Origin of the sequence: Rhizobium mayense, assembly GCF_030272705.1 — a bacterium.
Lineage (GTDB): Bacteria > Pseudomonadota > Alphaproteobacteria > Rhizobiales > Rhizobiaceae > Rhizobium > Rhizobium mayense.
In genome coordinates this window covers 113490-169645 of the sequence record NZ_JARFYM010000009.1, presented here as the reverse complement: position 1 = coordinate 169645, position 56156 = coordinate 113490, and the positions used below count along the sequence as shown (strand labels likewise).

57 protein-coding genes (2 of these 57 cut by a window edge) are annotated in these 56156 nt (G+C 59.9%); 21 read left to right on the top strand and 36 right to left on the bottom strand.

Annotated features, from left to right (window positions below; translation table 11 throughout):
* The 11 genes from rpoZ to recO all read left to right on the top strand — a co-directional run.
* Window positions 1-99 carry the end of a DNA-directed RNA polymerase subunit omega gene (rpoZ, locus tag PY649_RS13945; RefSeq protein ID WP_285869055.1) on the top strand. It extends 306 nt beyond the left edge of the window, so the window shows 99 of its 405 coding nt (coding positions 307-405); the start codon falls outside the window, past its left edge; the stop codon is at window positions 97-99.
* Between the two features lie 102 nt (window positions 100-201).
* Entirely contained in the window at window positions 202-2427 is a 2226-nt protein-coding gene (locus PY649_RS13940; RefSeq protein WP_285869054.1) for a RelA/SpoT family protein, read from the top strand.
* A 192-nt stretch (window positions 2428-2619) separates the two neighbouring features.
* Window positions 2620-2769, top strand: a complete 150-nt coding sequence (locus tag PY649_RS13935) for a DUF3563 family protein (RefSeq protein WP_285869067.1) — start codon at window positions 2620-2622, stop codon at window positions 2767-2769.
* A gap of 227 nt (window positions 2770-2996) precedes the next feature.
* Window positions 2997-3584, top strand: coding sequence for a DUF2062 domain-containing protein (locus PY649_RS13930; protein WP_285869053.1), 588 nt, complete (start codon window positions 2997-2999; stop codon window positions 3582-3584).
* Between the two features lie 40 nt (window positions 3585-3624).
* Window positions 3625-4029 carry a holo-ACP synthase gene (gene acpS, locus PY649_RS13925; RefSeq protein WP_285869051.1) on the top strand — a complete coding sequence of 135 codons (405 nt, stop codon included), beginning with the start codon at window positions 3625-3627 and terminating at the stop codon, window positions 4027-4029.
* A gap of 115 nt (window positions 4030-4144) precedes the next feature.
* Window positions 4145-4891 carry a signal peptidase I gene (gene lepB / locus PY649_RS13920; protein WP_285869050.1) on the top strand — a complete coding sequence of 249 codons (747 nt, stop codon included), beginning with the start codon at window positions 4145-4147 and terminating at the stop codon, window positions 4889-4891.
* Complete coding sequence (gene rnc / locus PY649_RS13915; protein ID WP_285869049.1) at window positions 4888-5607, top strand: ribonuclease III; 720 nt, start codon at window positions 4888-4890, stop codon at window positions 5605-5607. Before lepB ends, rnc begins: the two co-directional genes overlap by 4 nt.
* Before the next feature lie 124 nt (window positions 5608-5731).
* Entirely contained in the window at window positions 5732-6676 is a 945-nt protein-coding gene (gene era, locus PY649_RS13910; RefSeq protein WP_285869066.1) for a GTPase Era, read from the top strand.
* 85 nt (window positions 6677-6761) lie between these two features.
* Window positions 6762-7514 (top strand): Crp/Fnr family transcriptional regulator, encoded by a 753-nt coding sequence (locus PY649_RS13905; protein ID WP_285869048.1) that lies wholly within the window; start codon window positions 6762-6764, stop codon window positions 7512-7514.
* A 335-nt stretch (window positions 7515-7849) separates the two neighbouring features.
* Complete coding sequence (locus tag PY649_RS13900; protein WP_349644422.1) at window positions 7850-8227, top strand: response regulator; 378 nt, start codon at window positions 7850-7852, stop codon at window positions 8225-8227.
* A 180-nt stretch (window positions 8228-8407) separates the two neighbouring features.
* Window positions 8408-9190 (top strand): DNA repair protein RecO, encoded by a 783-nt coding sequence (gene recO / locus PY649_RS13895; protein WP_285869046.1) that lies wholly within the window; start codon window positions 8408-8410, stop codon window positions 9188-9190.
* 52 nt (window positions 9191-9242) lie between these two features.
* Here recO and PY649_RS13890 read toward each other — a convergent pair whose 3' ends face one another.
* The 5 genes from PY649_RS13890 to PY649_RS13870 form a co-directional block, all read right to left on the bottom strand.
* Window positions 9243-9923 carry a peroxiredoxin-like family protein gene (locus PY649_RS13890; protein ID WP_285869044.1) on the bottom strand — a complete coding sequence of 227 codons (681 nt, stop codon included), beginning with the start codon at window positions 9921-9923 and terminating at the stop codon, window positions 9243-9245.
* A gap of 71 nt (window positions 9924-9994) precedes the next feature.
* A complete protein-coding gene (locus PY649_RS13885; protein WP_285869042.1) occupies window positions 9995-13240 on the bottom strand; it encodes an adenylate/guanylate cyclase domain-containing protein in 3246 nt (1081 codons plus the stop codon).
* 133 nt (window positions 13241-13373) lie between these two features.
* Entirely contained in the window at window positions 13374-14222 is an 849-nt protein-coding gene (locus tag PY649_RS13880) for an MOSC domain-containing protein (RefSeq protein WP_285869041.1), read from the bottom strand.
* Between the two features lie 9 nt (window positions 14223-14231).
* Window positions 14232-14885, bottom strand: a complete 654-nt coding sequence (locus tag PY649_RS13875) for an HD domain-containing protein (RefSeq protein WP_285869040.1) — start codon at window positions 14883-14885, stop codon at window positions 14232-14234.
* Window positions 14886-14959: 74 nt separating this feature from the next.
* Window positions 14960-17710 (bottom strand): DUF2339 domain-containing protein, encoded by a 2751-nt coding sequence (locus PY649_RS13870; RefSeq protein WP_432761356.1) that lies wholly within the window; start codon window positions 17708-17710, stop codon window positions 14960-14962.
* A 303-nt stretch (window positions 17711-18013) separates the two neighbouring features.
* Here PY649_RS13870 and PY649_RS13865 point away from each other — a divergent pair, with 303 nt between their 5' ends.
* The 3 genes from PY649_RS13865 to PY649_RS13855 all read left to right on the top strand — a co-directional run bounded on the left by PY649_RS13865 (window position 18014) and on the right by PY649_RS13855 (window position 19909).
* Window positions 18014-18343: a hypothetical protein gene (locus PY649_RS13865; RefSeq protein WP_285869038.1), complete on the top strand. Its 330-nt coding sequence runs from the start codon at window positions 18014-18016 to the stop codon at window positions 18341-18343.
* A gap of 144 nt (window positions 18344-18487) precedes the next feature.
* A complete protein-coding gene (locus tag PY649_RS13860; protein WP_285869037.1) occupies window positions 18488-18994 on the top strand; it encodes a superoxide dismutase family protein in 507 nt (168 codons plus the stop codon).
* Window positions 18995-19225: 231 nt separating this feature from the next.
* Window positions 19226-19909 (top strand): EF-hand domain-containing protein, encoded by a 684-nt coding sequence (locus PY649_RS13855; protein WP_285869036.1) that lies wholly within the window; start codon window positions 19226-19228, stop codon window positions 19907-19909.
* A 58-nt stretch (window positions 19910-19967) separates the two neighbouring features.
* On the opposite strand, the gene PY649_RS13850 is transcribed toward PY649_RS13855, so the two are convergent.
* The 7 genes from PY649_RS13850 to PY649_RS13820 form a co-directional block, all read right to left on the bottom strand.
* Window positions 19968-20501, bottom strand: a complete 534-nt coding sequence (locus PY649_RS13850; RefSeq protein ID WP_285869035.1) for a tyrosine phosphatase family protein — start codon at window positions 20499-20501, stop codon at window positions 19968-19970.
* Complete coding sequence (locus tag PY649_RS13845; protein WP_285869034.1) at window positions 20498-21115, bottom strand: YfbR-like 5'-deoxynucleotidase; 618 nt, start codon at window positions 21113-21115, stop codon at window positions 20498-20500. Before PY649_RS13845 ends, PY649_RS13850 begins: the two co-directional genes overlap by 4 nt.
* Entirely contained in the window at window positions 21112-21951 is an 840-nt protein-coding gene (ygfZ, locus tag PY649_RS13840) for a CAF17-like 4Fe-4S cluster assembly/insertion protein YgfZ (protein ID WP_285869033.1), read from the bottom strand. Before ygfZ ends, PY649_RS13845 begins: the two co-directional genes overlap by 4 nt.
* A gap of 73 nt (window positions 21952-22024) precedes the next feature.
* The gene (locus PY649_RS13835; protein WP_285869032.1) at window positions 22025-22792 is read right to left on the bottom strand and encodes a hypothetical protein; all 768 of its coding nucleotides are present in this window, start codon (window positions 22790-22792) and stop codon (window positions 22025-22027) included.
* A gap of 16 nt (window positions 22793-22808) precedes the next feature.
* Window positions 22809-23066: a hypothetical protein gene (locus PY649_RS13830; protein WP_285869030.1), complete on the bottom strand. Its 258-nt coding sequence runs from the start codon at window positions 23064-23066 to the stop codon at window positions 22809-22811.
* Between the two features lie 104 nt (window positions 23067-23170).
* On the bottom strand, window positions 23171-23632 hold the full coding sequence (locus PY649_RS13825; protein WP_432761354.1) for a TIGR02301 family protein: 462 nt from the start codon (window positions 23630-23632) through the stop codon (window positions 23171-23173).
* Window positions 23633-23710: 78 nt separating this feature from the next.
* Window positions 23711-24130: an NUDIX hydrolase gene (locus PY649_RS13820; protein WP_285869027.1), complete on the bottom strand. Its 420-nt coding sequence runs from the start codon at window positions 24128-24130 to the stop codon at window positions 23711-23713.
* Between the two features lie 164 nt (window positions 24131-24294).
* Here PY649_RS13820 and PY649_RS13815 point away from each other — a divergent pair, with 164 nt between their 5' ends.
* Both PY649_RS13815 and PY649_RS13810 read left to right on the top strand, forming a co-directional pair.
* Window positions 24295-24615 carry a YnfA family protein gene (locus tag PY649_RS13815; RefSeq protein WP_285869024.1) on the top strand — a complete coding sequence of 107 codons (321 nt, stop codon included), beginning with the start codon at window positions 24295-24297 and terminating at the stop codon, window positions 24613-24615.
* A gap of 43 nt (window positions 24616-24658) precedes the next feature.
* Complete coding sequence (locus tag PY649_RS13810; RefSeq protein WP_285869023.1) at window positions 24659-25423, top strand: SOS response-associated peptidase; 765 nt, start codon at window positions 24659-24661, stop codon at window positions 25421-25423.
* A gap of 77 nt (window positions 25424-25500) precedes the next feature.
* Here PY649_RS13810 and PY649_RS13805 read toward each other — a convergent pair whose 3' ends face one another.
* The 6 genes from PY649_RS13805 to PY649_RS13780 all read right to left on the bottom strand — a co-directional run bounded on the left by PY649_RS13805 (window position 25501) and on the right by PY649_RS13780 (window position 32724).
* Complete coding sequence (locus tag PY649_RS13805; RefSeq protein WP_285869022.1) at window positions 25501-25641, bottom strand: hypothetical protein; 141 nt, start codon at window positions 25639-25641, stop codon at window positions 25501-25503.
* A 250-nt stretch (window positions 25642-25891) separates the two neighbouring features.
* Window positions 25892-26752 carry a CDP-diacylglycerol--serine O-phosphatidyltransferase gene (gene pssA, locus PY649_RS13800; protein ID WP_285869021.1) on the bottom strand — a complete coding sequence of 287 codons (861 nt, stop codon included), beginning with the start codon at window positions 26750-26752 and terminating at the stop codon, window positions 25892-25894.
* 19 nt (window positions 26753-26771) lie between these two features.
* Window positions 26772-27470 (bottom strand): phosphatidylserine decarboxylase, encoded by a 699-nt coding sequence (locus PY649_RS13795; protein ID WP_285869020.1) that lies wholly within the window; start codon window positions 27468-27470, stop codon window positions 26772-26774.
* A 308-nt stretch (window positions 27471-27778) separates the two neighbouring features.
* Window positions 27779-28477, bottom strand: a complete 699-nt coding sequence (locus tag PY649_RS13790; protein WP_285869019.1) for an acid phosphatase — start codon at window positions 28475-28477, stop codon at window positions 27779-27781.
* Between the two features lie 113 nt (window positions 28478-28590).
* The gene (locus tag PY649_RS13785; RefSeq protein ID WP_285869018.1) at window positions 28591-30477 is read right to left on the bottom strand and encodes an ABCB family ABC transporter ATP-binding protein/permease; all 1887 of its coding nucleotides are present in this window, start codon (window positions 30475-30477) and stop codon (window positions 28591-28593) included.
* A 201-nt stretch (window positions 30478-30678) separates the two neighbouring features.
* Window positions 30679-32724: a LysM peptidoglycan-binding domain-containing protein gene (locus tag PY649_RS13780; RefSeq protein ID WP_285869017.1), complete on the bottom strand. Its 2046-nt coding sequence runs from the start codon at window positions 32722-32724 to the stop codon at window positions 30679-30681.
* 155 nt (window positions 32725-32879) lie between these two features.
* Here PY649_RS13780 and PY649_RS13775 point away from each other — a divergent pair, with 155 nt between their 5' ends.
* Window positions 32880-33503, top strand: a complete 624-nt coding sequence (locus tag PY649_RS13775) for an LOG family protein (RefSeq protein ID WP_285869016.1) — start codon at window positions 32880-32882, stop codon at window positions 33501-33503.
* 28 nt (window positions 33504-33531) lie between these two features.
* On the opposite strand, the gene rarD is transcribed toward PY649_RS13775, so the two are convergent.
* From rarD to radA, 10 genes are all read right to left on the bottom strand, one after another.
* The gene (gene rarD / locus PY649_RS13770) at window positions 33532-34443 is read right to left on the bottom strand and encodes an EamA family transporter RarD (protein ID WP_285869015.1); all 912 of its coding nucleotides are present in this window, start codon (window positions 34441-34443) and stop codon (window positions 33532-33534) included.
* A 111-nt stretch (window positions 34444-34554) separates the two neighbouring features.
* On the bottom strand, window positions 34555-36171 hold the full coding sequence (cimA, locus tag PY649_RS13765) for a citramalate synthase (protein ID WP_285869014.1): 1617 nt from the start codon (window positions 36169-36171) through the stop codon (window positions 34555-34557).
* Window positions 36172-36259: 88 nt separating this feature from the next.
* Window positions 36260-37219: a prolyl aminopeptidase gene (gene pip / locus PY649_RS13760; RefSeq protein ID WP_285869013.1), complete on the bottom strand. Its 960-nt coding sequence runs from the start codon at window positions 37217-37219 to the stop codon at window positions 36260-36262.
* Entirely contained in the window at window positions 37216-37692 is a 477-nt protein-coding gene (locus tag PY649_RS13755) for a GFA family protein (protein WP_285869012.1), read from the bottom strand. Before PY649_RS13755 ends, pip begins: the two co-directional genes overlap by 4 nt.
* Entirely contained in the window at window positions 37685-38170 is a 486-nt protein-coding gene (locus PY649_RS13750; protein ID WP_285869011.1) for a GFA family protein, read from the bottom strand. The genes PY649_RS13755 and PY649_RS13750 overlap by 8 nt, the downstream gene beginning before the upstream one ends.
* A 166-nt stretch (window positions 38171-38336) precedes the next feature.
* The gene (cysS, locus tag PY649_RS13745; protein WP_285869010.1) at window positions 38337-39728 is read right to left on the bottom strand and encodes a cysteine--tRNA ligase; all 1392 of its coding nucleotides are present in this window, start codon (window positions 39726-39728) and stop codon (window positions 38337-38339) included.
* Between the two features lie 211 nt (window positions 39729-39939).
* Complete coding sequence (locus PY649_RS13740; protein WP_285869009.1) at window positions 39940-40680, bottom strand: SDR family NAD(P)-dependent oxidoreductase; 741 nt, start codon at window positions 40678-40680, stop codon at window positions 39940-39942.
* A gap of 51 nt (window positions 40681-40731) precedes the next feature.
* Window positions 40732-42216 carry an amidophosphoribosyltransferase gene (purF, locus tag PY649_RS13735; RefSeq protein WP_285869008.1) on the bottom strand — a complete coding sequence of 495 codons (1485 nt, stop codon included), beginning with the start codon at window positions 42214-42216 and terminating at the stop codon, window positions 40732-40734.
* Between the two features lie 164 nt (window positions 42217-42380).
* Entirely contained in the window at window positions 42381-43004 is a 624-nt protein-coding gene (locus tag PY649_RS13730; protein ID WP_285869007.1) for a CvpA family protein, read from the bottom strand.
* 93 nt (window positions 43005-43097) lie between these two features.
* Entirely contained in the window at window positions 43098-44501 is a 1404-nt protein-coding gene (gene radA, locus PY649_RS13725; protein WP_285869006.1) for a DNA repair protein RadA, read from the bottom strand.
* A 155-nt stretch (window positions 44502-44656) separates the two neighbouring features.
* Here radA and PY649_RS13720 point away from each other — a divergent pair, with 155 nt between their 5' ends.
* On the top strand, window positions 44657-45292 hold the full coding sequence (locus PY649_RS13720) for a LysE family translocator (RefSeq protein ID WP_285869005.1): 636 nt from the start codon (window positions 44657-44659) through the stop codon (window positions 45290-45292).
* A gap of 17 nt (window positions 45293-45309) precedes the next feature.
* On the opposite strand, the gene alr is transcribed toward PY649_RS13720, so the two are convergent.
* Together alr and PY649_RS13710 are read right to left on the bottom strand one after the other, a co-directional pair.
* Window positions 45310-46473: an alanine racemase gene (gene alr / locus PY649_RS13715; protein ID WP_285869004.1), complete on the bottom strand. Its 1164-nt coding sequence runs from the start codon at window positions 46471-46473 to the stop codon at window positions 45310-45312.
* 111 nt (window positions 46474-46584) lie between these two features.
* The gene (locus PY649_RS13710) at window positions 46585-48081 is read right to left on the bottom strand and encodes a replicative DNA helicase (RefSeq protein WP_285869003.1); all 1497 of its coding nucleotides are present in this window, start codon (window positions 48079-48081) and stop codon (window positions 46585-46587) included.
* Window positions 48082-48425: 344 nt separating this feature from the next.
* Here PY649_RS13710 and PY649_RS13705 point away from each other — a divergent pair, with 344 nt between their 5' ends.
* From PY649_RS13705 to PY649_RS13695, 3 genes are read left to right on the top strand one after another with little or no spacing between them, the layout of a single operon-like run.
* On the top strand, window positions 48426-48869 hold the full coding sequence (locus PY649_RS13705; protein ID WP_285869002.1) for a MarR family winged helix-turn-helix transcriptional regulator: 444 nt from the start codon (window positions 48426-48428) through the stop codon (window positions 48867-48869).
* Window positions 48870-48877: 8 nt separating this feature from the next.
* Window positions 48878-50524 carry an MFS transporter gene (locus PY649_RS13700; protein ID WP_285869001.1) on the top strand — a complete coding sequence of 549 codons (1647 nt, stop codon included), beginning with the start codon at window positions 48878-48880 and terminating at the stop codon, window positions 50522-50524.
* Between the two features lie 17 nt (window positions 50525-50541).
* Window positions 50542-51606, top strand: a complete 1065-nt coding sequence (locus PY649_RS13695) for an HlyD family secretion protein (RefSeq protein ID WP_285869000.1) — start codon at window positions 50542-50544, stop codon at window positions 51604-51606.
* 106 nt (window positions 51607-51712) lie between these two features.
* On the opposite strand, the gene rplI is transcribed toward PY649_RS13695, so the two are convergent.
* The 6 genes from rplI to PY649_RS13665 form a co-directional block, all read right to left on the bottom strand.
* The gene (gene rplI, locus PY649_RS13690) at window positions 51713-52291 is read right to left on the bottom strand and encodes a 50S ribosomal protein L9 (protein WP_285868999.1); all 579 of its coding nucleotides are present in this window, start codon (window positions 52289-52291) and stop codon (window positions 51713-51715) included.
* A gap of 20 nt (window positions 52292-52311) precedes the next feature.
* Window positions 52312-53292, bottom strand: a complete 981-nt coding sequence (locus tag PY649_RS13685) for a DUF2232 domain-containing protein (RefSeq protein ID WP_285868997.1) — start codon at window positions 53290-53292, stop codon at window positions 52312-52314.
* Between the two features lie 163 nt (window positions 53293-53455).
* Window positions 53456-53704 carry a 30S ribosomal protein S18 gene (rpsR, locus tag PY649_RS13680; protein ID WP_004122103.1) on the bottom strand — a complete coding sequence of 83 codons (249 nt, stop codon included), beginning with the start codon at window positions 53702-53704 and terminating at the stop codon, window positions 53456-53458.
* 13 nt (window positions 53705-53717) lie between these two features.
* On the bottom strand, window positions 53718-54164 hold the full coding sequence (gene rpsF / locus PY649_RS13675; RefSeq protein WP_285868996.1) for a 30S ribosomal protein S6: 447 nt from the start codon (window positions 54162-54164) through the stop codon (window positions 53718-53720).
* 346 nt (window positions 54165-54510) lie between these two features.
* Entirely contained in the window at window positions 54511-55641 is a 1131-nt protein-coding gene (locus tag PY649_RS13670) for a hypothetical protein (protein WP_285868994.1), read from the bottom strand.
* A gap of 246 nt (window positions 55642-55887) precedes the next feature.
* Window positions 55888-56156, bottom strand: partial view of an adenylate/guanylate cyclase domain-containing protein gene (locus tag PY649_RS13665; RefSeq protein ID WP_285868993.1) — the end only. 790 nt of this gene lie beyond the right edge of the window; only the last 269 of its 1059 coding nucleotides appear in the window; its start codon lies beyond the right edge, outside the window; it ends in the stop codon at window positions 55888-55890.

The window sequence follows — 56156 nt, the reverse complement described above, 5'->3', positions numbered from 1 at the left end:
GATCTGCCGGAAGCCGTCACCTTCGACCAGATGTCGGAAGAAGAGCTTCTCGCCGGCATCGAAGGCCTTGTTCCGCCGGAAAAAAGCGACGATTACTGATCGTTGAGCTTGATGCTCTAACCAAGCGCGATATGATGATAAAGTGATGCGTGCGCCGGTCGTAGGACTGGCGCGCTTTTATTTTGCGGGAGTAGCTTGGGAATGATGCGGCAATACGAGCTTGTCGAGCGTGTGCAGAAATACAAGCCCGATGCCAATGAAGCACTTCTCAATAAGGCCTATGTTTATGCGATGCAAAAGCATGGGCAGCAGAAGCGTGCCAGCGGCGATCCCTATATTTCCCATCCCCTCGAAGTTGCTGCCATCCTGACCGACATGCGTCTGGATGAATCGACGATCGCCGTCGCTCTCCTGCATGACACGATCGAAGACACCACTGCGACGCGCGCCGAAATCGACGAGTTGTTCGGCGAGGATATCGGTCGCCTGGTGGAGGGGCTCACCAAGATCAAGAAGCTCGATCTCGTCACCAAGAAGGCGAAGCAGGCGGAGAATCTGCGCAAGCTGCTACTCGCCATTTCCGACGACGTCCGCGTGCTCCTGGTCAAACTGGCCGACCGCCTGCACAATATGCGTACGCTCGACCATATGTCGCCCGAGAAGCGCGCCCGCATTTCCGAGGAGACGATGGAAATCTATGCGCCGCTTGCCGGCCGCATGGGCATGCAGGACATGCGCGAGGAGCTGGAGGAGCTGTCCTTCCGCCACATCAATCCCGAGGCGCATGATACAGTTACCAAGCGCCTCGAAGAGCTGTCGCGTCGCAATGAAGGACTGGTAAAGAAGATCGAGACTGAACTGCGTGACCTGCTGGTCGCCAATGGCCTGGCCAACGCCATGGTCAAGGGCAGGCAGAAGAAGCCTTATTCGGTTTTCCGCAAGATGCAGTCGAAGTCGCTTTCCTTTGAGCAGCTCTCCGATGTCTATGGTTTCCGCCTCCTGGTCGACGACGTTCCCTCCTGCTATCGCGCGCTCGGCATTGTGCATACCCGCTGGCGTGTCGTGCCTGGCCGGTTCAAGGACTATATTTCGACGCCGAAGCAGAACGATTACCGCTCGCTGCACACTACCATCGTCGGTCCGTCCAGCCAGCGTATCGAGCTGCAGATCCGCACCAAGCGCATGCATGAAATCGCCGAGTTCGGCATCGCCGCCCACACGCTCTATAAGGACGGCACCAACAACAACGGCGATGGCGAGCTGCTGTCGCGCGAAAGCAATGCCTATTCCTGGCTGCGCCATACCATTGAGGCGCTCGCCGAGGGCGACAGCCCCGAAGAATTCCTCGAGCACACCAAGCTGGAACTATTCCAGGATCAGGTCTTCTGCTTCACGCCGAAGGGCAAGCTGATCGCGCTGCCGCGCGGTGCCACGCCGATCGATTTTGCTTACGCCGTTCACACCAATATCGGCGACACCACGGTCGGCGCCAAGATCAACGGCCGCATCATGCCGCTGGTGACGCGTCTGACCAATGGCGACGAAGTTGAGATCATCCGCTCCGGCGTGCAGGTGCCGCCGGCCGCCTGGGAAGAGATCGTCGTGACCGGCAAGGCGCGCGCCGCCATTCGCCGCGCCACGCGGCTCGCCATCCGCAAACAATATGCTGGCCTCGGCCACCGTATCCTGGAGCGCACCTTCGAGCGCGCCGGCAAGGTCTTTTCGCGCGAGGCGCTGAAGCCGGCGCTGCACCGTCTCGGCCAGAAGGATGTCGAGGATGCGATCGCCGCTGTCGGGCGAGGAGAGATGTCGTCGCTCGATGTATTGCGCGCGGTCTATCCCGATCATCAGGACGAACGTGTCACGGTCAAGCCCGCCGGTGACGAAGGCTGGTTCAATGTCCGCAGCGTCGCAGGCATGATCTTCAAGATCCCCGGCAAGAACAAGACCGATCTCGCTGCCAGTGTCGAAGGGGGCGATGCCCCGCCGATCCGCGGCTTGGCGGCGGATGTCGAAGTACATTTCGCTCCGACCGGTGCCGTACCCGGGGACCGTATCGTCGGTATCATGGAAAAGGCCAGGGGCATCACCATCTATCCGATCCAGTCACCGGCACTGCAGCGTTTCGACGACCAGCCGGAGCGATGGATCGACGTGCGGTGGGATCTCGATGAGGCCAATAAGTCCCGCTTCTCCGCCCGTATCCTGATCAATGCGCTGAATGAGCCCGGCACGCTTGCCAAAGTCGCGCAGACGGTTGCCGACATCGACGTCAACATCCGCGTTCTCAACACGGTGCGTGTTGCCGCCGACTTTACGGAGATGGCGCTGGATGTCGAAGTCTGGGATCTGCGCCAGCTCAATCAGCTCCTCGTGCAGCTGAAAGAGCTCGATTGCATCGCCACCGTAAAGCGGCTTTACGAATAATTATCCTTGGCAATGGCATCGATCCGATGCGAATTGCATATTTTATGATCATTTTGTGACCAAATTTGCCTAGCTTTGTACAAAGCCATGCGATCTGTGCATGGCTGCGTGTATTTTAGAGCGGTGGTAATTAACCTTTGCCACGCCTATCTTCTGATCGTTGAAGAAACGATACAGAGAAGAGAGAAGACAATGTTTGGTCCTATCAAGAAATTCGCCCGTGCTTTGCGCGTTCCGAGTACTGAAGAACGTGAAATGGCCTATCTGAATGGTTCGCACGACCGCTTTGACCTTGAATATCGTCAGCGCCAGGTCGATCGCGGCATGTTCCGCCAGCGTTAAACGCTGACAATACTTTCAAAATGGGAAGGGGCGCGCATGTTGCAGCGCCCTTGGAGCGTCCCGCTGAAAGCAGACAGGATGTTCCGCATAAAGAGCTAGACCAGGCTTTTGCTGTTCTTTGAACATGCGTCCGCTCCAGAGAGCATAGGTGCTGCGGCTGGATAATCGGCGTATGATGCGCTTCGCCGCTCTTGTCATCACGGCCCTGGGTGCACTAGATAAGCCGCATGTTATTTCGTCGCAGAAAACCACTGACGTTGAGGGAAAAACTGCGGGATCATCTTTGGCCCCGTAAAGGTTTCATTCGCTCGTTCCAATATTTCGGAAAGCGCCTCGTGCGCCTTGCCGCGTCGCCGCATTCGGTGGCTGCGGGCTTTGCTGCTGGCATCGTCGTTTCCTGGACCCCCTTCATCGGCGTGCATTTCGTCATGGCGATCATCATCGCCTATCTGGTCGGTGGCAATGTGGTCGCGGCCGCGCTCGGCTGCCTGGCTGCTGGCAATCCCATCACCTATCCCTTCATCTGGGGCCTCACTTGGGAAATCGGTCATCTGATCCTGGCGCGCGACGGCGGTGGCCAAAGTGGTGGCATCGATCTGCCTGCGCTGTGGCATAAAGGCGATCTCCTGCAGATTTGGGACCCGGTCTTGAAGCCGATGCTGATCGGTGGCATCCCGCCGGCAATCGTCACGGGCGTCATCGTCTACGCGTTGACCTATTATGGGGTGAAGAGCTTCAAAACTCGTCGCAAGGCGCGGCTGATGGAGCGTGCGCGCGAGCGCCTGGCCCTTGCTGACAACGCATCGAGCGTCTGACGGAACGCGACATCGCCGCGGCCGGCTGGAGGGCCTTCTCATGATCATCGGGATAGGCAGCGACCTCATCGACATCCGCCGCATCGAAAAATCGATTGAGCGCTTCGGTACACGGTTCACCGAGCGCTGTTTCACTGACATCGAGCGCGCCAAATCCGAAGGGCGCAAGAACAAGGCTGCGTCATACGCCAAACGCTTCGCCGCCAAGGAAGCCTGCTCCAAGGCGCTTGGCACGGGGCTGGCGCAGGGCGTCTTCTGGCGCGACATGGGTGTCGTCAATCTGCCGAGTGGCAAGCCGACAATGCGGCTGACGGGCGGTGCGGCGAAAAGGCTGGCGGCGATGATGCCGGAAAATCATCGCGCTGCCATTCATTTGACGATAACCGATGATTTCCCTCTCGCTCAAGCCTTCGTGATTATCGAAGCACTGCCGATTGCGGGCTGAATGACGAACATGTCTCGCTTTTAATACCTGCGCCATTGCCGCCGTGGTATGAAGAAGATAGAGAGTGCCTGAAAGTAAAGTGCGCCGGTGGGGTGCGAACAAGGAATAAGACTGCGTGTCCGAGAAAGCCGAAAAACAGCAGAATGTCCTGTGGGAAAACTTCAAGGTCATAGTACAGGCTCTGGTCCTGGCCATGATCATCCGCACAGTGCTATTTCAACCTTTTACCATTCCGTCGGGCTCGATGATGCCGACGCTTCTTGTCGGCGACTATATCTTCGTCAACAAGTTCGCCTACGGCTATTCGAAATATTCGTTGCCTTTCTCGCCGGATCTGTTCAGCGGCCGCATCTTCGGTAGCGAACCGAAGCGCGGTGATGTCGTGGTCTTCCGCTTCCCGCCTAATCCGGATGTCGACTATATCAAGCGCGTCATCGGCCTGCCGGGCGATCGTATTCAGGTGAAGAACGATATCCTTTACATCAACGGCCAGGCTGTTCCGCGCCAGCCGCATGGCACCTTCGCGTCGGACTACAGCCAGGAGCCGGGCGACGATATTCCCGTTTATAGCGAGCGTCTGCCGGATACCGGCAAGGTCTACGATACGTTGGACCTGTCGCCGAACTCGCGCGGCGACAACACGCAGGAATATGTCGTGCCGCCGGGCAACTACTTCATGATGGGCGACAACCGCGACAATTCCGACGACAGCCGTTTCGACGTCGGTTATGTGCCGGCTGAGAACCTGATCGGGCGCGCCAGCGTCATTTTCTTCTCGCTCGGACACGACACTTCGTTCCGCGAAATCTGGAAATGGCCGACCAACATGCGTTGGGATCGCCTCTTTAAGGTCGTCGAATGACGAAAACGCAGACGCTCCAGCAGGCAGATCGTGTCAGGCTTGAAGCCGCTATAGGTCACGAATTCGCTGAGAAGGGGCGCCTCGACTGGGCTCTCACGCATGCCAGTGCTCGAACGCACAAGGCCGGCAATTACGAGCGGCTGGAATTTCTAGGCGATCGGGTTCTCGGCCTGTGCATCGCCGAGCTGCTTTTCCAGACCTTTGGTACGGCGACCGAGGGTGAACTCTCGGTGCGCCTCAACCAGTTGGTGAGTGCGGAGACCTGCGCTGAAGTCGCCGACGAGATGCAGTTGCATCTCTTCATCCGCACCGGCGCCGATGTCAAAAAACTGACCGGCAAGCGCATGCTGAATGTGCGTGCCGACGTCGTCGAAAGCCTGATTGCGGCCCTCTATCTCGATGGTGGCCTTGAAGTGGCGCGCAAGTTCATTTTGCGCTACTGGGAGCGCCGCGCCATCCGTCCCGATGGTGCAAGGCGAGACGCCAAGACGGAATTGCAGGAATGGGCACACGCGAAATTTGGTGTCACACCCGTTTATAGGGTTGATGACCGCAGCGGACCGGATCATGATCCCCGCTTCACGGTGACGGTGGAGGTGGCCGGAACCGCGCCAGAGACCGGTATTGAACGCTCCAAACGCGCCGCCGAGCAGGTGGCTGCGACGCGGATTTTGGAGCGCGAAGGTGTATGGCAGCTCCAGTCCTCTCAAAAATGACTGCCTAGAGTAATTCCAGGAAAAGTGCGAAGCGGTTTTCCGTCCGGAATTGCGTAAAAAACAAAGGGGAGAGCGGGAAAGCGATTCCGTGAAACGCAGAGCCGCTCTAGAAATGACGGAAAAGATGACCAATCAGGAAGACATGGCCGCCGGCGAAGGCGCGGCTGAAAACATCAGCCCGACGCATTCCGGCTTCGTGGCCCTTATCGGCCCGACCAATGCCGGCAAGTCGACGCTCGTCAACCGGCTCGTCGGCGCCAAAGTATCGATTGTCAGCCACAAGGTGCAGACGACGCGCGCGATCGTGCGCGGCATCGCCATTCATGACAATGCGCAGATCGTCTTCATGGATACGCCCGGTATCTTCAAGCCGCGCCGGCGCCTTGACCGCGCAATGGTGACGACCGCCTGGGGCGGCGCCAAGGATGCGGATCTCATCATGCTGCTGATCGACAGCGAGCGCGGGATACGCGGCGATGCCGAAGCCATCCTCGAAGGACTGAAGGAAGTTTCGCAGCCGAAGATCCTCGTTCTGAACAAGATCGACCGGGTTCGCCGCGAAGACCTGCTGGCGCTCGCCGCTGCCGCCAACGAGAAGATCGCCTTCGAGCAGACCTTTATGATTTCGGCCGAAAACGGTTCGGGCTGCGACGATGTGATGGACTATCTGGCAAAGACCCTGCCGGAAGGCCCGTGGTATTATCCCGAGGACCAGATTTCCGACCTGCCGATGCGCCAGCTCGCCGCTGAAATCACCCGCGAAAAACTGTTCCTGCGCCTGCATCAGGAATTGCCTTATTCCTCCCATGTCGAGACGGAGAAATGGGAGGAGCGCAAGGACGGCTCGGTGCGGATCGAGCAGGTGATCTATGTCGAGCGTGAGAGCCAGAAGAAGATTGCCCTCGGTAAATCAGGCGAAACGATCAAGGCGATCTCGACCGCCTCGCGCAAGGAACTGTCCGAAATTCTCGAGCAGCCGGTGCATCTCTTCCTCTTCGTCAAGGTGCGGGAGAACTGGGGCGACGATCCGGAACGCTTCCGCGAGATGGGCCTCGAGTTTCCGCGCTGACGGAACAATTTTCCGTTGACTGTCTTACATTGCGACAGCCGCCGGGCGGATTGCGTCCGTCGGCACGGCCCAAGGGGCGGCGTCAATGGCAAAGACGACAACGATGCACGGGCAAAAAACGCCGTGCCAGCAATGTCCGCTGCGGGACATGCCGCATTTCCGCGAATTCAATCGCGAGGAGCTGAGTTTCGTCGCGGATTTCAAGAAGGGCGAGCTTGTCGTCGATGCCGGTGCGACGATTTTCCTCGAGGGCGCCCACAGCGCTCACCTCTTCACGATTCTTTCCGGCTGGGGCTTTCGCTATAAGACCCTCGAAGACGGGCGCAGGCAGATTCTCAATTATGTCATGCCCGGCGACCTCATCGGTCTGCAGGGCTCGATCATGGGCGAAATGCGGCATTCCACCGAAGCTCTGTCACCAGTCTCGCTCTGTGTCTTCGAGCGTGCGGAACTGATGACGCTCTATAACAGGCATCCGTCGCTCGCTTTTGATCTGACCTGGATCGCCGCACGGGAAGAACGCATTCTGGATGAACATCTCTTGAGCATCGGCCGGCGCTCCGCGCTGGAAAGAGCCGCTTATCTGCTCGCCTATCTGCATCAGCGGGCCAGTGCCTTGCACCTCTTCAACGGCAGCAAGGTCATCCCGATCACACAGCAGCACATCGCCGATACGCTCGGCCTCTCTATCGTTCATACCAACAAAACATTGAAAAGGCTCTCAGAACGAGGATTGATTCATTGGCAGGAGCGCGGTTGCGACGTGCTGAATGGCGAAGGACTTGCCGAACTCGCCGCGTGGGAGGGGCTCGATTCGGGCCGGCGACCATTCATCTGATGTTCGATATTGACACAGGATGCCCATGTCATTTTTAAATGCCAGCAATTACTGTATCAGCATAGACTACATTCGTCGTCACTTTTCGACCAGTTTCACCTTTTACTAACCGCAGCGGCAAAAGCGATTGGAGCATGATGACGAGCCCATAGTGCCGCGGGGTTAAAAGTGCGAAGCGGGTCTAGGCAAGGTCATGTCACATGAGATCTAGCCAACACGGATGGGGGAATACCATCCATTCAACACGGGCCGATGATTGGCGCCGGAGGGATAGATGTGGGAATATTTACGGGGCACCGCGCCGTTTGGCGTACGGACGCGGGGATGGCGCTGATATGACGGTTCAGCGCGTTCTCATTTTAGAAGACAATCTGATCATTGCGATGGAGGCGGAGGAAATCCTTCGTCTTGTAGGGGTCGAGCAGGTGGAAATCGCCTCGAACCTGGAGCAGGCAGTCAACGCCATTCATACAGAGCGTTATGATTTTGCAATGCTGGATGTCAATTTGGGGGATTCGATGAGTTTCGGCTTTGCCCGGTTGCTGGCCGGGCGCGGTATCGCCTTCGGTTTCGTCAGCGGCTATCCTGATACGCTCGACTTCCCACACGACATGCGGCACGTGCCCTTGCTCAACAAGCCCTTCGATGAAGCTGCCATGCGGGCATTCGTCGATAAGTTGGCGGCAGCGAGCCGTCTATCAAGCGACTCCTAGAGCAATTCCAGGAAAAGTGCGAAGCGGTTTTCCGTCCGGAATGCGTAAAATCAAAGGGATAGAGCGGGAAAGCGATTCCGAGAAGCGCTGAACCGCTCTAGAGCCGATGGTCTCCCATGTGACAGCGTCTGCCGTTTGTCCTAAACTCGAATCACGACATTCTGCGGGATAAGCCAGCCGATGCAGTGGCACGATCAGGCGATCATATTGGGCGTCAAGCGCCTCGGCGAGACAAGCGTCATCGCCGAGGTGATGACGCGTGATCGCGGGCGCCATCTGGGATTAGTGCGCTCCGGCCGATCGCGCGCCATGCAGCCTGTGCTGCAGGCGGGCAATCTGGTCGAAGTCACCTGGCGGGCGCGGCTGCACGAACATCTCGGCGAGTTCCGCATGGAGCCGGTGCGGTTGCGGGCGGCGCGGCTGATGGAAACGGCAACCGCCGTCTATGGCGTACAGGCCATGGGCGCGCTGCTGCGCCTGCTGCCTGAGCGCGATCCTCATCCACATCTTTACGATGCACTCGATGTCATTCTGGAAAACCTGCAGAACCCCATGGATGCAGGCGAGCTTTTCGTCCGCTTCGAATTGGCGGTGCTCAACGATCTCGGCTTCGGCCTCGATCTGACTGCATGTGCCGCGACAGGCGTGCGCGACGACCTCGCCTTCGTTTCACCGAAGACCGGACGTGCCGTCTGCCGTTCGGCCGGTTTGCCTTGGGCCGACAAGATGCTGGCGCTGCCGCCCTTCCTTGCCGCCGGCTCCGTCGAAGCGGCGGATTGTGAAAGCCTGGCCGCCGCGTTCCACCTGACTGGCTTCTTCCTGCATCGCCATGTCTACGAGCCGCGCGGCATCGAGATCGCCGCGGCGCGTGACGGGTTCATCCAGGCGGCGTTGAAAGCGCTGAACGCGGCGTCCTTGGAAACACAGGAGCGGCCGGCATTGCCGCAAAAAAATAGAGCATAATCCGAGAGGATCATGCTCCAAGGCGTCATTCGGAGCGGAAAGAGCGCTCGCTTCAAACAGCCATATTCGATGCTGCGGACATCACTTCTCGAGGGGCGGGAATGCCGAACATATGACGGCCAGACTCCTCCACTTCGGTGAAGCACCACCGGACGACACCATCCCGATCGAGCAGAAACTCGCCGATGAGCTGTCCTTCGCCGGTGGCGATCATCTTCTTGTCATCCTCGGTGAAATCATAGCCGTCCGCTTTGTCGAGGAATTCCATCGCCGCCATCGGGTCCATCGGCTGCGGAAGCTCGTCCGGCATTTCGACGCGCATCGACTTCACCGTCTTCATGCCCACCTTGCGTGGCCAGTCATTCTCGTCTTCGGTGAACTGCACATTCGGCAGGCCGAAGGCTTTGTGCGATACCCGTTCAGGATCGGAAGCAGCCAGCAGATTGGGAAGCGGATGGTAGCGGAAATAGAGGCGCGCACGGTCGATCGGCGTGTTGACGACGGTCAGGCTGTCGATGCCTTTTTCCTGCAACGCACCGGTGAGCTCGGACATGGCGGCGATCTGCCGGCGGCAGAAGGGACAATGTAGCCCACGGAACAACCCGACAAGCACCGGCTTCTGGCCACGAAAATCGTCAATGGCGATCTTGCCCTGGCGGGTGATTGCATCCAGCACGACGTTCGGCGCGCGATCTCCAGGCTGCAATGGTCTTTCGGCTTGGTTCTCCGGCATCTTTCGTTCCTCCCTTTAAGCGCTTGAATCGATTCTCCTAATGGATTTCCAACGGCCTCACGACGAGGTAGTCAGTCAAGAAACGGCAATACGACGAGTGTGCCCGGATCTAGGTTGTGGCGGGCGCACACATCCTGTGCAAGCGTGAAATACCGTTCCGCTTCATCCATGTCGTCACGCTCGAGGCTCAATGTCGCCAAGCCATCATAGCACGGAAAGAGCAGTTGCGGCTCGTCAATTTCCTTCGCAACCTCAAGGGCTTCCTCGTAATACTTACGAGCTAGCTTCGGCTGCCCGTGACATTGATGGATCTGCCCAAGGACAATCAACGGTACGGAGAGATGGTCGCGCTGATCGAGCGCGCGGTCGATTTCTACCGCCTTCTCCGCTGCCGGCACACCCTCGGTGGCACAGCGATGGGTGAAGGTGCAGCAGGAAACGGCGAGATTGGCAAGAAGGCGCGCCTGGAAGCCGAGATCGCCGATACGGGTTGCAACCTCCAGCCCGCGCTGGCAGACCTTGATGGCGCTGGCCGGATCGACAACCGTGTAGAGGACGCCGAGATTGGAATAGGCGCGGCAGGCTGCACTTTGCAGATCGGCATTTTCGGCTACGGACAAGCTGCGCTCCACCTCCTGCACGGCATCACGACGACGTCCGAGCCGCGCAAGTGCCGCACCCTTGGTATTCAGCGCCTCGGCCATCGCTCGCGCCGCCTCCCGTCCGGTCTCGGTCGTTCCGTCGATCGGAAGCGTCTGCAGGCATTGAAGGGCCTGCGTCGCCCATTCGGCGGCGGCAGCCTGGTCGCCCATGCGGAAGGCCAGATAACCGCGCTCCTGCAGAAGATGGGCGTGTTCGACCGGCGCATTGATTGTCGCGATCATGGCTTCAGCCTCGGCGCAATGTGCCTCCGCCTGGTCGCGGCGCCCCGCATCGAGATGCAAGCGGCCGATCTTTCGCAATATCCTGGCGGCGGCGATCCGATCGTCTCGAGTGCGGTGGATTGCAAGCGCTCGCTGATAATGGCTGACGGCGGCATCGCGGAGGCCGGCCGGGCCGCAGAGATCGGCTAGACGTTCCAGAAGTGCCGTTTGTTCCGGCGTCACTTCCGGCTCGTCCGCGAAGGCGGCAAGTGCCTGACGGTAGAGGCGCATTGCATCGTCGTTGGCGTAAGTCTTGCGTGCCAGATCGCCTGCCGCCATCAGATAGCTAGCCCCCTTCGCCTTCTCGGCGGTCAGGCTGAAATGATGGCCGAGCTGCGCCAGATGTTCGGGGCGGTCGGGTGCGGCACCGTATTGGCGTTCCAAAGCCTGTCCGATCCGACGATGAAGCTCCATGCGCCGTTGCAGCAGCAGATTATGGTAGATGACGGCGTGCAGCAGCGACTGGCTGAAGCGATAGGCGGGAGAAACACCGGCATCGGGCCCGCGCATTTCTTCGATGATGTTGGCATCGCAGAGATAATCCAGTGCCGCGTCTATGGCAGCCGGATCGGTGGCAACGATGCGGAGCAGGGCGGTCTCGAACTTCGGGCCGACCACCGCCGCCTCCTGCGCCAACCGCCTTATCTCCTGCGGCACACGATCGATGCGGGCGAGCAACAGGGCCTGCAGATTGACCGGAATATCGACATCCGCGTCTTCCGCCGCAACGTGCCAGCGCTGACCGTCGTTGTGCAGCGTCCCCATCTCGATCAGTCCCCGAAGGATTTCTTCGATGAAGAGCGGATTGCCGCCGGCGCGGTCGAGGATGCGCTTGCGCATCGTGACCAGCGCTTTGCCATGACCTTCACCGAAAAAGGCAGCGAGAAGCTTCTGCCCATCGGCTGCGATCAACGGGCCGAGCCGTTGCACTGTGACGCTGACACGATTGGAATCCAACGGGTCGATCTGCGATGTCGGCCGGTAGATCGCAAGCAGCATCAACCGGCTGCGCTCCAGCCGATCCATCATGAAGCGCAGCACTTCCAGCGAGGCGGCATCCGCCCAATGCAGGTCCTCGATGACAAGCAGCAGCGGACCCTGCGCCAGCCGCCGCTCGAAAACGGTGCGGACCGCGTAGAAGATCTGCCTCCGCAATTGCTCCGGCTCGATGTGCCGCAGCGCTCCACTGGGGTCACCGAGCCCGAGGACATGCAGAAAAAGCGGCAAAAGCCCGTCGATGTCCTGCTGCGTGAGATCGAGCGCGCGGAACCCCGCCGCCAGCAACTGACGCGTCCTGTCGAGATTATCCCTTTCGCCGATGCCGTACGCGCTGCGCACGACTGCGCCAAGCGTGCCATAGGATTGTTCGCCGAGGGGGGAGCAGGTCGCTTTGCGGATGGCGAGGCCCTGGAAACGGGCGGCATTGCCGGCGATCCCGATGAATTCGTTGACCAGCCGGGACTTGCCGATACCCGCTTCGCCGATGAGGCGCACAAGCTGTGCCGCACCGCCGCAGGCGAGATCGAGGCATGTCAGCAGCCGCGACAATTCCGTATCCCGTCCGATCATCGGCGCTTGAAGGCCGAAACTTTCGAGCCCGCGCGCCGTATAGGGCGCTTCCAATGGTCCGGTCAGCCGATGAACGAGAACATTGCCGCTTTTGCCGCGCAACGCTTGCGCGCCGAGACTCTCGAAAGCAAAGGCGTGGCGGGTGAGGCGATAGGTCAGCGGCCCGACAAGGATATCGTTTTCGCCGGCCATGGATTGCAGGCGTTGAGCAGTGTTCACCGTGTCGCCGGTTACGGAATACGATTTGGTACTGACCGCCCCGAAGCTGCCGGTGACGACAGGGCCGCTATTGATGCCAATATGCAGGCGCAGCGGTACACCGGCGCGCGATTGCCAGCGCTCACCGACCTGCATTGCCCGATCGATCATATCAAGCGCCGCATTCAGTGCTCGCACCGGATCGTCCTCATGAGCGACTGGCGCACCGAACAGCGCCAGCAGCGCATCGCCGACGAACTTGTCGACGAAACCACCATAAGCCTCGACTGCCTGGGTCATCTCTTCGAACAATTCGTTCTGCAATACGCGCATGACTTCCGGGTCGATCTGCTCGCTCAGCGTCGTGAAGCCGCAGAGATCGGCAAAAAGCACCGTCACTGGCCGGCGGTCGGCATCGCTGTCCGATTTTGGCGGCATGGCTTCGATGGTTGGCTTCGCTGCGGGTTGGGCTTTGTCGGAAATCGCGGCGCCACAGCGGGGGCAGAAAGCGAAATCAGGCTGACAGGGAAAGCCGCACGCAGCGCAGGAGACAGGTTGCTTTGCGCCGCATCGCGGACAGAAAGCAAAACCACTTTGAATATCGAAACCACAGCCGGCGCATTCCATCGGACGCACCTCGAAAAAGCCCGGTGCGCCGCGGCTCCTTCAGCCGCAACCAACGGACTTCAAATAAGGGACGAGCATGAACATGAACCTGCTGCCCCAGGCCCGCAAGTACCAAACATGGGTGGTGGAGCGGCTAGCGCCGCTTGAATGCCCAGCCCTCCGACCGCTCCTCGATCACGGTCACTGTGTCGCCGATTTTCACCGAACCTTCGCCGCGCGGTACGGCATTCCAGCCGAAGAGGGGGCCAGGGACACGGCGATCTGCGGACATGCGGATGCGCCCCATAGCCGGGATCGGGTTTGGAACGTCGCGCGAGCCGGTTTTCTGGTCCTGCGTCGTGATGATGCAGCGGTCACAAGGCTTGACGAGATCGAGGCGAATGCCGCCGATCTCGATCGCCGCCCAGCGGTCCTCGGGCCAGTCCTCATCGCAATCGATGACGATGTTGGGACGGAAGCGCTCCATGCCGACCGAGCCTTCGCCATGGGCGCCAAGATCGGCATTCAGCGCCTTCAGCGAGCCGGTGGTGGTGATCAGGATCTGGTATCCGTCGACGAAGGTGACCGGCGCGTCGCTGCCGGCCCATGCCGGATTGGCGGTGCGCTTCGCGAAGCTGTCGAAAAACACTATTTTGACGTCGCGCCCGAGCCAGGCCGATAGTGCCTTGTTCGTCTCCTCATCGGCGACGGAGGCGTTGACGACTGACTTCCAGATATTCACGTCCATGCGGTTGTCCGGGTGCGGCGGCGGCACGATGATGTCGGCCTTGCCCTCCATTTTCAGGCGCAGGTAGGAGGGGCCGGGCTGGACGTCGATGCGGGCAAGATCTTGCAATTCGCGTTGCGTGATGAAGCGGCCGGAGGGGTCGATCAGCATGGCGCGCCGATCGCCGATGAGGCCGAAAGCGTCGATGGTGGCGGACGGAATGGCGATGCCGCGTGCACTCTTGAGCGGATAAATGAAGAGATCGCTGACCCGCATGAATAGCCCTCAGATTTCGTCGATGAACATTGCCAGCACCGTCTTCAACCGCTCATGCCGCTCGCTGGCGAACCTTCTGCCGGTTTCGGTCTGGAACCCATCTGCCAGTTTGAACAGCTTTGTCTCGAAATGGTCAATGGCGAAGCGCTTGTCGTCCAGCGGCCGCTCCGTGGCGAGAGGGTCGAACGGATCGTAGAGACCCGAACCCAGGCGGCCTGCGATATAGAAACAACGGGCAGCGCCGACCATCCCGATTGCATCCAGCCGGTCGGCATCCTGCAACATTTTCGCCTCCAGCGTTTCCGGCGGAATATTGGCCGAGAAGCTGTGCGTGGTGATCGCATGTGACGTGGCGGCGATATCCTCGGCGGTCCATCCAAGCTCTCTCAAAATGCCGGAGGCCTTCTCGGCCGCCAGCCTCGATGCTTGGGCGCGATGCGGCGAATTCTTCTCGACCGAGACACAATCATGCAGCAATACGGCCGCGGCTAGGATGCGGGCATTGCCGCCTTCTTCGGCCTGGATGGACATGGCGTTCTTGAAGACGCGCAGGATGTGGGCGATGTCATGCGAGCCGTCGTCGCCATCGGTCGCATGCGGAATGAGATCTGCAGCCAGCGCCTCGAACGGGGCAAAGGCCCGTGCCATTCTGTTGGTATCCATCTTCTGCCTCGTCTCGGAATGATCTGTTGGAATGATCCTTGCGCGTTCCTACCGAGCGCAGAGATTCGCCGCAATCATTCCGTCGCTTTCCTGCCGGTCAGGACCTTCTGATAGAACAGGCCAATGCCGATCAATACCGCGCCGAGGCCGATGAAGGACAGCGCGCGCAGGAAGCCCTCGAGATTTGCCATGTCGATGAGGAAGACCTTCACGACAGCGACGAACACCAGTACTGCCGACGCGATACGCAGGCTACGAGCATCGAAACGTGCGCCGAGCCACAGAAGGGCGATGCCGATCAGCAACCAGACCACAGAGTAGGAATAGACTTCCCCCTGGATGAAGCCATTCCACAACGGGATATATTCGCCCTGCCAGAAGCGGCGCACGGATAGCGTTGCCCACGCAAAGGTCATGACCGCGCCGGCGACGGCAAGCATCATCACATAGGCCAGGGGCCGTCTGTTCCGCCCATAGAGCGCCACCCCGCCATAGGCGAGTGCGGGCAGAAGGTAGCCGAGCAGCAGGAGGTTGAAGAAGGGGATCCGGCCGGTGCTTTCGCCGGTGATGAAGGGATCGAGCCCGAACAGATGCAGCATCAGGATCAGGATGACGGAGAGGACGCCGAGCGCCATACCGCCATAACGAAAAACCGGGCTCGATGCGCTGAGGTCGAGCGCCATCAGCGTCGCCGAGGCGCCGATCGCCAGCAATGTGTAGATCGATTGTTCGCCAAGCGTTGGAACGTTCGCATTCAAGACACCGCCGTTCATCGCATGGCGCACCAGGATGGCGATGGTCAGCAGCACGAGAACGCTCGCGAGCGCCTGCAGGGTGTTGCGAAGCCTGAGGTCCGGTGAACGCCTGACCTCGAAGGCAGACCAGACCGCGAGTGCCGCCGGGATACCGTAACCGGCAAGCAGCATGTTGAAGACCGGCGTCATGCCGAGTTCGTCGGGATCGACGACGGTCGGCCGCCAGGCGATGCGACCCAGCACAATGATCAGCGCGGCGACCATCATCCAAGGCAGCGCTGGCCATGAACGGGCGCGTCCAGCCAAAAGAAAGACCATGCCAAGCACCGGCAGCAGGATTGTCGGGAGGGCGTCATGGGTCAGCGTGTGCAAAGCGAAGGCGAAAGCAGCGCAAGAACCGACGGCGAGGATATTGGTCGGCAGCGGTATTTCGCTTTCCGAGGACTGACGGCTCTGCCATTCGGCGAGCGCCAGCAGGACAACGCCAAGCCCGATGCCATAGAGCCCATGCAGCCAGTCGCGCGTCCAGTTACCGAAGGTGACATAGCTGATCACGGCTATCGTCAGCGGCGTGGCGACCATGAGAATGCCCCACAGCGCCGCAAAGGGCTTCTCGCTTTCGCCAAAACGCCTGAGAAAAAAGAAGCCGACAATGACGAAGACCGCGCCGAGGCCGAGACCGGCGTAGACGACAAGGTAGGATAACTGCGGAACGATCTGCGCTATGTTCAACTCCGCGCCGATCTCCGGCTGCATCAGAGCGATGAACATGCCGAATCCTGCGGCCACTGCCGACAAGATTGCCGCCCAAGCCCCGTAAGCACGGCCGCCGCCGAAGGCCGCGACGGTCGCAATAATCGCAGCAAAGAGAAAGGAAGCGTCCGGCAGCGGGTATCCGTACAAAAGGCTGTAAGCAAGCAATGACAAGGCGACTGCGGCGGCGCCGATCGATGCCGTCAGCGTCATCCCAAGCGGCGCGCGCGTCAGGAACACGGCCCAGTGGCCGGCGGGTGAGGAGGCAGACGGTTCTTCGGCTTCGACCGATCCGGCACTTTCTGCGGCGGTTGCTGCTGCTTCGTAGCGCCCCGGCCAAATGAAAATCGTGCCGGCGACCATTGCCAGCATGGTTAGTGTCACCGGCGCCATGTCGACCATGTCGCTGTTGAAGACGTAAAGCAGCGGCCAGATGCTGAGGAGTGCATTGGCAAAGGACGGTACGACGTACCAGCGGCGCAGCCGCGATGCGGCGATGGTAGTGAGCCAGGTGAAGACGAGGTAGCCGAAAAGCGTCCAGGGTCTCGGCGCCGTCGAGGCGATGAGCGCCGGCGTGATCATGGAAGCCAGGAGCCCGAGACCCGCAAGCGCCTGGCCATGCAATAGCGACAGGCCAAGTGTGGCGAGCGAGATCAGTCCCAAAAGGACGAAGGCGGTCGCCGGTCCGATGAAGCCGTAAATCCCATGGGCGGCATAGGTCGAGCCGAACAGCGCGACGACACCAGCCGCCGTCAGCACGCCGGGAATCATCGCGTTCTGGAAGGTATTGGCAAGCACCGGTTCGGACCGGTGTCGGATGATTTCGCCAGCGGCGACGAGGACCAAGCCGAAGATAGCGGCAAGCACCAGCCGCACGGCAGGGCTGAGCAAGCCGCTTTCGATCGAATATTTGACCAGGAAGATGCCGCCGAGCGCCAGTGCAATGCCGCCTACCCAGACCGCCCAGCGGGCGCCAATCGTGGTCTCCAGGCTTTCTTGTTTTTGCGCAAGCGCGGGGGCGACAAATTCCTCCTTTTGCTCTTGGGTGCCAGCTTCAGCGGAGGCCGCTTCTTTCAATTCGGCTGATGGCTCTGCGGCCGTTTCGGATGACGGCTGTGTTGAACTTCCCGGGAACTGGGAGACTGTCTCCGCGAGTTCCGCCGCCGTTGCTGATTCGCCCATGCCAACGGCCGGCACATGGCCGGCGAGTGCATTTTGCAGCTCTGAAACGCGGCTTTCCAGTCGTTGTAGCCGTTGATTGTAGCTGCGCAGTATCACAATGCCCACGACCACAACTACGATCAGCAATAGATCCATCATGTCTCCTCCATAGGCTTCTGTCGTCACATTATACGAAATGTGCGGGACAGTAAGGGTCAGTCGATCGATTTTCCCTATGATTTCAGAGGATTACGCAACGAAAAGTGATATGCCTCGCATGGCGGACCACCGAAAGCTTATTAGTAAATTGCGATTTATAACTTGGGAACTATTGTTAATACCCATTAACAATTCGTCTTTACCCAAGCGGCAAATCAGCCTATCAACACTTGCAGTTAACCAGAACGTATTGCGTACAAACGACGTCGCATGAGGCGGCTCCTACCCTAGGAGGTTTGTATGTCCCATGTATCTTCCACATCCAACAGTTCTTATGCTTATCGCGGCACGCTTTCGCGCCTCGATGCAAATGGCGACGGTATTTTGAGCCGCGAGGAGCGCGAAGCTGACGAGCGTCCGGGCATCCTCGAAACCGATGCGATCGCCAACAGCAACAGGAATGGCGCAATGGGCAGCCTGATGGCAAAGCTCATGCAACTACCCGGTGGCGCCACGCTGACGAACACATCGCCGGAAGCCAATAGCGCTAACGACTTTGGTTCACTGACGCCCATGGATGCCTACAACAACACCTACGGCCAATACGACACAGACAGCATGGCGGCCTGACCGGCCGTTTTGCGCAAGTCATTGTAGCGGTTCGCCAGCCAACGGCGGACCGCTTATTCGTGGCCGAGAGTCACTCATTTCTCCCTTGGCGGGAACACCCGCCCCCGTAATGCGTTGGATTGACGTCAAACGGGAGGATTTTCCATGAGGACTTTCATTGTCGCAGCGGCACTGGTTTTGGCGGCAGGCTCGTCTGCGACGGCGCAGGACAAGCAGACGGCGATTGCCAATTTTGTCGGCCCCGATGGCAAACAGGCGGGGCGAGCTGTTCTGACTGAGGCGAAGACGGGCGTACTGATCGAACTCGACGTCTCCGGCCTGCCGGTCAACCGTTGGGTTGCTTTCCATATCCATGAGAACAACCGTTGCGACCATACGCACGGGTTCGAATCTGCCGGTGGCCATTTCAATCCCACGAATGCCGAGCACGGCTTGCTCGCGGCTAACGGCCCGCATGCTGGCGACATGCCCAATCAATATGTCGATCAGGATGGCAAGCTGCGGGCCCAGGTGTTCAACAGCATGGTGAAGCTCGACGGGAAGAACGGCATTCGCGGCCGGACGCTGATGATCCATGAGGAGTCGGATGATTATCGCAGCCAGCCCGTTGGCGGCGCCGGCAAACGAGTGGCTTGCGCGGTCATCGAATAGCATGCACTCAAGGGTGATTCGGGCGTTCGTCTGAATTCTCGCCAAGCACTGGTTGTCTTCCTCACGCGGATGCCCACCGCCAATATGATTCGATGCCTGTCAATTGGGGTTAATGATCAATTAACACCTATCTTTGACCACTTCCGAAAATCGGCCTATCCCATCGGCATTTCAACGAGCGTACTGCGTCCCACCGAAAACGCCCGATGGCGTTTACTTTAGGAGATTTGGATGAGTGGTATTTCTTCAGTTGGAAGCAGCATGACAGCTGCCTCGTACAATCCCCTTGATAAAAATGGCGATGGCATCGTGGATGCGCAGGAACTGCAGGAAGCGGCGCAATCCGGTCTTCTGTCGGCAAGTGTCCTCAACGATGAAAACAGCAGCGACCCGAGCGCGACGGATACATTTTCGAGCAATCTGGCATCCATGCTGCTGCAGATGCAGCAGAGCGGCGCCAGCGGCAGCAGTCAGACCGGCACGGGTTCGTCGAGCGGCAGTTCGTCGGGTCAGTCGCCAATGGACCAGCTGTTCGCCAGCCTCGATACCAATCACGACGGCAAGGTTTCGTCCGACGAGTTCGTTGCCGGACGCCCGAAGGACATGAGCCAAAGTGACGCCGAAAATCTGTTCAAGAGCGTAGATACTCAGGGCGCCGGCTCGCTGAACAAGGATCAGTTTGTCGTAGGTCTCGACGTGCTGAAGTCCACAGACTCGTCCGCCGCCGACATGCTGTTGCTGGAACAGACCTCCAGCGATAGTAACAGTAGCGGCAGTAGCGGCACGAGTACCAGCGACAATAGCGGCCAAAACGCGTTGGAGGTCTTCATCAGCGAGATGCAGGCGTCGATGAATGTCTATCAGAACACCTATGGTCAGTATGACCCCGATTCGTCTGATAGTGCTGCCGCCTGATCGGCGCGCTGCGATAGACTGAAAAATGGACGGAGATTGCAGGTGCAGTCTCCGTTTTTTATTTCATGCTGGTTTCCGTGAGCAACGGCAGGACGAAGGGTGCGTTGCCGTCCGCATCGGCGCCGCGGCCGATCGCTTTAACGGCGTCGACGAGCCGGCCTTTGCGATCGAGCACTTCGTCCCCGATCATGATCAGCCGAGCGTTCGGCGTCGCATAAGGCGAGGCCGCGCGCAGGCGATGGGCTAGCGCCAGATCGTCCTCTTCGGGGCAGACGGCCAACGCTGCGATCAGCGCCGCCGCCGGCGATCGTGACACACCCATCCAGCAATGGATCAGCAGTGGCGAGGTGCGGTCCCAATTCCCGGCGAAATTGATGATGTCACGAACATGCGTCTCTTGCGGTGCGATAAGATCACCGGCACCTGCGAAGCTGATGTCGTTCATGCCAAGCAAAAGATGCCGTTCCGCCTTGATCACAGCCGGCCGGTGAAAGGTCTGTTCCTTCGCCATCAGGCTGATCATTTCAGATGCGCCGTGGCGAACGGCCATCTCTGCGATGCGCGCCAGCGGTGATACGACGATCGCGGTCATGCCTCGGCCCTCACGGCGGCGCGTTCAGCCTCGATCGCGTCGAAACGCGCCAGGAAAAGCCGCTGCGCCTCGATCGCCGGCATCGGCTCGATCGGCAACATGTCTCGCGTGATGCCGCGAGGCTGGCCGAAGAACTTGCGCGCTTCCTGCGGCGTAAAGCCTGCGAGCAGCGTCGCTTCAAAATAGGCCGAAACCGTATCGGCCTTTTTGATCTTATCCTTCAACTCCGGCGCACAATGCGGCGGCAGCGCAAAACGCCTGTAGATTGCGGCTTCCAGGCGCTTCTCTACCGCTTTGTAATCGCCGCCGACCACAGATTTGAACGGCGAGATCATATCGCCAATGACATATTCCGGCGCATCGTGCAGCAGCGCCGCCAACAGCTCGTCCGGCGTCGCTTTGTTGAGATGACGGAAGATTGCCTCAACCACAAGGCTATGTTGAGCGACGGAAAAGGCGTGATCCCCGGAGGTCTGGCCGTTCCAGCGCGCTACGCGGGCAAGCCCGTGGGCGATGTCGCCGATCTCGACGTCGAGCGGAGAGGGATCCAGCAGATCGAGCCTGCGGCCAGACAGCATGCGCTGCCAGGCGCGCGGGGTATTACCCGCTGTCATGCCGAGGCCTCGTCGGCCTGCGTGGGGAAGGAGAGGCCGGACCATGCGGGGAGCGCGAGCGAAATTTCCCGATCCCCCGCCAGGATCGGCGTGCCGGCTGTGATGGCCTCGCCGGCGCGGTCGATCCGGACGATCGCCAGGCCCTTGGCGCCTTCGGTCGAGCCGAGCGCGCCGATCGGCTTGCCGCCGACAGACACTTCGGTGCCGGTGGCAGGCAGACCGGCGCTGCCGGTCACCACGACGACCCGGCGGCGTGCGGTGCCGCGATGCTGCATGCGGGAAACCACTTCCTGCCCGACATAGCAGCCCTTGCGGAAGCCGAGGCCGCCGTTGAGATCCATCAGCACGTCATGCGGAAAAGCGTCCTGCAGGGCAAAATCCAGGCCGGAAACCGCAATGCCATTGGCGATGCGCAGAGTCTGGTAGAGCGTCTCGGCATCGTCGCCATGCTGTCCAGGCGTGCGCGTCAGAATGATCCCTGCCTTGGCGAAGCGGCTGTCCTTGCGGCTTTCGGCCGCATTCTCGCCCCAGGCGACGGTGACGCCTTCGATCTCGATGGCGGAAAAATCGACCGGCGCGCGCAGCCGATACATGGTGAGCCGCTTCAGAAGGCCATCCTTTTGCGCCGTATCGGTCTCCAGCACAAAGCCAGGGCCATCGCGCCAGATCATGAAGTCGAACAGGATCTTGCCCTGCGGCGTGAGCAGCGCGCCGGGACGCGCCTCGTCCGCGCCGAGCGAGGCGAGATCGGTGGTAATGAGATTGTGCAGGAAGGGCTCTGCCTCGGCGCCGGTGACGCGAAGAAAGCAGCGATCTCTGAGGAATACGGCTGGCATGGTGGACCCGCTAATTTGGCCTATCCGTGAGAGGTAGGGCCTCCGGTCGATAACCGCAAGTTCTGCGGCCGGATCATTCGCCGGAGGTGAAGAATTTCCATTTTCCGTCAGGCGTGATGCCGACGCGATAGAAATTATAACCGCCGAATTCCAGCATGTCGGAGAAATCGCCAGCGGTGACGATGCGCATCAGATCGACCTTTTCCGGCGCTGTCAGGGTCTTGATGTCCTTTTCGGCGAAATAGGGCCAGACATACATTTCATCGGATGTGCCCTGGCCCATATGGGCAAAGCCGGTCGACATGATGTCGAGCAGAATCGAGAGGATCTCGATGCCGTCAGGGTCGCCCGAAAGGTCATGCAACGTCTTGATCGGATCTTCGCCCGGATCGTCTGCCGTCACCTGCGTCTGATTGAGGCCGCCGCCGACATTCATGAGCGGACGCAGACGCTCAAGATCACCGGAGGCGGCTGCCTCGACGATCATCTCGCGCAGTTTGCGCACCGGCTCCGGTACCTTGCTGATGTCGAAGAGAATCTCCGCCGGCTTGCCGCCATTCGGGGCATTGCTCGATGCGGCACCACTGCTCTGTCCGGCCTGGCTGTTGACCAGCGGGTCGGGCATGGGGATTGTCGTTGAGGGCGCATCAAGCGCCTCTTCGACCGGCTTGTTACTGCTGTGCTGCGCGGATTTCCCATGAGCGTCCGGCTGGTTGGCGGGCGGATTGAGCTGGGAGAAGGCAAAGGCAGGCAAAGGCTGGGCGAGGCTGCCGAAAAACACGGTGGCGGCGGCAAGCAAGGCAATGGAATGTCGAGACTCATTGCCCGATACGATGTGCATAAGGGATCTCTAGCTTTTATTGCAGGGTGCGGTTCGGAGAGAATTCACCAGCAAGCATGCGTTCCCTAAGCGATTCGAGCAAGGCTTCCGCGCCCTGTTCTCCTTGAATACGAATAGTCTCGCGTATGGCATGGGCAATTGCGGCGTCGGCGATGATTTCCGGCTCGATGCCGTCAGCCATCCCGTCAGCCCAGGCCTCGTTCTGGTATTCCAGCGCTGCCTGTCTTTTTTCGTGGACAATCATGTCGTCGATGTCGTTCAGGCTTGGTTGCATTGTTTCGTTCCTCGAGACGTCCATGTCCTTACCGCTTGATTAACGACTTTATCAGCCTTTTCCTAAAACGACACGGCTCGGTGGGAAAAGGGGTTAATAAATCGTCAATTTCCAAAGCGAGCGGTTATTTCTGTGGCAAGTGTTGCACCTTCGTTACGGTATCGCTCCTCGGCGACGATGGCCTGCGGCGTGCAATCCGTGTAAACCGATGCGAAGGATCTATATCCTCGGTTGAACGAGGCGGTCAGTCTTTCTTTTCGTTTCGGCTCGTCTTTGGTCTCGGTGTCGAGCAATCGCTGCATATCGGCTCGCCAGGAATCTTCTTTTCCGGTGTGGCAGAGATTGCGCAGATAGTGGATCGAGCCAAGAATTTCGGCGAGCCGTGACAGTTGATCGTCATAGGGGGTGGGCCGCTCGGCACTATCGCTTTCGTCCGGCACCTGCACCGCCGGCGCGGTCGCCGCAGGCTGCGCAAAGGCTGGAAATGCGGCCGCGAGCGCGGCGCAAATCGGAAGCAGCTGGATGAGGCGACGATGGTTCATGGGGCTAATTGATATGGCAAGCATGACGGGAACAAGGCGAAAACCTCAATTTCCACTCCGTTATTGTCACGCATCGTTAACGCAGGAGCCTCCAAGACATTGTCAGACCCGAGCCGCCGCCAGCCGTTCGGCACATTCGAGCACGCTCGCCGGAACGGGCAAATGGCGGATCTCCTCCAGCGCGTACCACCCGATCGCCGCGGCATCGTCGGCGGCCTCGGCAATCGCATCCTTGTCGGCATCGACCAGGAAGACCGACAGAAAGAAATGACTGGTGAGCCTCCCGTCTGCTGCATGGCTCCTGAGATCGTAAGTTTCGAAAAGGCGGGGATTGCGAGCGGTTATTCCCGTCTCTTCCCTGAACTCCCGCAACGCCGTTTCTACCGGCGTTTCGCCATCTTCTGCCCGCCCGCCCGGAAAGGCGTACATATCGGCGGATGGCGGATTGCGCCGCAACACCAGCAGGAAGCGGCCGTCACGTTCGAGAATGGCGGATGAGGCGAGGCGAGGGATGGAGGTCATGGATCAATTCGGATTCTGATGAATATATCGGCGACAATGATGCGTGGGTATCGAAGCTTGCAGCACCATAAGATATGACCCTTGTTGTCCGAGATGAAAGTCCTTTTACTCGCGAATGAGAATGGCGGCGATTCGGGTCCGCCAGCAATCCAATGAATATCATGATGACCTACGGACTTTATGCCCTCGCTGCACTGGCTGAAATCGCCGGCTGCTTTACCTTCTGGGCATGGCTCCGGCTGGCAAAGCCGATTTGGTGGCTGGCACCGGGTCTGGTGTCGCTGGCCCTGTTCGCCTGGCTGCTGGCACTGGTGCCGAGCGACGCCGCGGGGCGTACCTTTGCGGCCTATGGCGGCGTCTACATCGTCGCCTCCATTCTCTGGCTCTGGATGGTCGAGGGACGTTTGCCGGATCGCTGGGATCTCTCCGGTGCCGCCGTCTGTCTTGCGGGCGCGGCCGTGATTCTCTTCGGCCCTCGCAGCTGACCTTCTCCTTGACCCGACTCTTTGGGGATGCAACACAAGCCGCATGTGCGGACGATTTGCATTGACGGAAACGGAGAAGGAAGTGCGGGAATTGCTCGGTTATCTCGAGCATGAAGATTTCCCCGCGCGCTACAATATAGCCCCGACGCAGCCGATTTTGGTCGTCGTTTCAGGCGACCGGCAGGAGCGGGGCAGCAATCTGCCGGAGCGCCGCGCCCTGCTTGTTCGCTGGGGTTTTACGCCGGCCTGGGTGAAGGATCCCAAGGAATTTCCGCTTCTGATCAATGCCCGCGCCGAAACCGCGATCGGCAAGGCATCTTTCCGGGCGGCCATGCGTCACAGGCGCATTCTGATCCCTGCATCGGGCTTTTACGAATGGCATCGCCCGTCGAAGGAGAGCGGCGAGAAATCGCAGGCCTATTGGATCCGTCCGCGTGCCGGCGGCGTCATCGCCTTTGGTGGCCTGATGGAGACCTGGTCGTCCGCCGATGGTTCCGAGATCGATACCGGTGCGATCCTGACGACATCGGCGAATCGAACGATGCGGCCCATTCACGACCGCATGCCTGTGGTAATCAGTCCCGAGGATTTCACCCGCTGGCTCGATTGCAAAACCCAGGAGCCGCGTGAAGTCCAGGATTTGATGGTGCCGGTTCAAGAGGATTTTTTCGAGGCAATTCCGGTTTCGGATCGCGTTAACAAAGTCGCCAATATGGGGCCGAATTTGCAGACGCCGGTCGTGATCGAACCTTCTATCAAGCCGTCGAAGAAGCCAGATGCTGGCGGTAGCCAGCTAAGCCTCTTCTGAACGGCTTTATGTGGGATCGGTGTTGCCATGAACTACCGGTGGCCAACCTTGCGTGGCCATTGGCGGATGCGGCAGCCTTAGGCGAGCTTCTTTTCCAGCGGCTTGGTTTTCAGCATCAGATGCGCTGCCAGGACGGCCTTGAGGCCGAGCGGACGATAGAGCGTGCTGGGGTCGATCTTAGCCTGCGGTTGTGCCGCTTCTTCTTTTTTCGTGGTCATGTGCTACTCCTCAATAGTTCCCTAGCGTGTCTTTTGACTCACTGCCATGTAGCGTTTTTTGCCATAAATCATGACAAATCAAAGGCATTCGCCGATCAGCTTTTGTAAACACCGACCATATTTCGCGAGCGTAACGCGAAATTTTGACGCACAATCTATCTAATTTAGGTGTTTATTTTTCGTTAAGAGGTTGCGCTGACAGGGCGAATCGATGATCGGCCGCGAGTGTCAAATTGCCACGTCGCTTCGGCTAAATATGCCGGCCGATGTCATCATTGGAATCGTCGACATCTGGATCGGCGGGGCCATTGATGGTGTAGGTGCCGTATTTGCGCGTCCAGGAACGGGCACCCAAGGGCAGCGACAGCAGATAGGCAACGACGGTCACCACCATGACATGCCAGGTATAACTCATCAGCAGCGCCACATAGACGACGAGGGCAAGCATGATCGGCAGCACAAGATCGCGGCGGATGCGGCTGGTCTCCGATTTTCCAGACCAGACGGGCAGGCGGCTGACCAGCAGAAAGGCGATCAACACGGTGTAGGCAGCGCCCCAATAGGCAAAGGTTTTGCTGGGGGTCAGCCCGAGAAAGCCGAGATAGACGGGTAGCAACACCAGCATCGCACCGGCCGGCGCCGGCACGCCGACAAAATATTCAGACTGCCAGGACGCCTTGTTCTCGCGTTCCGCCATCACGTTGAAGCGAGCGAGCCGCAGGCCGGCTGCGATGGCGTAGATCAGGGCTGCGATCCAGCCGAGCGAGCGCGCCTGATCCAGCAGGAAGACATAGACGACAAGCGCCGGCGCGACACCGAAGTTGACGATATCGGCAAGCGAATCCATCTGCGCGCCGAACTTGGACGTGGCTTTCATCAGCCGCGCGACGCGTCCGTCGATCCCATCGAGGAACGCGGCGACCAGCACGGCAACCACGGCGAGCTCGTAACGATTCTCGAAAGCGAGACGGATGCCGGTCAAACCCGCGCAGATCGCCAGTACGGTGATCATGTTCGGCACGATCAGTCGCATCGGGATTTCCCGCAGGCGCGGCCCGCGTGCCTCGTCGTTGGGACCATGCGGCTCAAAGGGCGGAAAAGGCGTCTTCATCTCGCTCGTTTCCTCGGGCTCAGCTACGGCGACTAACGATCGGGCCCTTCGAGGAGCCGAATTCGGCAATCACGGTTTCACCGGCGATTGCCCTTTGGCCGACCGAGACGCGAGCCGCTGCTCCCACCGGCAGAAAGATGTCGAGCCGCGAACCAAAACGGATGAGGCCGATGCGCTCACCGGCGTCGACCGGTTCGTTTTCATTGACGAAGCAGAGAATGCGGCGGGCAACGAGGCCGGCGATCTGCACAACGCCGATCTCGCCATGCTTCGTCTCGACGACGAGGCCATTGCGTTCGTTCTGTTCGCTCGCCTTGTCCAGTTCCGCATTGAGGAAGCTGCCCTGGCGATAAGCGATATTAGTGATGCGGCCGCGCATCGGCGAGCGGTTCACATGGCAATCGAAGACGTTCATGAAGATCGAGATGCGCAGCATCGGCTCGTGGCCGAGATTGAGCTCAACCGGTGGCGTCACCATCTGCACGCCGGAGACCCTGCCGTCGGCGGGCGATATGGCGAGATCATCGTCTTGCGGCGTCATGCGCTCGGGATCGCGAAAGAAATAGGCGCACCAAAGCGTGAAGATCAGCCCCACCCAGAAGAGAGGCTTGAAGATCCAGCCAAGAACCAGCGATGCAACAAAGAAACCCGCGACGAAGGGATACCCTTCCTTGTGCACCGGGACGATCGTGTTGCGTACGCTATTCAACAAGCTCATCGATGGCGGACTCCGTTAAAGCATGATCCCCGAAACGGCAGCGGTTTTCGGGCAAGGATCATGCCGGCCAAAAGACGAGAACAAGATGAGTCGTCTTGCTCTAAGTACCAGAATGACGGTGACTACAGGCAAATTCCGTCATGGGCAATGCTTTCGCATGCTCGCCCCCAGCGCAATCCGCGCGGAGCCAAGATGCCAATATTCCCTGGTGTTGAAAAGCGCTGCCCGTAGAAACCTGGGCCCAAGGCAACGAGGAGGCCGCCGATGGAAAACGGCGGCCTCGCATGTCATGCGATGATCAGGCGAAATCAGAGGCCGAGAACGGTGCGCAGCTCAGCCTTGGCAGCTTCATACTCAGTCTTGTAGTCATCATGCGTCATGATGGTCTGCGCAATGACGGTGCCCGAAATGCGGCCGGCTTCGATGTCGGTGGGGTAGTGAATGCCGCCGACGACTCGGTTATGGCCGTATTCCCAGGCGCGAGCCATGATGACGTCGCGCTTTTCCGGCACCATATTCGACAGCACGACGCCCATCAGCGTACCGAGCGTGGTGTGGCCCGACGGATAGGAGCCGGACTTGGAAAGCGGCACGATCGGCTTCACCAGATCGCTGTAGAGATGTGGACGCGGGCGCTTCCAGACGTCCTTGGCCGGATCGACGACAGCGCCCTCTGTCTCGACGATGCGATCGAAGAATGCCGAGAACTTCGGCAGGTTTTCCTTGGTGAATTTCGGGTTGTCCATGACGTCGGAGAAGCGCCAGACGTTTTCCTCGGCATCGGCCACGGCGCGAGCAGCCATTTCTGGCGTACGGGTCACCTGGATTGTCAGGATTTCGCCCAGCTCGGCTTTCATCTGTGCGGAGTCGTTTGCGGGCGGCGGCGGCAACAGATTGAGGAGATTGATTTCCTTGGCATCGGTGAACGGCTTGGCATCCCCGGCGAAAACCGGCGAGGCGGTGCCGACGACGAGCAACAGTGCTAAAGCTTTGGCAAATTTACGCATTTTAGGGCCCCTTTGATGTGAGACCCGTGTCTAGCAGGCTGTCATCTCAGCCTTGTGACAGCAGTCGGTGCACAACCGGCCCGCGCATGCTCTTGACGAAGCCATGGCTGCCGTCAGTTCGCGGGCGCCAGCCGGTCGACGACGCCGAGGTCGTCGCTTTCGCGGACTTGCTTCAGATGTTCTTCCGCCTGGGTCGCCTCGCGCTGACGGTTCCACATCGAGGCATAAAGGCCGTCCTGCGCCAGCAGGGCGGCATGGGTGCCGCGCTCGGCGATCTCGCCGCTTTTCAACACGATGATCTCGTCTGCCCCGATGACGGTGGAGAGCCGGTGCGCGATGACCAGCGTCGTGCGGTTCTTGGAAACGATGTCCAGCGCCGCCTGAATTTCCCGCTCGGTGGTCGTGTCCAGCGCCGAGGTCGCCTCGTCGAGGATGAGCACCGGCGGAGCCTTGAGGACCGTGCGGGCAATGGCGACACGCTGCTTTTCGCCGCCGGAGAGCTTCAGGCCGCGCTCGCCGACCTTTGTGTCGAAGCCTTCCGGCAGATGGCGGATGAAATCGCCGATCTGGGCGATCTCTGCTGCGGTCGTCACCTCGGCCTCGCTAGCTCCCGGCCGGCCGTAGCGGATGTTGTAGGCTATGGTGTCGTTGAAGAGGACCGTATCCTGCGGCACCATGCCGATTACTTTGCGCAGGCTCTTTTGCGTCACCTTGCGCAGATCCTGGCCGTCGATGGTGATCGTGCCGCTCTGCACGTCGTAGAAGCGGTAGAGAAGCCGCGAGAGGGTCGATTTGCCAGCACCAGAGGGGCCGACGACGGCGACCGTCTTGCCGGCCGGCACTTCGAAGGAGATACCCTTCAGGATCGGCCGGGCGCTATCATAGGCGAAATGCACATCCTTGAAGGATATGGCCCCGTGATCGATGGCCAGTTCCTTGGCGTCGGAAGCATCCGTCACCTCCGGCTTTACTTCCAGCAGATCGAACATCTCCTCGATATCGGTCAGGCCCTGGCGGATTTCTCGATAGACGAAGCCAATGAAGTTCAGTGGCACCGACAGCTGCAGCAGCATGGCATTGATGAAGACGAAGTCGCCAACCGTCTGATGGCCGTTCAGGACAGACCAGCCGGAAATGACCAGCATGACCGTGGTACCTAGGCCAAAAATCAGGCCCTGGCCGAAGTTCAGCCAGCCGAGCGAAGTCCAGACATCGGTGGCAGCCTTCTCATAGCGCGACATCGACTGATCGAAGCGCCTGGCCTCCATCTCCTCGTTGCCGAAATATTTGACCGTCTCGAAGTTCAGGAGCGAATCGATCGCCTTGGTATTGGCATCGGTGTCGCTCTCGTTCATCGATCGGCGGATGGAGATGCGCCAATCGCTCGCCCGGACGGTGAACCAGATATAGAGCCAGACCGTAACGCCAGTTACCGCAAGATAGGAAAAGCCGTAGCCGCGCCAGAAGATGATCGCGGTCAGCAGGAACTCGATAAAGGTCGGGAGCGTGTTGAGGATGGTGAAGCGGACGATCGTCTCGATGCCCTTGGTGCCGCGTTCGATGATGCGCGACAAGCCGCCGGTCTTGCGCTCGAGATGGAAACGCAACGACAGTTCGTGCATGTGCACGAACGTCCGGTAAGCGAGCTGGCGCACGGCATATTGACCGACGCTGGCAAAGAGCGAGTCGCGCAGCTGGTTGAGGCCGAGTTGGATGAGGCGCGTGACGTTGGTGGCGACGATCAGCGCGATGGCGCCGACCATGAAGGCCGGCAGGATGCCTTGCATGTCCAGCTTGCCGTTCAGGGCGTCGACGGACCATTTGAAGAAATAGGGGACCAGCAGCAGGAAGAATTTCGAGACCAACAAGTAGACCGTTGCCCAGACGACCCGCATCTTCAGGTCCATGCGGCCCGCCGGCCACATATAGGGCCACAGATTGACGATCGTGTTCAACGGATTGCTGGAATCCGCCGATATGGTCTTCTTGCGATCTGCCATGTCCGTCTCCGGCAAGTATCTGAGGCAGCCGGGCGATGGCGCGTGTTTGCACAGCCTGGCTGGAAAGGCCCTGTTGGGTAATGAACAGGGCAATGAGGGTCGGCGGCACGCTTATACCATTTTTATGTCAGGTAAAAGCAGCGGCCAGGCTTTGATAGCGCCTGGCCGCACTGCATCGGTCCTATTGTGAAAGCTTGCGGCCTAGAGATGCTGACCTGAAAGCCGTTTGCGATGCAGCTCTTCCGCATTGGGCAGTGCATCTTTCGGCAGGCCGAAGACCTGACCCGGCAGAATGCGGTCCGGATTGTTGATCTTGTCCTCATTGGCGAGATAGATCGTCGTATAGCGCACGCCGGCGCCGTAAGTGCGTCGGGAGATCTGCCAGAGCGTATCGCCGCGGCGGATGATGACCGCACTGGTGTTCTGCGAAAGCGGCGCCTGCTGCAGGATCTTGGGGCCGCCGCTGCTGGAGGATGCTTCGACACTCGCCGGCGCCGGAGTCGCGTTGTCTGGCTTGGTGACGTTGGCGATCATATCTCCGAGATTGGGCAGCGCATCGCCGACCGACTTCGCATCCGTCGGCATGGCCTGCAGCGCCGCAAGCGCCTTAGCGGCCGCACTGGAGGCATCGGCGGCCGCCTGTTTCAGTGCCGCGCTGGCATCGATTGCCGGACGGAATTCCGAAAGTGATTTCAAGGCAATTTCCGTTCCCGAGCGGGCCGCGGCGAGTTGTTCCGCAGTCGGCTGTTTGCCGTTCGCAAACAGGTCCTTCAGCAGGGCGAAAGCCTTGGCGGCGTCCTCCCTTAGCTTGCCGAGCTCGCCTTCGTCGAGCGGCACCATGGTGGGGGCCGTGGCGTTGCCGCTGGCGTTGGAAGCTGCTGGTGGTTGCGCCGCAACCGTCACCTGATTGCCCTCGGGACGGGTGAAGTTGACGCTGGTGCGCAATGCGACCTTGCCGCTGCCGTCGAGGACGTCGACACGGATCTTGTGGTCGCCGACCGCCAGCGGCATAACGCCGTCGACGACGAAATGACCATCGGCTCCCGCCGCGATCTCGCCGATCAGCTTGTCGTCGGCATAGGCTCGAACCTTGGCGTTCGGCTTTGTCGTACCGGCAACGAAGATATGGTCGTTTTCGATCTCGACTGCATTGACCATGACCTCAGGCACCTCACCACTGGTCGGCGCCGCGGGAGAGGCCGCCGCGTTGCCGGCCGGATTGGTGGAGGCAACGGCGGTGTTGTCCTGCGGCTTGGCGGCGCCGTCGTTGGCGATTGCGGGCGCATTGGCCGCCGACGCTTGTTCGTCCGAAGCGACACGCCCCTGCTTGGCGGACGGCGCCGTGATTATGCGGCTTGCCGTGCCAGGCTTGGTAACCATCGCGAGAAGCTGGCTCTTGTCGTCTTTCGGAACCGAAACGGTGGCAACTTCCTCGGAGGTGACAGCCTTGTCGTCCTTTCCGGTCGCACGCAGCACCAATTGATGATCGCCGGGCGGCAGCGGATTGTCGAGCACAACGGCAAAATCGCCGCTCGGCCCGACTTGGGTCGTCGTCAGCACCTTGTCGCCGTCGACGATCTCCAGCTTGGCATTTGGCTCGGCTGTACCGGCGATGACGGTGGAGCCATCGGGCTCGACGCGCAGCACATCGAAGGAAGGCGTCGCCGGTCCCGCTACTTGCGTCTGCGGCGCAGTCTGGCCGGCAAGTGCCGTCCGCGCCTTGTCGATGGCGGCGGCGGCATCGGCGATGTTCTCCGGAAGCGACTGAATGATGGCGAGTGCCTTGCCGGCTCCATCATGCGCCTTATTGACCAAGGCGGTCGTCGTGGCATCCGTGCCTTGAGGCGCGACAAAGTTGACGATCGCCTGCAGCGCTGTGATCGCCTTCGTCTTGGCTGCGGTGAAGACATCTTCGGTCGGCCCCTTGCCATCGCTGAAGAGCGCCTGGAGATCGGCAAGGGAGGCAACCGCCGTGCTGCTGAGATCCGTAAGCTTCTTGGTGACATCAGCCGCGTTGGTAGCGGTCGAAACGGCACCCTGTGTTGCCTCGCCGGCCTTTTGCGCGGCGCTGCCTGCCTTCTGCCCATTCTCCGTAATCGTGTTCTTCACCGCGTTGCCGGCCTGATTGATGGCGTCGCCGATTGACTTCTTGTCGCCATTGATGCGCGGCATCACAAAGAAGACCATCAGGACGGTCGCAATTACCAGCACTAACAGAGCCAGCAATCCGGCACGGTTCTTCATCATCATTTATCTCCAAGCGGCGGAGTCGTCTCCGCTCTTGAAATTGCTAACGATTTCGCCTGCTTTTACAAGCTTTCTCAGCCATTTCTGCATGCTCTGGCGCAAGTTTTCCTTTGAAAATTCTTGACTGAGCACTTGCAGCATAGTTGTTTGCATTCATGACTGACGATTCTGTGCCAATTCGATCCATCTGCGTCTATTGCGGCTCCAGGCCGGGGCGCGATCCTTCCCACATGGCTGCAGGCCGCGAGCTTGGAAAGAACATCGCCGAGAGCGGGTTACGCCTTGTCTACGGTGGCGGAACGAAGGGCATCATGGGCGCAGTGGCGAGCGGCGTTTTGTCACATGGCGGTCAGGTCACCGGCATCATTCCGGAGTTCCTCGTCGATATGGAAGCGACGCGCCATTCGCTCGGCCAATTGGACGAACTCATCATAACTCCTGACATGCATACGCGCAAACACACCATGTTTGAGCGCGCCGACGCCTTCGTGGCGCTGCCGGGCGGCATCGGTACGCTGGAGGAGATCGTCGAGATCATGACCTGGGGCCAACTCGGCCGCCATGAAAAGCCGATGGTTTTCGCCAATATCAACGGTTTCTGGAATCCGATGATGGAGCTGATCCGCCACATGACGGAAGAGGGCTTTGTCCACACCGCCCATCGTGTGCAGCCGATGGTCGTCGACCAGATCGCCGACATCATCCCGGCAATCCGCAAGCATGCGGCCGAAACGGTGGGCTCGCGAGGCGGCGAAGAGGCCGTTATCGCAAAGCTCTGATTAGGGATTTGCTAACCATGTTCGGTGGTTAGCGCCCGCGGCTCTGACGCAGCATCGACCAGCTATAAAGTGCCAGCCCCGCCCAGATGAGCGAGAAGGCGATCATCTGCGTCGTGCCGAAAGGCTCCTTGAACAGGAAGACTGCGATAAGGAAGACCATGGTCGGCACGATATATTGCATGATGCCGATGGTGGAGAGCCTCAGGAGCTTCGCTCCATTGGCGAAGATCATCAGGGGCAGAGCGGTTACCAATCCGCAACCGAGCAGAAGCGCCATATCGGAGAGGCCCGTGCGATAGAGATGGCCTTCGCCGCGCGCCTCCAGATAGAGAATGTAGAGCAGGGCGGGGATGCAGAGCAGCAGCACCTCGATGAAGAAGCCCTGATTCGGCCCGACCGGCAGCGTCTTGCGGAAAAAGGCGTAGAAGCCCCAGGAGAAGGTCAGCGATAGCGCCACCCAAGGCAAGGTCCCGGCTTCGACGGTCAGGATGACGACCGCTGCAGCCGCGAGAGCGATCGCAACGATCTGCGTCGGCGCCAGCCTCTCCTTCAGCAGCAACGCGCCGAGCGCGATGCTGAAAAGCGGATTGATGAAATAGCCGAGCGCCGCATCCAGCGAATGTCCGGCGCCGATGGCCCACACATAGGTGCCCCAATTGATGGTAATCAGCATCGCCGTCACCGAAGCCATGGCGACTGTACGCGGGTGGCTGAGCGCCGCCTTCACATCGCCCATACGGCCCAGCGCCAGAAGCACGGCGCCGGCAACGGGAACGGACCAGAAAATGCGGTGAGCGATGACCTCCATGGCCGGAATATGCGCCATGGCCTTCATGTAAAGCGGCAGGACGCCCCAGAGCAGATAAGCCGTCAGCACGAAACCGAACCCGCGCGGACTGTCCTCGTTCTTGATATCTACTGCAATCGTATCGGTGGCCATGGATGTTTCCCGCCGTGCTATTTTTCTTTTACGACGGCATTACTCCAACACGTATCGCGAGGCCAATTCATTTCCTTGACGGCATCGTCAAGGTTTTTGATAGGCGGCGGATTACTCCGCCGCGATCTTGCCTGCCATATGCCGGTTCTTCATGAGCTTGTAGATGACGGAATCCATCAGCGCCTGAAAGGAAGCGTCGATGATGTTTTCCGAAACGCCGACTGTCCACCAGCGCACGCCGCTGCTGTCGGTGGATTCGATCAGAACGCGGGTTATGGCCTCCGTGCCGCCGTTGAGGATACGCACCTTGAAGTCCGCCAGTTCCAGATCGTCGATCTCATGCTGGTACTTGCCGAAATCCTTGCGCAGCGCCAGGTCGAGTGCATTGACCGGGCCATCGCCTTCGGCAACCGACATGATGGTTTGGCCGTCGATGATGATTTTGACCACCGCTTCCGAGACGATCTTTACGCGGCCATGGGAATCGAAGCGGCGCTCGACCATGACGCGGAAGCCGTCGATCGCGAAGAATTCCGGAATGGTGCCGAGGGTGCGGCGCGCCAGAAGCTCGAAGCTGGCATCGGCGCCTTCGTAAGCATAGCCCGACGCTTCGCGCTCCTTGACGATCTGGATCAGCCGGTCAAGCTTCGGATCGTCCTTGCCGACCTCGATGCCGCGCCGCTTCAGCGCATTGATGAAGTTCGACTTGCCGCCTTGGTCAGATACCATGACCTTGCGGAAATTGCCGACGCTCTCGGGCGGCACATGTTCATAGGTCCGCGGGTCCTTCAGCAGAGCCGAGGCGTGGATGCCGGCCTTGGTCGCAAAGGCCGAGGCGCCGACATAGGGCGCCTGATGGTCCGGCGAGCGGTTCAGCAACTCGTCGAAGGCATGCGACAGCCTGGTCAGGCCCAAGAGCCGTTCGCCGTCGATCGCGGTTTCGAAGCGCTCGCTATAGGCCCTTTTCAAGGCAAGTGTCGGAATGAGCGTGATCAGGTTGGCGTTGCCGCAGCGTTCGCCGATGCCGTTGAGCGTGCCCTGGATCTGCCGCACGCCGGCTTCGACAGCGGCGAGCGAATTGGCGACCGCCTGGCCGGTGTCGTTATGTGCATGGATGCCAAGACATTCGCCGGGAACGCCCTCGGCGATCACGGCTTCGATGATGGCGCGCACTTCCGGCGGCTGCGTGCCACCGTTGGTGTCGCAGAGCACGACCCAGCGCGCGCCGGCCTGGTAGGCCGTCTTGGCGCAGGCGAGCGCGTAGGTCGGATTGGCCTTGTAGCCGTCGAAGAAATGCTCGCAGTCAACAAGCGCTTCCTTGCCGGCGCCGACAGCCGCCTTGACGCTTTCGGCGATGCTTTCGAGGTTTTCCTCGTTGGTGCAGCCGAGAGCGACTTTGACGTGATAGTCCCAGCTCTTGGCTACGAAACAGATGGCGTCGGCCTTTGCCTGGATTAGGCTTGCAAGACCAGGGTCGTTGGAGGCGGAAACGCCGGCGCGCTTGGTCATGCCGAAGGCGACGAAGGAAGCCGATTGCGTCCGTTTTTCATTGAAGAAAGCGGTATCGGTCGGATTGGCGCCAGGATAGCCGCCTTCGACATAGTCCAGGCCGAATTCGTCCAGCATGGTGGCGATGGAAATCTTGTCCTCGACCGAAAAGTCGATGCCGGGCGTCTGCTGCCCGTCGCGCAAGGTCGTATCGAAGAGATAGATTTTTTCGCGTGTCATTCTGTTTCCTCCGGCGAACCGGTTTCGTCCTATTCAGTCGCTTCTCTCCCCGCCGTGCCAAAGAGGCGGGGAGAGCGGCTTGTTGGGTTCAAACTTTCCCGGCAAACTTGTCTGTTGCCCGGATGAGCTGGTCGAGAATACCAGGTTCGGAAAAGGCGTGGCCGGCGCCTTCGATCAGGTGGAACTCGGCTTTCGGCCATGCCTTGTGCAGAGCCCAGGCATATTTTGCCGGGCAGGGCATATCGTAGCGGCCGTGAACGATGACGCCGGGAATATCCCGCAATCGGAAAGCGTAGCGAAGAAGCTGGCCTTCTTCGAGCCAGCCGCCATTGACGAAGAAATGGTTCTCGATACGCGCGAAGGCATGTGCATATTCGGCTTCTTCGAATTTTCCGCTGGTCGCAGGGTCCGGCAACAGGGTTATGGTTTCGCCTTCCCAGATCGCCCAGGCCTTGGCGGCCTCGATGCGCACTGCCTTGTCTTCGTGGGTCAGCCGGTGGTGATAGGCGAGCATCATCTCGTGACGCTCTTCCGGAGGGATCGGCGCGATGAAGCGCTCCCATTTGTCCGGAAACATCTCCGAGACACCGAACTGATAATACCAGTCGAGTTCTGCCTTGGTCAGGGTGTAGATGCCGCGCACAATCAGTTCGGAGACCCGCTCGGGATGCTTTTCCGCATAGGCAAGCGCCAGCGTCGAGCCCCAGGAGCCGCCGAAGATCTGCCACTTTTCTGCGCCGGCCATCTCGCGCAGCCGCTCGATATCGGAAACGAGGTGCCACGTCGTATTGGCGTTGAGATCGGCATGCGGAGTCGACTTGCCGCAGCCGCGCTGGTCAAACAGCGTAACATCGTAAAGTGCCGGATCGAATAGACGGCGATGGATTGGAGAGATGCCGCCGCCAGGCCCGCCATGCAGGAAAACAGCGGGCTTCGCACCGGGCGTACCAACGCGTTCCCAATAGATGACGTGGCCATCGCCGACATCGAGATGGCCGGAGGCATAGGGTTCGATCTCCGGGTAAAGCGTACGCAATATTTCCGTCATATTTTCAATCCTTCGGAGGGCCAAATGTCCGTATCGTGATCGGGGTGCTGGAAGGAGATGATCTGCTCCTGTCGTGCGTAAAAATCCGGGTCCTGGTGGACCGGTTGCTCAAATATGGTTTCAACCCATGGCAGGCGCGAGGCGTAGTTCACCTGGATCCGCGGCGCCAGATCGTCACGTTCGTCGAAGGCGCCAATGGCGATTTCCAGCCCGCCGGGGTGGCGATAGGTCAGCGGCGTGCCGCAATTCTTGCAGAAGCCACGGTCGATATTGACGGAAGACTGGAAATAGGTGGGCTCGCCTCGCGTCCACTCCAGCCCGTCACGCGGCGCCGTAACCAGGGCGGAGAAGAAGTTGCCGAACTGCTTCTGGCACATGCGGCAATGGCAGATCGAGGGGCGGCCGAGCTCACCGCGAATGCGAAACCGCACCGCGCCGCATTGGCATCCTCCGCTTCGGATCGCTTCAGTCATGGCTCTTCTCCTGTGGCCAGGTTTGGGTATCGTGATCGGGATGTTGGTATGAGACGATGTTCAGCACGAACGGCGCCTGCTCGGCATCCTCTTCCGTCCGGTGCCCCGGCAGCAGATGCAGCCGATCGACGAAGTCGATCTTGCCTTCCACGCCGTATTGCACGACGGGCGGCAGCTTAGCGGGATCGTCAAAGGCGCCAGCCGCGACCGCAATACCATCGGGCGCCTCATAGGTCAGCGGCGTGCCGCAATCCGCGCAGAAGCCACGCTTCACATAGTTGGACGATTGAAACGTCTTCCGCTCGCCACGTGTCCATGTGAGTTCGGCGCCACGCGTCGAGACCAACGGCGCATAATATGCGCCGAAGGCCTTCTGACACATGCGGCAATGACAGATCGACGCGTCCTTGAGTTCGCCGCGGACACGGAAACGGATTGCGCCGCACTGACAGCCGCCGGTGAAGATCGAGACGGTCATGCCTTATCCTTTCCCAAGATCATGAGGATATGCATGCAAACCCAAACGGAGATCGAATCTGCGGAAACCAAGCTTAGTGATTTTGCGAAGACAAGCGGCAGACTCCCCCCCATCTCCCCCCTTGTGGGGGAGATGTCACGAAAGTGACAGAGGGGGGTATTCATGCTCACCGTTTGACCTCCCAAGTCGTCGTCCGTTCACCCGTCGCCGCGTCCTTGCCGTCCTTCAATTGAATACCCTCAGCCAAAAGTACCTCGCGGATTTTGTCGGCTTCGACAAAGTTCTTCGCCTTCAGCAGTTCCAACCGTACTCGCACCCGCCTGTTGATTTCCATGACGACGGCGTCATCGATCTCCACCTTCTCTGGCAACAGGCCGAGAAGTGCCGCGCTGGCGGCAAAGGTAGGCAGGACGCCGGCGTCGGCATTGGCAGCCTGCGCCAAAGCGTGCAGCGCCTGGATCGCCGCGACGGTGTTGAGGTCGTCGGCCAAGGCCGCCATTACAGCGGCATCCGGTTCGGCATTCCCGACATCCGTCGCCGGCCATTTCGCCAGAAGCCGTTCGGCTTCTTCCAGCCGCTTCACGGAAAAGTCGATCGGCTCGCGGTAATGCGTCATCAGCATGGCAAGCCGCAACACCGCCCCCGGCCACGTGCGCCCGCCGAGTTTATCGGTATGCAGCAGCTCGTAGATGGTGACGAAATTGCCCTCGGACTTCGACATCTTGCGGCCTTCGATCTGCAGAAAGCCGTTATGCATCCAGACATTCGCCATCACGTCGGTACCGTGGGCGCAACGAGACTGAGCGATCTCATTTTCATGGTGCGGGAAGATCAGGTCCAAGCCGCCGCCATGAATGTCGAAGACATCACCGAGATACCGGCCGCTCATCGCCGAGCATTCGATATGCCAGCCCGGACGGCCGCGGCCCCAGGGGCTTTCCCAGCCGGGTTCGTTCTCGTCGGACAGCTTCCAGAGCACGAAGTCGCCCGCGCTTTTCTTATGCGCGTCGACGGCAACACGCGCGCCTGCCTGCTGCTCCTCGAGATTGCGTTTCGAAAGCTGGCCGTAGTCTGCCATGGATTTGGTGTCGAACAGCACTTCTCCGGCCGCCTGATAGGCATGGCCCTTGGCGATCAGCTTCTCGATGATCTCGATCATCTGCGCGATGTTTTCCGTGGCGCGCGGCTGCATCGTCGGCTCGAGGCAGCCGAGCGCAATCGCGTCTTCACGGTACTGCGTCTCGGTCTTCTCGGTGACCAGGCGGATCGCCTGGTTCAGCGGCAGACCGGGATGATCACGCAATGCGCGCGCGTTGATCTTGTCGTCTACGTCCGTGATGTTGCGCACATAGGTGACGTGAGTTTCGCCATAGACCTGCCGCAGCAGCCGGAACAGCACATCGAAGACGATCGCGGGCCGGGCATTGCCGATATGGGCGAAATCATAAACCGTCGGGCCGCAGACATACAGACGGACGTTCTCGCGGTCGATCGGCTGAAAGTCGACCTTTTCGCGCGTCAGCGTGTTGTAAAACTTCAGTTGCGGCTCGGTGCCCATTTCATTCTCCCAAGGCATAGATCCAAAAAATACCGTCACCGGCGGGCCGGGACGTTTGTCATCTTGGATTTTGGGAGACGAAAACGGCCAGGCCAGCGAAGCGCTAGCGAATAATCTTCCGGCAGATAATGCAGATAACCGTTTTCATGGCCGGCTTTATCGCGCGACTGGGGTGATTGGTCAAGAGCCGGCATAGGGCCGCGATGACCGATTATTCCGGCATCCGATAGTCGACGAGCTGGTTCTCACGCACGACGAAGAGCTTGCCGGTTTCGGCGACATCAGGACCGGCGAGCGGCAGGATGGCCTGGGCGACGTCGCGGGGATGCGGCAGAGTCTCCGGATCTTCGCCGGGCATCGCCTGCGCGCGCATCGCGGTGCGGGTGGCGCCGGGGTCGACGCTGGTGATCCGGAGCGCTGTGCTCTGCGTTTCGCCGGCCCAGGTGCGGGCGAGCGCCTCGACAGCTGCTTTGGACGCCGAATAGGGACCCCAGAAAGGCCGGCAGCGATGGGCGGCGGCCGACGACAGGATGATGGCGCGACCCGCGTCCGCGCGCATCAGCAGCGGCTCGACGGAGCGGATCAGCCGCCAGGTCGCGGTGACGTTGATGGTCATCACCTTTTCGAACACCTTCGCCTCGACATGGCCGATCGGCGAGATGACACCGAGTACACCGGCATTGGCGACGAGGATATCGAGCTTGCCCCAGCGCTCGAAGATCGAGCCGCCGAGCGCATCAATGGCGTTCATATCGGCAAGATCGAAGGGGACGAGCGTCGCGGAACCGCCGACAGCCTTGATGGCGTCGTCGAGTTCTTCAAGGCCGCCAACCGTGCGGGCGCAAGCAATCACATGCGCGCCTGCCTTGGCCAGTTCCAATGCCGTGAAGTAACCAATACCGCGCGATGCGCCGGTAACGAGGGCGATTTTGTCCTTGAGATCTATGCTCATGCTGCCTTGATCCGAATGCGCTAGGGAAAGAGAAGGGCGAAGCGCCCCATGTCAGCCATTGCTGGCGAGCACGGAAAGCTTGCGCACATTGCTGGTGCTTTCCCGGTCGAGCAAGCGGGTCGGATAATCACCGGTGAAATAATGGTCGGTGAACTGCGGTTGCGCGTTGTCGCGCGGGCTTCCGCCGACAGCGCGGTAGAGGCCGTCGATCGACAGGAACTCCAGCGAATCGGCACCGATGAAATCGCACATCGCCTTCAGGCTGGTGTACTGGTTGGCGAGCAACTTGTCGGCATCCGGTGTGTCGATGCCATAGAAATCCGGATGGTAGATCATCGGGCTGGCGACGCGGATATGCACTTCGCGGGCGCCGGCATCGCGGATCATCTGTACGATCTTGACCGAGGTCGTACCGCGCACGATGGAATCGTCCACCAGAACGACGCGCTTGCCCTCGATGATAGCGCGGTTGGCAGAGTGCTTGAGCTTGACGCCGAAGGCGCGGATCTGCTGCGTCGGCTCGATGAACGTGCGGCCGACATAGTGGTTGCGGATGATGCCGAGCTCGAAGGGAATTCCACTTGCCTGAGCATAGCCGATCGCGGCGGGCGTGCCGCCATCTGGGACGGGTACCACGACATCCGCCTCGATGGGCGCTTCCTTGGCAAGATTGATACCCATGTTCTTGCGGGCGACGTAAACGTTGCGGCCGCCGACTACGGAATCAGGACGGGCGAAATAGACATATTCGAACAGGCAGAGACGCTCGGGCTGAGAGACTTCCGGCTTGCGGGCGTCGACAGTGATCGAGCCATCCGGCTGGATCTCGCAGATGACGACCTCGCCGTTTTCAACGTCGCGGATATATTTCGCGCCGATGATGTCGAGCGCGCAGGTTTCGGAGCAGAAGATCGGCTTGCCGTCGAGTTCGCCCATCACCAGCGGCCGGATGCCGATCGGATCGCGCGCTGCAATCAGCTTGGTGCGCGTCATGGCGAGCATCGAATAGCCGCCTTCCATCTGTCGGATCGCGTCGATGAAGCGGTCGGAGGAGGAGGGATGCTTGGAACGGGCGATGAGATGGAGAACGACTTCGGTGTCCGACGTCGACTGACAGATGGCGCCGTCGGCGATCAGCTGCCGGCGCATGGTCAGGCCGTTGGTGAAATTGCCGTTATGAGCGATCGCGATGCCGCCGACTTCCAATTCAGCAAACAGCGGCTGTACGTTACGCAGGATGGTCTCGCCCGTCGTCGAATAACGCACGTGGCCGATCGAACGATCGCCGGGCAGGCGGGCGAGTGTCGCGGGATCGGTGTAGTGATCGCCGACGAGACCCATCCGCCGCTCCGAATGAAAGCGCTGACCATCGAAGGAGACGATGCCGGCCGCTTCCTGGCCGCGATGCTGCAGGGCGTGCAGGCCGAGAGCCGCCAGCGTGGCCGCGTCCGGATGCCCGAGAATGCCAAAGACACCGCATTCTTCGTGCAGCGTGTCGCCGTCGATATCATCCTCGATGGAAAGGGAATGGTTCATGACTGCAGGCCTTTGCTCTCAACGTGGGCGGATCGGGGCGGCGTTGCGACTAAATGCAAAAATAGCTGAAAATCCGGCCGGAAAGAATATCGGGCCGGATTTTCGTATTTCGTGCCGCTCACATGGCGATTATCGCCCGGCGGGTCAAGCCTGTAAACGCACTGTTAATTGTTCGTCTTCGGCGCGGGCGCATCATCGGAAGGCGCCGTATCGTTCGTTGAGCCGTTGTCGCCATCCTGTGGCTGTGATTGCTGTTGCTGCTGGTTCGGCGCGATCTTGTTGAGGATCTCGGCTGGAAGCATCGCCTGGATGTTTTCCGGAAGCGCGGATTTGAGCTTTTCGACCAGCGAATCGAGGAAAGGCTTCGATTTGGCGTTGTTGACCCAATCCGGGCGTGCAGGCGGCGCGACCAGCCAGTTCCAGAAGGCCACGACGACGACCATCAGCAGCAGGCCGCGGGCAGCACCGAAGAGGAAGCCGAGCGTGCGATCGAGCGCGCCGATGCGGCTGTCGATGATGAAATCCGCAATTCTGATGGTGATGAACGAAATGACGATCAGCGCGATCAGGAAGATGACGGCGGCAGAGGCGACAGTCGCGATGCGGGTGTCCGCCGTGTAGTGCAGCGCGTAGGGTACGAGCAGAGAATAGAGATAATAGGCGGCAACGGCCGAGCCGCCCCAACTGACGATTGAGAGAATTTCGCGGGAAAAGCCGCGGACCATGGCCAGAACGGCAGAGAACAAAATGACGCCGATAACAATACCGTCAAAAATCGTAATGGGCATGTATAATCCACTCCAAGACTTGCCGCGCCGAGCGTGGCTGCCATCGGCCTCAATATGTGCCTCTCTCACCGTCAAGAACGGCTGAAGTAAGGCTCAGTCTTCGTCTTCGGCGCGCTTCAGCGCGCCCTTCGATCCAGCTATGCGCACCACCAGGTCCGGCAAGCTGTCGATCTCGCTCCAGCGTCCGCCATTGCCCTTTGGCAAGTCGGCGGAGGCGGTGGGGAGAAGCGCTGCAGAAAATCCCAGCTTCTCGGCTTCCTTGAGGCGCTGAGCAGTGTGCGCAACCGGCCGGACGGCGCCCGACAGGCTGACTTCGCCGAAATAAACACAATCAGCGGGAAGGGCAAGACCAGCCAGGGATGAAACCAGTGCAGAGGCGACTGCGAGGTCGGCAGCCGGCTCAGAAATGCGATAACCGCCGGCAATATTGAGATAAACGTCGTGCTGGCCGAGCCGAACACCACAGTGTGCCTCGAGAACCGCGAGAATCATCGACAGCCTCGCCGAATCCCAACCAACCACGGCGCGGCGCGGCGTACCAAGCGAGGTCGGCGCAACCAGCGCCTGCACTTCGACCAGCACCGGCCGTGTACCCTCCATGCCGGCAAAGACGGCCGCGCCAGGCGACTTGGAGTTGCGCTCACCAAGGAAGAGTTCAGACGGATTGGCCACGTCACGCAAGCCGCTGTCGGACATTTCGAACACGCCGATCTCGTCCGTTGGGCCGAAGCGATTCTTCACCGTGCGAAGGATGCGGTAATGATGGCCGCGATCGCCTTCGAAATAAAGGACGGCGTCGACCATATGTTCGACCACGCGCGGACCGGCGATCTGGCCGTCCTTGGTAACGTGGCCGACCAGCACCATGGCGGCACCCGTCTGCTTGGCGAAGCGAATCATCGCCTGGACGCCGGTGCGCACCTGCGTGACGGTGCCGGGCGCGGATTCGGCAAGCTCGCTCCACAGCGTCTGGATGGAATCGATAATGATGAGATCCGGTCGCTTGCCTTCGGAAAGCGTCGCCAGAATGTCTTCGACATTGGTTTCCGCCGCCAGCAGGACTTCCGTGTCGGCCGCTTTCAGCCGCTGGGCACGCAGGCGAACCTGCGCCACGGCTTCTTCGCCGGAGACATAAACGATCTTGTGCCCACGACGGGCCAGCGCGGCCGCTGCCTGCATCAGCAGCGTCGACTTGCCGATGCCGGGATCGCCGCCGACGAGAACGGCCGAGCCGCGGACGAAGCCGCCGCCGGTTGCTCGGTCGAGCTCGGATATGCCGGTATGGATGCGCGGCGCTTCCTCGATCTCCCCCGAAAGCGACGTCAGCGTTACGGGCTTTCCCTTCCTCGGCGTCTTCGCAGGGCCGCCGCCGATACCGCCCATCGGATCTTCCTCGACGATGGTGTTCCATGCGCCGCAACCGTCGCACTTGCCGGCCCAACGATTGTGGACTGTGCCGCAGTTCTGGCAGATGAATTGTGTACGGGCTTTGGCCATCGGATGCTGTTCTCAAAATTCAAATGCTTCGCTTTTCGCAGCGAATCGCGATCGGCTGTCAGATAATGTCTTTCCCGGCCCATCAAAACTAATGATTTCCGTATCAACGGCGAATGTGTCAGCCTTTATGCCGGGTTTTCGATCGGTGATGACGGATGTTCGACTACACGCTTGCGCATTGGATCACTTTTCTTTCGGCGGCCACCCTGCTCAATCTGTCGCCGGGGCCGGACATCGCCTTCATTCTCGGCCATACGTTCAGGAGCGGCAGGCGCTCCGGCTTCGCGGCACTGTTTGGCATTTGGAGCGGCGCCTGCCTTCATGTGCTGATGGCCGCTGCCGGGCTGTCGGCGATATTGGCGGCCTCGGCTATCGCGTTTTCTGCAGTGAAATGGGCTGGGGCAGCCTATCTCATCTGGCTTGGCATACAGGCGCTGCGCTCGAAGGGCGAGGGCGCCTGGATCAAGGAGGCGGGGAAGGTATTGCCTTGGAGCCGCATCTACCGGCAAGGCATTCTGGTTTCGCTGCTCAACCCGAAGGTAGCCGTCTTCTTTCTCGCCTTCCTTCCGCAGTTCGTCGTCGAAGGCGCAGGCCCGGTCTGGGCGCAGCTCCTGCTCCACGGCAGCCTCATCATCGTGGTCGCCGCCTTCATTGAACCGCCGCTCATTCTTCTCGGTGGTCGCCTTGCCGAGGCACTGCGGCGCAATCGAAGCACGGGCCTCTGGCTGGACCGGGGGCTTGGAACATTGTTCGTAGCGCTGGGTGTCCGCTTGGCGATCAGTGCGCGTTGAGCTGAGCTGACGCCCTTCTACTCGGCGGTCTCGTCCGAGATGTAGCGCCGCTCATGTCGCAGGCCCAGGCCAGTCAGCATCTCGTAGCTGATCGTGCCGGCGGCACGGGCAGCGTCGTCAATGAGAATATTTTTGCCGAAGAGCTCGATATAGTCGCCGGCACGGACCAGTTTCTCAGGCACGTCGGTCACGTCGAAGATGGTCAGGTCCATGGTGATACGGCCGGCAACGGGCACCTTGTGGCCTGCAATGAATCCCTCTCCGCCTGGCAGGCCGGTCTGGCGCAGCGGTACGCCGCCGCTTGACAGGCTGCGCATATACCCGTCGGCATAGCCGGCCGAGACGACGGCGAGCCGGCTGTCGCGAGCGAGCTGCAGCGCCCCGCCGTAGCTGACCGTCTCGCCGGCTTTGACCGAGCGGGTCTGGATGATGCGCGCCTCGGCTGTTGCGACCGGCCGCATCGGGTTCGCCGTTCCGTTCACCGCCTGGCCGCCATAGAGGGCGATGCCGGGACGGGTGAGGTCGAATTGATAGGCGGAGCCCAGGAAGATGCCGGCGGAATTGGCGAGGCTCGCCTCGATGCCTTCGAAGGCGGCGCTGACCGTGCGGAACGTCTCAAGCTGCTGCTTGTTCATCACATTGGCGGGATCGTCGGCGCAGGCGAGGTGGCTAATCACCAGGACAGGTGCAAAACTCGCCGGGCGTGAGACATCGTTGGCGAGCGCGATGGCGTCCTCCGCCCGCAGTCCCAGCCGATTGAAGCCCGTATCGACCTGCAGCGCGCAGGGATGGTCGCCATGGTCGGCGACCACCGACATCCAGAAGGTCAACTGTTCTTCGGAAGCGATGACGGGCACAAGGTCGTTTTCGAAAAACAGCCGCTCGGTCCCAGGCCAAATGCCGCAGAGGACGAATATGCGGGCATCCGGCGCGTAGAGCCGGAGCGTGGCGCCTTCGTCGGCCGTGGCGACAAAGAAATCGCGGGCGCCGGCGAGATAAAGCGCCTCGCCAACATCTTCGATCCCCAGGCCGTAGGCGTCGGCTTTCACTGCAGCCCCGGTCCGGGCTCTGCCGGAGCGGCGGGCCATGTCCTGCCAGTTCTGGACCAAAGCGCCTAGATCGACCGTCAACCGAAGCCCGGCAAAGGCGAAAGCGTCATTGTCTTCGAAACTATCTGTCATGGAGCCGCCTGAATAAAAAGGGCCGGAGCGGATGCTGCTCCGGCCAGAATACTGATCATTGATGGAAAGAGAAAGTGCTGCACCGCACATATGCGCTGCGGGCAGCCTTCATCAGTGCTCTTCGTATTGCAGGAAGGAAGAGTCGGCGAGATCGGCAAAGCGCGTGAACTCCGACTGGAAGGCGAGCTTTACGGTGCCGGTTGGCCCGTGACGCTGCTTGGCGATGATAACGTCGGCCGTACCCTTCACCTTGTCGAAGAGGGCTTCCCATTCGGCATATTTCGGATCGGCCGGATCGCGCGGTTCGGCGTTCTTGACGTAATATTCCTCGCGGAACACGAAGAGCACGACGTCGGCGTCCTGCTCGATCGAACCGGATTCACGCAAGTCCGAAAGCTGCGGCCTCTTGTCGTCGCGGCTTTCGACGGCGCGCGATAGCTGCGAGAGCGCGATGATCGGTACGTTCAGCTCCTTGCCGAGCGCCTTCAAGCCGGTGGTGATCTGGGTGATTTCCTGGACGCGGTTCTCGTTCGATTTCCCCGAGCCGGTCATCAGCTGAACGTAGTCGACCACGAGAACGTCGAGGCCGCGCTGACGCTTCAGGCGTCGCGCCCGCGCCGACAACTGGGCGATGGAGATACCGCCGGTCTGGTCGATATAGAGCGGCACCTTCTGCATCATCATCGAGCAGGCGACGAGCTTTTCGAAATCGGCATCATTGATGTCGCCGCGGCGGATCTTGGACGAGGAAACTTCCGTCTGCTCGGAGATGATACGGGTGGCGAGCTGTTCGGAGGACATTTCCAGCGAATAGAAACCGACGACGCCGCCGTTCTTCGCTTTGGTGGAGCCATCCGGCTGTACCTCGCCCTCATAGGCGGCGGCGATGTTATAGGCGATATTGGTGGCGAGCGAGGTCTTGCCCATGCCGGGACGGCCAGCGAGGATGATCAAGTCCGAGCGCTGCAGGCCGCCCATCTTGCTGTCGAGCGAATGAATGCCGGTGGAAATGCCGGACAGACCGCCATCGCGCTCCTTGGCGACGGCCGCCATGTCGATCGCCAGCGCCACCGCGTCGTTGAAGGCCTGGAAGCCGCCGTCATACCGGCCGTTTTCGGCGAGTTCGAACAGCCGGCGCTCGGTATCCTCGATCTGCGTCTGCGGCGGCATGTCGAGCGGCGCATCATAGGCGATGTTGACCATGTCCTCGCCGATGGTGATCAGCGCCCGACGAAGCGCCAGATCGTAAATGGCGCGGCCATAATCCTCGGCATTGATGATCGACACGGCTTCGGTCGCGAGACGGGCGAGATATTGCGCCACCGTCATGTCGCCGACCTTCTCTTCCGCCGGCAAGAAAGTTTTGATCGTCACCGGATTGGCGGTCTTGCCCATGCGGATGATGTCGCCCGCCACCTCGAAGATCTTTCGATGCAGCGGCTCGTAAAGATGAATGGGTTTCAGAAAATCGGAGACACGGTAATAGGCGTCATTGTTGACGAGGATGGCGCCGAGCAGGGCCTGTTCAGCCTCGATATTGTTGGGCGCTTCGCGGTAATGCGGTTCGGCGGGAGCAATTGCGGCGATCTTTCGCGCAGCTTCGTTCATTTTCCGTCTCTTCGTATTTTGGAGTGCCGAATGGTTTGCGACGATCCGATGTCAGGGTCAATTGCAGAAGGGCAGTGCCGTGCCGAACGGCATCAATTCCTCCGGGCTATTCACATTGTTCCACTCATCCACAGGGACAAATTCTCCGCAGTAAAAAAGCCCTTGTCGCCACTTTGCAACGGAATGCCCGACACACGAATCACATACGAGAACTTCTATGGGTCATTTTAGCCCGGTCCGCCCCCGGTGACATCCTGCAAGCTGCCAATCGCGCTTGAAAAGATGTGAGAACCCGGTTATTTCGTTGAATTAGGGTAGGTTACTAATAGTATAAAGCAGCAATTATGTCTGGTGCGCCGCCACGCCGAGAACTGTTCGACGAACTTTCCGCTTTCAATCGGAAGCTGAGAGCGGCGTTCGACGGCCTGGTGCGCGAGCATGGCATGACGCTGGCGAGAGCCCGGGTTTTCCATAAGCTTTCGAAGCGCGATGGCATCAATCAGCGCGAACTCGCCGATGAGCTGGAGCTTGAAACCCCAACCTTGGTGCGCATCCTCGACGCCATGGAGGCGCAGAGCTTCATCGAGCGCCGTGCGGTGTTGTCGGACCGGCGCGCCAAGCAGATATTTATGACAGATTCAGGAAAATTGGTGGCAGCGGAAGTCGAGGCTCTTGCCACTGGCGTGCGTGCGGATATCCTGCAGGGGATTTCGGACGATGATGTCGATATGGCCCTCAAGGTCATCCGCGCAATGACCGCCAATCTGCAGAATGTAGGCAAATCATGAGGTAGCGTATGAGCGGTGAGTCCGGCCCGGTAAATGCGCAAGCCAACGTAGCCGTGCCAGCCGCCCCACCGCCCGTGCCGCACTGGAAGGTACCGCTATATATCGGCGCCTCCGTCATGTTTTTCCTGACGCAGGGCCTCGGTCTCAATCTCGCCTTCGCCAATCTCACGCAAATCCAGGGGACCATTGCCGCCACGACAACCGAATCCGCGTGGTTGTCGGCTGCTTACATGGCGCCGAATGTCAGCCTCGCCATCGCGCTGGTGAAAATCCGCCTGCAATATGGTGTGCGCAATTTTGCTGAAGTCAGCATTCTCGGCTTCCTCGTTGCCTCGCTCCTCAATCTCTTCGTCTCGGACCTGCATTCGGCCATTGTCGTCCGCTTTTTGAGCGGCATTGCCGGCGCACCGCTGTCGACGCTTGGCTTTCTCTACATGCTGGAAGCCTTCGAGCCGGCCAAGAAGCTGACAATCGGCGTTAGCCTAGCGATGATGAACACGCTTCTGGCAGCGCCCATCACCCGTCTTGTCTCGCCGTCGCTCCTCGATTATGGCGAATGGCGCGGGCTCTATACGCTGGAAATGGCATTGGCGCTGCTGGTGATGCCGATCATCTATCTGCTGCCGCTGACGCCGCCGCCGCGGGTAAAGGTCATCGTCTTCGGGGACATTATCGTCTATCTGCTGGTCGCTATCGGTTTCGGTTCCCTTGCGATCGTCCTTTCCGTCGGGCGGCTTTATTGGTGGCTTGAAGTGCCTTGGCTCGGCGTGCTGCTGGCTCTCAGCATCGCCACCGTGACGCTCGCCGCCGTCATCGACTTGCGCCGGCCAACGCCGCTGATCGACGTCCGCTGGCTGCTCAGTCCGGAGATCCTGCATCTGACCGCAATTCTGCTGATCTTCCGCATGATTGCTGCCGAGCAGACCTCGGTTCTCATGACTTTCTATCAGAATGCTGTCGGCCTGCTCTACGATCAGCTGGCGATGCTCTACTGGATCATCCTGGCTTTCTCGATTATCGGCGGTCTCATATGCACTGTGCTGATGAGCTATGGGTTGAGCTGGCAGATCCAGTTCGTGGCGCTCGTCATGATGGCCATCGGCTCCTTCATGGATGCGCAGGTCACCACCCTGACCCGACCTGAAGAGATGTATCTCAGCCAGGCGCTGGTTGCAGCCGGTGCGGCCCTTTTCCTGCCGCCTTCCATGTCTGCGGGCTTCAAGGCTGCCTTTGCCAAGGGCGCGCCTTATCTCGTGACCTTCTTCGTGGTCTTCACCTTCACGCAAAGTATCGGCGGCCTGATCGGCTCGGCCTTCTACGGTACGCTGATCATCATACGTGAAAAGTTCCATTCCGCCGTGCTGACCGAGCGTGTGTTGCTGATGTATCCCCACGTCGCCGAGCGCGTCAGCCAGCTTTCCGCGTCTTATGGCAGGGTAATCGGCGACAGCGCACTGCTGAAGGGCGAGGGATTGGCGCTACTCGCCGCGCAGGTTACCCGCGAGGCCAATACGCTCGCCTATGGCGATGCCTTCTTCGTCGCGGGTGTCATTGCGGTCGTATCGCTTGTCGCGCTTTCGCTGCATGTCTTCTACCGTTTCATCAAGGCGCGGCTCGCCGATTCGCGGCCGCAGGCCGTGGCATCCAACCCTTAAAGGTATGAAATAGCTCCATGTCGAGGCTTGTTCGCTCCCCCATCGAAGTTATCGCCGTGCTCGCCGGTGTCGGCGGTGTCATGCTCGTGCTTTATGCCTGGCATTTGCCGCCTTTCCAAAGTTCCGTCGAGACAACAGACGATGCTTACGTCAAAGGCTATGTGACGACCATCAGCCCGCAGGTCAGCGGCTATATCACGGATGTTCCGACGAGAGACTACAAGCTGGTCAAGCAGGGCGACGTGCTGGCAAAGATCGACGATCGCATTTATCAGCAAAGGGTGGCGCAGGCACGCGCGACGTTGGACGGCCAAAAGGCCGCACTCGCCAACTCGCAACAACAGGAGCAGGCGGCGCGAGCCGGCATCGCCTCAAGCCAGGCACAGGTCGATAGCGCCAACGCTGCCATGAAGCGCGCCCAGCTTGCCTGGGATCGCGTGGCGACGCTGGTGGCCAAGGGCGTGTCGACTACCGCCGATTCGGAACAAGCGCAGGCGACGCTGGAACAGGCAAAGGCTGCGGTCAATCAGGCGAAGGCGGCGCTTGACGTGTCGCAACAGAATCTGACGACGATCATTGTCAACCGCGCCTCGCTGGAAGCCGGTGTGAGTGGCGCGGAAGCCGCCGTGCAACTTGCGGAGATCGATCTGCAGAATGCGACGATCGTCGCGCCACGAGATGGCCGCGTTGGCGAGGTCGGCGTCCGCCTCGGCCAATATGTGACGGCGGGAACGCAGCTCATGGGGCTGGTTCCGAAGGATGTCTGGGTCATCGCCAATTTCAAGGAAACGCAGCTCGACGGTATGAAGGTCGGCCAACCCGTGACCATTTCCGTCGATGCACTCGGTCATCGCGAGCTCAAAGGCCATATCCAGCGCTTCTCGCCGGCGGCGGGTTCGGAATTCGCCGTCATCAGAGCTGATAATGCCACGGGCAATTTCACCAAAGTGGCGCAGCGCGTCGGCGTACGCGTCAAGATCGACGAAAATCAGCCCCAGGCGGACGATCTTGCGCCCGGCATGTCGGTGGTCATCTCCGTCGACAAGAATTCGCCGCCCGTGCAGGATACGGCGGAGAATTGAGGCGGCAAGGGGTGAGCCCGTAGCCGCCGGGCGAACGAAACAAATAAAAAGCCTGGGTCGCAAGACCCAGGCTTTTTTCATTTTCACATCGCTGCGAAGGTTCGAATCAAGCTTCGTCTTCGGCGTTGCCGTCAGCTTCCGGATCGAAGAAGTCTTCCGGACGCAGGGCATCTTCGTCGACGCCGTAGATGGCGTCAGCGGAGGTGAGGGTTTCGCCCTTGGACTGACGCTCGGCCTCTTCGGCGGAACGGGCAACGTTGAGCTCGACGTTGATTTCGACTTCCGCATGAAGCGCGATCGCGACATTGTGCAGGCCGATGGCCTTGATCGGCGTGTTCAGGTGAACCTGGTTGCGGCCGATGTTGAAGCCTTCGGCAGCCAGAATTTCAACGACGTCGCGAGCGGCGACAGAGCCGTAGAGCTGGCCGGTTTCGCCAGCCGAGCGAACGACGATGAAGGACTTGCCGCCGAGAACGTCGGCAACCTTCTGTGCTTCGCTCTTGCGCTCGAGGTTACGAGCTTCGAGCGTGGCGCGTTCGGCTTCGAAACGGGCCTTGTTGGCGGCGTTGGCGCGCAGTGCCTTGCCGAGCGGCAGCAGGTAGTTACGAGCAAAGCCGTCACGAACCTTGACGGTTTCGCCCATCTGGCCGAGCTTGGAGATGCGCTCGAGGAGAATGACTTCCATTTTATTGTTCCTTTCTGATGTCAGAGTTTCGAGTCTGGTTGTTTGGAATTATCGGCATTCTTGTTCGGGGTCAGCGATATCGCCTTGCGGGTATCGTAGAGGCCGAGAACGAGAACGATGAAGAGCGGCAGCGTCAGCAGGAAGGACATCAGGTAACAGATGATCAGTACCGGCAGGCGCCAATCCTTGCCCCGTGTCCGGTAATGCAGCGACGCAAAGCCGGAAACGATGAAGCCCGCGCCGAAGGCACCGAGCACGGCGGCGGCGATGAGGGCCAGGACGCCGCCGAAGAAGATCGCGACGATTGCCGCGAGAAAAATGAAGATCGCATTGCGGTTCATGCGCAGCGCCGAGGGAATGTCGTCGCGCGGGCGCAGATTGTGGTTCGAAGCCGCGACGATGCGGGTGGCCACATAGTACGCGGCCAGCAGCATCATGACCCAGATCATGCCCCAGGCGACGGGGATTGCATAAAGCATGACGGCCTTGGTCTTCTGAATCGCGACAGGATCGACCGGCAACGTCGGCTGCTGCTCGCCCATGGCCTTGACGTAGAGATCCACCACCTCGCTGACGAGGTCGGCGCCGTAGCCCATGACCGCACCGGCCACGATGATGACGACGGCGGCCAGTCCGCATAGGTGCAGCATGATGTCGGAGAGCGGATACCACGCCATGAGATTGTCCGGCCCCCCGAGTTCGTTGGCAGGACGCGCCAGATTGGCGAGATGGCTGAGCCAAGCAGGGATCAGCGTCAGCAGAACGACGAAGAGCCCGAAATAGACCGATTGCGCGATCGTGCCGACGATGCCGGCAGCCACGACGGCGGCGATGACCGCGATGTTGCCCCAGCCGAGGCCGACAATGAGGATCGGAAGGGCGGAAAGTGCGCCGAACAGGATGAACATCAACGGCTGCACCGTCGCGCCATACACAAGTAGGGCGGCGGTAAGACCGGCGAGGGCGCCGATGGCCAGCACTTTCGGGTTCATCTGTTTCACGTCGCTGTCCTGCTTCGTATCGAGCAGTTAGAGGATGCTTCCGACACTCGGTTCTGAAAGCCGTCCCCAACATGGGGTTTCAAAGTTCCGATCCGCGCCCACCGCGGAAGGGAAAAGGGAAGGCATGACTGCCTTCCCTTAAATTACGTCGCGTCGGTCGAGATTAGGCGACGACGTAGGGCAGCAGGCCGAGGAAACGAGCGCGCTTGATCGCCTGAGCGAGTTCGCGCTGCTTCTTCTGGGAAACGGCCGTGATGCGGGACGGAACGATCTTGCCACGCTCGGAAATGTAGCGCTGCAGGAGGCGAACGTCCTTGTAGTCGATGCGCGGCGCATTGGCGCCCGAGAACGGGCAGGTCTTGCGGCGGCGATGGAACGGGCGGCGGACCGGTGCGGAGGAAACTTCAGACATCTTTCAGAACTCCTTATACGCGGTCTTCGCGCGGACGGCGCGGACGGTCGTCGCGGTCACCACGATCCGGGCGCGGACCGCGATCGCCGAAGCTGCGCTCCGGACGGTCGCCATCGCGGCGCGGACGGTCGTCACGGTCGCGCTTCTGCATCATGGCGGACGGGCCGTCTTCATGCTTTTCGACAGCGATCGTCATGTAACGCAGGACGTCTTCGCTGATGCGCATCTGACGTTCCATTTCCTGGACGGCAGCGGCCGGTGCATCGATGTCCATCAGGGCGTAATGAGCCTTACGGTTCTTCTTGATACGGTAGGTAAGGGACTTGAGGCCCCAGTTTTCGATACGCCCGACTTTACCGCCGTTAGCTTCGATAACACCCTTGTACTGTTCTACGAGGGCATCGACCTGCTGAGCGGAAATATCCTGCCGGGCAAGGAATACATGTTCATAAAGAGCCATGGATAGCTTTGCCTTTCTTGCGTTGGTCTGACCCGATATTCGGCGGCTAAGCCTCAACGACTGCTCCTGAGAGGGATAAACCCAAGCAAGAAAAGCGTTTCCGAGACGGTCGAGAGCGGAGACACGGGAGGCTGGAACGCTTCCGTTCCGAACGATTTTCAGAGAAGAAAACCGGCCCTCCGTTCAGCCACCAGCCAGAAGACCGGGTTGCGAACAGGGCGGCTTATACGGATTTTTCGGGGAAAGGCAAGGGCTACATCTAAATCGGCTACGGTCGGTCGAGGGCCGGCCTTGCCGCAAATAACCAAAGCGGACAAGTCGGCAGTGAGACTCAGCTTCAATGCGACTACTTATTTGACACCACGGCGCTGCAACAAACTTCCCGAACATACGTATTGCCGAACGTTACGACCGCGTCTTTTGGGATTGCATGGCTCGCCAGCAGTGATCGGAGCAGGGAACGTTCAATGTCGTTGCCTCCTGGAGTCTTGACCGTGATTGCAAACCAGCCGTTTGTTGTTAGATGCGCAGCCAAAGGAATTTTGGAATTCAAAACGATCGATCGTGCCGCTTCTAAATTGTCGACGCTTTTGATCTGAATATAGCGCCTGCCGAACTGGTTTTCCTCGAATTCCCGAACCCAGACCCAAGTATGGTGCATGTATCCGGTCTGGCCGGCAATTGACACCTGATACCAGTCGCCTTCGCGGCCTTTGATGTCTAGCGCACTTCCGTTCGCAAATTTGGCGACCGTTTTTGAGTCTGCGTTACCACTTGCCTTCAATGGCGCTGTGCCCGCGGGATGCTGAACAATGCCGTTTTGTGCGATCGGAATTTGAAGTGAGGCGGATACGTTGCTTGCAACCTGTGATTCCGGCCCTGGTTCCTCTTCATCCGGCGTGGTTACTCTATATTGCTTCATCTCGCTTGCCGAGAGATAGCGAATGTCGTCGGAATCATATTGTAGCGAAAGTTTCAGCAACCCGGGATCGGCGCCCATATCTGTCATATAGGAAATGACATCGGCAGTGATCGCTTGCACCGCGGCGACCGCCTCCTCGACACGCATCCCCTTCGTGTCGCTAAATGAAGTCTTGTGGACGCCGATGGAGCCTGCCTCCGCAACACGGATGACGCCTCCGAGGAAGGCTAGGGAGCAGGCGGATGCACATTCTTTTGTACGCACGGTGACTGTGTTCAAACCCAACGATCGGATCAACCTGCCGAGCTCGATCGCTTTTTTGACGTTTCCGCCAGGGCTGTCGAAGTTGACAGCTTCCGCATGGTAAGAAATCACCACGCTGCGAAATTTACTCAAATCGTCATCGGCATCGAACGAGCCGTTTACGATTACAAAGCGTAGTCCTTCGCTCGTTGTAAGTTTGGTATAGGTAAGATGGGCAGCGGCACCGCTTGCAAACAGAGTCGTGCTCAAAACAAGCAGCCATGCAGCACAGCTCATTTGAAATAATTTCATCACACGTCCTCTTGTCCGCTGAGGACTATGAATTTCACAGCCTTCATATTTTCACAAGGTGAGCGTTTATTATTGAGTTTGACTAATGTTAAAATTGCAATGTGAAATCACGGCCATCAAGATCAACCTACCGTTTTTAGCCAGCCAGCCGTTTATGCCGCGTGGATTTTTCACGTGGGCGTTGACCATATCCACTAAATTGGTGCCTGCCTGATCGATCTTCCGGCCGGACCTGGCGCACGGAATTTAGTCATCCGGCAACGTGAAGACCGCGCAGGGGTCGGCGATACCGCGCAATGGGTGCTCGCCTAAGGGGATCAAGGTCGTCGTCGTCTCAGCCGCCACTGCGCCGGAGATCAGCACGCTGCGGCCAAGCGGCTTGCATAGCCCTTCGAGCCGGCTGACCAGATTGACTGCAGGGCCTATGGCGGTGAAGTCCAGCCGGTCGGCGGCGCCGATATTGCCCCAGAGCATCTCGCCGAAATGCAGTGCCGCACCAAAAGGCAACGGCGGCT

Bases quoted from the DNA above. Each gene is read 5' to 3' on its own strand.
- PY649_RS13710 (WP_285869003.1), bottom strand. From the start codon at position 48,081: ATGAACGAAGCTGCGCGAAAGATCGCCGCAATTGCTCCCGCCGAACCG.
- pip (WP_285869013.1), bottom strand. From the start codon at position 37,219: ATGACGGAAATATTGCGTACGCTTTACCCGGAGATCGAACCCTATGCC.
- ygfZ (WP_285869033.1), bottom strand. From the start codon at position 21,951: ATGCCAGCCGTATTCCTCAGAGATCGCTGCTTTCTTCGCGTCACCGGC.
- radA (WP_285869006.1), bottom strand. From the start codon at position 44,501: ATGGCCAAAGCCCGTACACAATTCATCTGCCAGAACTGCGGCACAGTC.
- PY649_RS13670 (WP_285868994.1), bottom strand. From the start codon at position 55,641: ATGAAATTATTTCAAATGAGCTGTGCTGCATGGCTGCTTGTTTTGAGC.
- PY649_RS13935 (WP_285869067.1), top strand. From the start codon at position 2,620: ATGTTTGGTCCTATCAAGAAATTCGCCCGTGCTTTGCGCGTTCCGAGT.
- PY649_RS13740 (WP_285869009.1), bottom strand. From the start codon at position 40,680: ATGAGCATAGATCTCAAGGACAAAATCGCCCTCGTTACCGGCGCATCG.
- rplI (WP_285868999.1), bottom strand. From the start codon at position 52,291: ATGGAAGTCATTCTCCTCGAGCGCATCTCCAAGCTCGGCCAGATGGGC.
- PY649_RS13755 (WP_285869012.1), bottom strand. From the start codon at position 37,692: ATGACTGAAGCGATCCGAAGCGGAGGATGCCAATGCGGCGCGGTGCGG.
- PY649_RS13730 (WP_285869007.1), bottom strand. From the start codon at position 43,004: ATGCCCATTACGATTTTTGACGGTATTGTTATCGGCGTCATTTTGTTC.
- PY649_RS13855 (WP_285869036.1), top strand. From the start codon at position 19,226: ATGAGTGGTATTTCTTCAGTTGGAAGCAGCATGACAGCTGCCTCGTAC.
- PY649_RS13825 (WP_432761354.1), bottom strand. From the start codon at position 23,632: ATGCTTGCCATATCAATTAGCCCCATGAACCATCGTCGCCTCATCCAG.
- PY649_RS13900 (WP_349644422.1), top strand. From the start codon at position 7,850: ATGACGGTTCAGCGCGTTCTCATTTTAGAAGACAATCTGATCATTGCG.
- PY649_RS13700 (WP_285869001.1), top strand. From the start codon at position 48,878: ATGAGCGGTGAGTCCGGCCCGGTAAATGCGCAAGCCAACGTAGCCGTG.
- PY649_RS13830 (WP_285869030.1), bottom strand. From the start codon at position 23,066: ATGCAACCAAGCCTGAACGACATCGACGACATGATTGTCCACGAAAAA.
- PY649_RS13785 (WP_285869018.1), bottom strand. From the start codon at position 30,477: ATGGCAGATCGCAAGAAGACCATATCGGCGGATTCCAGCAATCCGTTG.
- PY649_RS13835 (WP_285869032.1), bottom strand. From the start codon at position 22,792: ATGCACATCGTATCGGGCAATGAGTCTCGACATTCCATTGCCTTGCTT.
- PY649_RS13810 (WP_285869023.1), top strand. From the start codon at position 24,659: ATGTGCGGACGATTTGCATTGACGGAAACGGAGAAGGAAGTGCGGGAA.
- PY649_RS13865 (WP_285869038.1), top strand. From the start codon at position 18,014: ATGTCCCATGTATCTTCCACATCCAACAGTTCTTATGCTTATCGCGGC.
- PY649_RS13695 (WP_285869000.1), top strand. From the start codon at position 50,542: ATGTCGAGGCTTGTTCGCTCCCCCATCGAAGTTATCGCCGTGCTCGCC.
- era (WP_285869066.1), top strand. From the start codon at position 5,732: ATGACCAATCAGGAAGACATGGCCGCCGGCGAAGGCGCGGCTGAAAAC.
- PY649_RS13875 (WP_285869040.1), bottom strand. From the start codon at position 14,885: ATGGATACCAACAGAATGGCACGGGCCTTTGCCCCGTTCGAGGCGCTG.
- PY649_RS13870 (WP_432761356.1), bottom strand. From the start codon at position 17,710: ATGGATCTATTGCTGATCGTAGTTGTGGTCGTGGGCATTGTGATACTG.
- PY649_RS13720 (WP_285869005.1), top strand. From the start codon at position 44,657: ATGTTCGACTACACGCTTGCGCATTGGATCACTTTTCTTTCGGCGGCC.
- PY649_RS13815 (WP_285869024.1), top strand. From the start codon at position 24,295: ATGACCTACGGACTTTATGCCCTCGCTGCACTGGCTGAAATCGCCGGC.
- PY649_RS13705 (WP_285869002.1), top strand. From the start codon at position 48,426: ATGTCTGGTGCGCCGCCACGCCGAGAACTGTTCGACGAACTTTCCGCT.
- PY649_RS13860 (WP_285869037.1), top strand. From the start codon at position 18,488: ATGAGGACTTTCATTGTCGCAGCGGCACTGGTTTTGGCGGCAGGCTCG.
- cysS (WP_285869010.1), bottom strand. From the start codon at position 39,728: ATGGGCACCGAGCCGCAACTGAAGTTTTACAACACGCTGACGCGCGAA.
- PY649_RS13805 (WP_285869022.1), bottom strand. From the start codon at position 25,641: ATGACCACGAAAAAAGAAGAAGCGGCACAACCGCAGGCTAAGATCGAC.
- PY649_RS13790 (WP_285869019.1), bottom strand. From the start codon at position 28,477: ATGCGTAAATTTGCCAAAGCTTTAGCACTGTTGCTCGTCGTCGGCACC.
- rpsR (WP_004122103.1), bottom strand. From the start codon at position 53,704: ATGTCTGAAGTTTCCTCCGCACCGGTCCGCCGCCCGTTCCATCGCCGC.
- rpsF (WP_285868996.1), bottom strand. From the start codon at position 54,164: ATGGCTCTTTATGAACATGTATTCCTTGCCCGGCAGGATATTTCCGCT.
- cimA (WP_285869014.1), bottom strand. From the start codon at position 36,171: ATGACACGCGAAAAAATCTATCTCTTCGATACGACCTTGCGCGACGGG.
- PY649_RS13930 (WP_285869053.1), top strand. From the start codon at position 2,997: ATGTTATTTCGTCGCAGAAAACCACTGACGTTGAGGGAAAAACTGCGG.
- rnc (WP_285869049.1), top strand. From the start codon at position 4,888: ATGACGAAAACGCAGACGCTCCAGCAGGCAGATCGTGTCAGGCTTGAA.
- rarD (WP_285869015.1), bottom strand. From the start codon at position 34,443: ATGGCCACCGATACGATTGCAGTAGATATCAAGAACGAGGACAGTCCG.
- PY649_RS13780 (WP_285869017.1), bottom strand. From the start codon at position 32,724: ATGATGAAGAACCGTGCCGGATTGCTGGCTCTGTTAGTGCTGGTAATT.
- PY649_RS13750 (WP_285869011.1), bottom strand. From the start codon at position 38,170: ATGACCGTCTCGATCTTCACCGGCGGCTGTCAGTGCGGCGCAATCCGT.
- alr (WP_285869004.1), bottom strand. From the start codon at position 46,473: ATGACAGATAGTTTCGAAGACAATGACGCTTTCGCCTTTGCCGGGCTT.
- PY649_RS13845 (WP_285869034.1), bottom strand. From the start codon at position 21,115: ATGACAGCGGGTAATACCCCGCGCGCCTGGCAGCGCATGCTGTCTGGC.
- acpS (WP_285869051.1), top strand. From the start codon at position 3,625: ATGATCATCGGGATAGGCAGCGACCTCATCGACATCCGCCGCATCGAA.
- purF (WP_285869008.1), bottom strand. From the start codon at position 42,216: ATGAACCATTCCCTTTCCATCGAGGATGATATCGACGGCGACACGCTG.
- PY649_RS13795 (WP_285869020.1), bottom strand. From the start codon at position 27,470: ATGAGCTTGTTGAATAGCGTACGCAACACGATCGTCCCGGTGCACAAG.
- PY649_RS13890 (WP_285869044.1), bottom strand. From the start codon at position 9,923: ATGCCGGAGAACCAAGCCGAAAGACCATTGCAGCCTGGAGATCGCGCG.
- PY649_RS13905 (WP_285869048.1), top strand. From the start codon at position 6,762: ATGGCAAAGACGACAACGATGCACGGGCAAAAAACGCCGTGCCAGCAA.
- PY649_RS13850 (WP_285869035.1), bottom strand. From the start codon at position 20,501: ATGACCGCGATCGTCGTATCACCGCTGGCGCGCATCGCAGAGATGGCC.
- PY649_RS13880 (WP_285869041.1), bottom strand. From the start codon at position 14,222: ATGCGGGTCAGCGATCTCTTCATTTATCCGCTCAAGAGTGCACGCGGC.
- PY649_RS13885 (WP_285869042.1), bottom strand. From the start codon at position 13,240: ATGGAATGCGCCGGCTGTGGTTTCGATATTCAAAGTGGTTTTGCTTTC.
- pssA (WP_285869021.1), bottom strand. From the start codon at position 26,752: ATGAAGACGCCTTTTCCGCCCTTTGAGCCGCATGGTCCCAACGACGAG.
- PY649_RS13940 (WP_285869054.1), top strand. From the start codon at position 202: ATGATGCGGCAATACGAGCTTGTCGAGCGTGTGCAGAAATACAAGCCC.
- recO (WP_285869046.1), top strand. From the start codon at position 8,408: ATGCAGTGGCACGATCAGGCGATCATATTGGGCGTCAAGCGCCTCGGC.
- PY649_RS13820 (WP_285869027.1), bottom strand. From the start codon at position 24,130: ATGACCTCCATCCCTCGCCTCGCCTCATCCGCCATTCTCGAACGTGAC.
- PY649_RS13775 (WP_285869016.1), top strand. From the start codon at position 32,880: ATGACTGACGATTCTGTGCCAATTCGATCCATCTGCGTCTATTGCGGC.